Source organism: Segatella asaccharophila (genome assembly GCF_054687055.1).
Genome location: NZ_BAACAN010000010.1, coordinates 57,672 through 115,342 on the forward strand (window position 1 = coordinate 57,672; position 57,671 = coordinate 115,342).

Annotated in this window: 45 protein-coding genes (2 of these 45 cut by a window edge); 14 read left to right on the top strand and 31 right to left on the bottom strand. The window is 45.9% G+C overall.

What is annotated here, in order from left to right; genetic code table 11:
- Positions 1–234, top strand: partial view of a thiamine phosphate synthase gene (locus ACYRYG_RS07865; RefSeq protein ID WP_460197968.1) — the 3' portion only. The gene continues 96 nt to the left of window position 1, outside the view; 234 of the gene's 330 nt are visible here — the last part of the coding sequence; the start codon falls outside the window, past its left edge; the stop codon is at positions 232–234.
- A 46-nt stretch (positions 235–280) separates the two neighbouring features.
- Here ACYRYG_RS07865 and bglX read toward each other — a convergent pair whose 3' ends face one another.
- Together bglX and ACYRYG_RS07875 are read right to left on the bottom strand one after the other, a co-directional pair.
- Positions 281–2,566 carry a beta-glucosidase BglX gene (bglX, locus tag ACYRYG_RS07870; RefSeq protein ID WP_293424024.1) on the bottom strand — a complete coding sequence of 762 codons (2,286 nt, stop codon included), beginning with the start codon at positions 2,564–2,566 and terminating at the stop codon, positions 281–283.
- 33 nt (positions 2,567–2,599) lie between these two features.
- The gene (locus ACYRYG_RS07875) at positions 2,600–3,337 is read right to left on the bottom strand and encodes a nitroreductase family protein (protein ID WP_293424022.1); all 738 of its coding nucleotides are present in this window, start codon (positions 3,335–3,337) and stop codon (positions 2,600–2,602) included.
- A gap of 369 nt (positions 3,338–3,706) precedes the next feature.
- Here ACYRYG_RS07875 and ACYRYG_RS07880 point away from each other — a divergent pair, with 369 nt between their 5' ends.
- The 7 genes from ACYRYG_RS07880 (at position 3,707) to dnaA (ending at position 13,500) form a co-directional block, all read left to right on the top strand.
- On the top strand, positions 3,707–6,307 hold the full coding sequence (locus tag ACYRYG_RS07880) for an adenosylcobalamin-dependent ribonucleoside-diphosphate reductase (RefSeq protein ID WP_293425746.1): 2,601 nt from the start codon (positions 3,707–3,709) through the stop codon (positions 6,305–6,307).
- Between the two features lie 144 nt (positions 6,308–6,451).
- Positions 6,452–6,847, top strand: coding sequence for a dihydroneopterin aldolase (gene folB / locus ACYRYG_RS07885; RefSeq protein WP_293429611.1), 396 nt, complete (start codon positions 6,452–6,454; stop codon positions 6,845–6,847).
- The gene (locus tag ACYRYG_RS07890) at positions 6,828–7,961 is read left to right on the top strand and encodes a glycosyltransferase family 4 protein (protein WP_460197960.1); all 1,134 of its coding nucleotides are present in this window, start codon (positions 6,828–6,830) and stop codon (positions 7,959–7,961) included. Before folB ends, ACYRYG_RS07890 begins: the two co-directional genes overlap by 20 nt.
- A 1-nt stretch (position 7,962) precedes the next feature.
- Positions 7,963–8,877, top strand: coding sequence for a glycosyltransferase family 2 protein (locus ACYRYG_RS07895; RefSeq protein ID WP_293429617.1), 915 nt, complete (start codon positions 7,963–7,965; stop codon positions 8,875–8,877).
- Between the two features lie 232 nt (positions 8,878–9,109).
- A complete protein-coding gene (locus ACYRYG_RS07900; RefSeq protein WP_293425466.1) occupies positions 9,110–10,471 on the top strand; it encodes an N-acetylmuramoyl-L-alanine amidase family protein in 1,362 nt (453 codons plus the stop codon).
- Between the two features lie 5 nt (positions 10,472–10,476).
- Positions 10,477–11,403: an MlaD family protein gene (locus ACYRYG_RS07905; protein ID WP_293431834.1), complete on the top strand. Its 927-nt coding sequence runs from the start codon at positions 10,477–10,479 to the stop codon at positions 11,401–11,403.
- A gap of 687 nt (positions 11,404–12,090) precedes the next feature.
- Positions 12,091–13,500, top strand: a complete 1,410-nt coding sequence (gene dnaA / locus ACYRYG_RS07910) for a chromosomal replication initiator protein DnaA (protein WP_293418496.1) — start codon at positions 12,091–12,093, stop codon at positions 13,498–13,500.
- A 158-nt stretch (positions 13,501–13,658) separates the two neighbouring features.
- On the opposite strand, the gene ACYRYG_RS07915 is transcribed toward dnaA, so the two are convergent.
- The 13 genes from ACYRYG_RS07915 to efp all read right to left on the bottom strand — a co-directional run bounded on the left by ACYRYG_RS07915 (position 13,659) and on the right by efp (position 32,619).
- Complete coding sequence (locus tag ACYRYG_RS07915) at positions 13,659–15,734, bottom strand: TonB-dependent receptor (protein WP_293418498.1); 2,076 nt, start codon at positions 15,732–15,734, stop codon at positions 13,659–13,661.
- A 277-nt stretch (positions 15,735–16,011) separates the two neighbouring features.
- Entirely contained in the window at positions 16,012–16,785 is a 774-nt protein-coding gene (locus ACYRYG_RS07920) for a thiamine diphosphokinase (protein ID WP_293418500.1), read from the bottom strand.
- 55 nt (positions 16,786–16,840) lie between these two features.
- Positions 16,841–17,467, bottom strand: coding sequence for a nicotinamide riboside transporter PnuC (gene pnuC / locus ACYRYG_RS07925; RefSeq protein WP_460197961.1), 627 nt, complete (start codon positions 17,465–17,467; stop codon positions 16,841–16,843).
- A 3-nt stretch (positions 17,468–17,470) separates the two neighbouring features.
- The gene (locus tag ACYRYG_RS07930; protein WP_293431825.1) at positions 17,471–19,837 is read right to left on the bottom strand and encodes a TonB-dependent receptor; all 2,367 of its coding nucleotides are present in this window, start codon (positions 19,835–19,837) and stop codon (positions 17,471–17,473) included.
- Positions 19,838–20,135: 298 nt separating this feature from the next.
- Positions 20,136–21,794: a fumarate hydratase gene (locus tag ACYRYG_RS07935; RefSeq protein WP_293418506.1), complete on the bottom strand. Its 1,659-nt coding sequence runs from the start codon at positions 21,792–21,794 to the stop codon at positions 20,136–20,138.
- 51 nt (positions 21,795–21,845) lie between these two features.
- Complete coding sequence (locus ACYRYG_RS07940) at positions 21,846–23,672, bottom strand: DUF4954 family protein (protein WP_293418508.1); 1,827 nt, start codon at positions 23,670–23,672, stop codon at positions 21,846–21,848.
- A 126-nt stretch (positions 23,673–23,798) separates the two neighbouring features.
- Entirely contained in the window at positions 23,799–25,055 is a 1,257-nt protein-coding gene (hflX, locus tag ACYRYG_RS07945; protein WP_293418510.1) for a GTPase HflX, read from the bottom strand.
- 1,292 nt (positions 25,056–26,347) lie between these two features.
- Positions 26,348–28,330: a glycoside hydrolase family 97 protein gene (locus ACYRYG_RS07950; protein WP_293429629.1), complete on the bottom strand. Its 1,983-nt coding sequence runs from the start codon at positions 28,328–28,330 to the stop codon at positions 26,348–26,350.
- Between the two features lie 133 nt (positions 28,331–28,463).
- The gene (locus ACYRYG_RS07955) at positions 28,464–29,231 is read right to left on the bottom strand and encodes a UDP-2,3-diacylglucosamine diphosphatase (protein ID WP_293418514.1); all 768 of its coding nucleotides are present in this window, start codon (positions 29,229–29,231) and stop codon (positions 28,464–28,466) included.
- A 111-nt stretch (positions 29,232–29,342) separates the two neighbouring features.
- On the bottom strand, positions 29,343–29,663 hold the full coding sequence (locus ACYRYG_RS07960) for a metal-sulfur cluster assembly factor (protein ID WP_293418516.1): 321 nt from the start codon (positions 29,661–29,663) through the stop codon (positions 29,343–29,345).
- 189 nt (positions 29,664–29,852) lie between these two features.
- A complete protein-coding gene (gene radC / locus ACYRYG_RS07965) occupies positions 29,853–30,710 on the bottom strand; it encodes a RadC family protein (RefSeq protein ID WP_460197962.1) in 858 nt (285 codons plus the stop codon).
- Between the two features lie 116 nt (positions 30,711–30,826).
- Positions 30,827–31,843, bottom strand: a complete 1,017-nt coding sequence (locus ACYRYG_RS07970; protein WP_293418520.1) for a glycosyltransferase family 2 protein — start codon at positions 31,841–31,843, stop codon at positions 30,827–30,829.
- A gap of 209 nt (positions 31,844–32,052) precedes the next feature.
- The gene (gene efp, locus ACYRYG_RS07975) at positions 32,053–32,619 is read right to left on the bottom strand and encodes an elongation factor P (protein ID WP_293418522.1); all 567 of its coding nucleotides are present in this window, start codon (positions 32,617–32,619) and stop codon (positions 32,053–32,055) included.
- Between the two features lie 230 nt (positions 32,620–32,849).
- Between efp and rpmH the strand changes: the two genes are divergently transcribed.
- The 4 genes from rpmH (at position 32,850) to ACYRYG_RS07995 (ending at position 36,122) form a co-directional block, all read left to right on the top strand.
- Positions 32,850–33,005: a 50S ribosomal protein L34 gene (gene rpmH, locus ACYRYG_RS07980; RefSeq protein ID WP_016665496.1), complete on the top strand. Its 156-nt coding sequence runs from the start codon at positions 32,850–32,852 to the stop codon at positions 33,003–33,005.
- Positions 33,006–33,184: 179 nt separating this feature from the next.
- The gene (locus ACYRYG_RS07985) at positions 33,185–33,901 is read left to right on the top strand and encodes a PASTA domain-containing protein (protein ID WP_293418524.1); all 717 of its coding nucleotides are present in this window, start codon (positions 33,185–33,187) and stop codon (positions 33,899–33,901) included.
- Between the two features lie 43 nt (positions 33,902–33,944).
- Entirely contained in the window at positions 33,945–35,000 is a 1,056-nt protein-coding gene (locus ACYRYG_RS07990; RefSeq protein ID WP_293418526.1) for an RluA family pseudouridine synthase, read from the top strand.
- Positions 35,001–35,126: 126 nt separating this feature from the next.
- Positions 35,127–36,122, top strand: a complete 996-nt coding sequence (locus ACYRYG_RS07995) for a D-alanine--D-alanine ligase (RefSeq protein ID WP_293425460.1) — start codon at positions 35,127–35,129, stop codon at positions 36,120–36,122.
- Between the two features lie 90 nt (positions 36,123–36,212).
- Here the strand turns inward: ACYRYG_RS07995 and ACYRYG_RS08000 are convergent, their stop codons facing one another.
- The 6 genes from ACYRYG_RS08000 to glpA form a co-directional block, all read right to left on the bottom strand.
- The gene (locus tag ACYRYG_RS08000; protein WP_293442134.1) at positions 36,213–36,974 is read right to left on the bottom strand and encodes a hypothetical protein; all 762 of its coding nucleotides are present in this window, start codon (positions 36,972–36,974) and stop codon (positions 36,213–36,215) included.
- Positions 36,975–37,185: 211 nt separating this feature from the next.
- Complete coding sequence (locus tag ACYRYG_RS08005; protein ID WP_293416866.1) at positions 37,186–37,950, bottom strand: MIP/aquaporin family protein; 765 nt, start codon at positions 37,948–37,950, stop codon at positions 37,186–37,188.
- A 20-nt stretch (positions 37,951–37,970) separates the two neighbouring features.
- The gene (gene glpK, locus ACYRYG_RS08010) at positions 37,971–39,482 is read right to left on the bottom strand and encodes a glycerol kinase GlpK (RefSeq protein WP_293429711.1); all 1,512 of its coding nucleotides are present in this window, start codon (positions 39,480–39,482) and stop codon (positions 37,971–37,973) included.
- Between the two features lie 178 nt (positions 39,483–39,660).
- Complete coding sequence (glpC, locus tag ACYRYG_RS08015; protein WP_293416872.1) at positions 39,661–40,917, bottom strand: anaerobic glycerol-3-phosphate dehydrogenase subunit GlpC; 1,257 nt, start codon at positions 40,915–40,917, stop codon at positions 39,661–39,663.
- A gap of 4 nt (positions 40,918–40,921) precedes the next feature.
- On the bottom strand, positions 40,922–42,169 hold the full coding sequence (gene glpB / locus ACYRYG_RS08020) for a glycerol-3-phosphate dehydrogenase subunit GlpB (RefSeq protein ID WP_293416875.1): 1,248 nt from the start codon (positions 42,167–42,169) through the stop codon (positions 40,922–40,924).
- Positions 42,166–43,794, bottom strand: a complete 1,629-nt coding sequence (glpA, locus tag ACYRYG_RS08025; protein WP_460197963.1) for an anaerobic glycerol-3-phosphate dehydrogenase subunit A — start codon at positions 43,792–43,794, stop codon at positions 42,166–42,168. Before glpA ends, glpB begins: the two co-directional genes overlap by 4 nt.
- A gap of 523 nt (positions 43,795–44,317) precedes the next feature.
- Here glpA and ACYRYG_RS08030 point away from each other — a divergent pair.
- Together ACYRYG_RS08030 and ACYRYG_RS08035 are read left to right on the top strand one after the other, a co-directional pair.
- Positions 44,318–45,112 carry a DeoR/GlpR family DNA-binding transcription regulator gene (locus ACYRYG_RS08030; protein WP_460197964.1) on the top strand — a complete coding sequence of 265 codons (795 nt, stop codon included), beginning with the start codon at positions 44,318–44,320 and terminating at the stop codon, positions 45,110–45,112.
- 36 nt (positions 45,113–45,148) lie between these two features.
- Positions 45,149–46,300: a 1-acyl-sn-glycerol-3-phosphate acyltransferase gene (locus ACYRYG_RS08035; protein ID WP_293416884.1), complete on the top strand. Its 1,152-nt coding sequence runs from the start codon at positions 45,149–45,151 to the stop codon at positions 46,298–46,300.
- A 144-nt stretch (positions 46,301–46,444) separates the two neighbouring features.
- Here ACYRYG_RS08035 and ACYRYG_RS08040 read toward each other — a convergent pair whose 3' ends face one another.
- From ACYRYG_RS08040 to proB, 10 genes are all read right to left on the bottom strand, one after another.
- Positions 46,445–46,762 (bottom strand): hypothetical protein, encoded by a 318-nt coding sequence (locus ACYRYG_RS08040; protein WP_293416887.1) that lies wholly within the window; start codon positions 46,760–46,762, stop codon positions 46,445–46,447.
- Between the two features lie 6 nt (positions 46,763–46,768).
- Entirely contained in the window at positions 46,769–49,975 is a 3,207-nt protein-coding gene (locus ACYRYG_RS08045; RefSeq protein ID WP_293416890.1) for an efflux RND transporter permease subunit, read from the bottom strand.
- An 11-nt stretch (positions 49,976–49,986) separates the two neighbouring features.
- Positions 49,987–51,060: an efflux RND transporter periplasmic adaptor subunit gene (locus tag ACYRYG_RS08050; RefSeq protein ID WP_293416893.1), complete on the bottom strand. Its 1,074-nt coding sequence runs from the start codon at positions 51,058–51,060 to the stop codon at positions 49,987–49,989.
- 21 nt (positions 51,061–51,081) lie between these two features.
- A complete protein-coding gene (locus tag ACYRYG_RS08055; protein ID WP_460197965.1) occupies positions 51,082–52,410 on the bottom strand; it encodes a TolC family protein in 1,329 nt (442 codons plus the stop codon).
- A 27-nt stretch (positions 52,411–52,437) separates the two neighbouring features.
- The gene (gene trxA, locus ACYRYG_RS08060) at positions 52,438–52,797 is read right to left on the bottom strand and encodes a thioredoxin (RefSeq protein ID WP_293416899.1); all 360 of its coding nucleotides are present in this window, start codon (positions 52,795–52,797) and stop codon (positions 52,438–52,440) included.
- 54 nt (positions 52,798–52,851) lie between these two features.
- Positions 52,852–53,112: a hypothetical protein gene (locus ACYRYG_RS08065; protein ID WP_293423982.1), complete on the bottom strand. Its 261-nt coding sequence runs from the start codon at positions 53,110–53,112 to the stop codon at positions 52,852–52,854.
- Between the two features lie 365 nt (positions 53,113–53,477).
- Positions 53,478–54,494 (bottom strand): Rid family hydrolase, encoded by a 1,017-nt coding sequence (locus ACYRYG_RS08070; RefSeq protein ID WP_293416902.1) that lies wholly within the window; start codon positions 54,492–54,494, stop codon positions 53,478–53,480.
- A 254-nt stretch (positions 54,495–54,748) separates the two neighbouring features.
- Entirely contained in the window at positions 54,749–55,711 is a 963-nt protein-coding gene (locus ACYRYG_RS08075; RefSeq protein ID WP_293416905.1) for a Rossmann-fold NAD(P)-binding domain-containing protein, read from the bottom strand.
- A 47-nt stretch (positions 55,712–55,758) separates the two neighbouring features.
- Positions 55,759–57,006: a glutamate-5-semialdehyde dehydrogenase gene (locus tag ACYRYG_RS08080; protein ID WP_460197966.1), complete on the bottom strand. Its 1,248-nt coding sequence runs from the start codon at positions 57,004–57,006 to the stop codon at positions 55,759–55,761.
- A 131-nt stretch (positions 57,007–57,137) separates the two neighbouring features.
- Positions 57,138–57,671 carry the final stretch of a glutamate 5-kinase gene (gene proB, locus ACYRYG_RS08085; RefSeq protein ID WP_293416911.1) on the bottom strand. 540 nt of this gene lie beyond the right edge of the window, so the window shows 534 of its 1,074 coding nt (coding positions 541–1,074); its start codon lies off the right edge, out of view; it ends in the stop codon at positions 57,138–57,140.

Consider the following 57,671-nt stretch of genomic DNA (forward strand, 5'->3'; position numbering starts at 1 on the left):
CAGGTGATGGATTATGTCTTCCTCAGTCCTGTCTTTGATAGTATATCTAAATCCGGCTATTGCTCGGCTTTCCCTCTGTCTGCTCTGAAACAGGCTCAGGAAGAAGGTATCATTGACCGGAAAGTCATTGCTTTGGGAGGTGTCACCTACGATAAACTCCCATTGCTTGAATCCCTTTCCTTCGGAGGCGGAGCCATGCTCGGAGAAATATGGGGAAAACCTGATCTCTGTTGATTGCCGTATTCCGGTCATTCCTTGCGGAGGAAATTTATTCCTTCCTTTATTGTAAGGTGAAAGGTACGGTCTGTACATCCTGGCAGTTGGGACCTACCATAACATCGAAATCTCCCGGTTCACAGACATAATGGAGGTCGCTGTTATAAAACTTCAGTTTGTCAGCGTTGATCGTAAAAGTGACGGTCTTTGACTCTCCCTTATTCAGATGGATGCGGGCAAAATCTTTCAGCTCCTCTACCGGCCGTGAAATACTGGCTACCCGGTCACGGATATAGAGTTGTACGACCTCATCCCCGTCATAATTTCCGGTATTGGTAACGGTTACTTTAGCCTGGATACTGTCCTCAGGAGTCATAGAACTCTTGTCGAGTGTGAGAGGACCATATTTGAAAGTAGTATAGGATAGTCCATAGCCGAAGGGATAGAGCGGATCATTATCCACATCAAGATAATCACTACGGAATTTCGTGAACCATTTCCCCTCTTCGAGCGGTCTTCCTGTGTTCAGGTGATTATAGTAGAGAGGGATCTGTCCCATGCGTTTGGGCATGGTAAAGGTCAGGTGACCGCTCGGAACCTTGTCGCCGAAGAGTACATCGCAGATGGCTGGTGCAGCTTCCGTTCCACCGAACCAGACATTCAACAGGGCAGGGAAGTTCTGGCTTTCCCACGTCATTACGGTAGGACGCCCGTAGAAACTGACGAGCACGATCGGCTTGCCCGTTTTCTTCAGTGCAGTCAACAGATCTTTCTGAGCATCATAGAGTGTGAGGTCTGAACGGCTGCTGCATTCCCCGCTGCCTTCTGCCGGCTCTCCGATGGCTGCCACGATGACATCAGCTTTCCGTGCTGCAGCTACAGCTTCATCGATCATCTCCTTCGGGCTCCGGGGGTCCCATTTCATACTTCCTCTGGAAGTGTTTTCTTGTAATTGCTTGTCATAGCAGATATTTGAGCCTTTGGCATAGAGAATATTTGCGTGGCTGCCTGTAGCTTCTTTCATGGCATCGACCAGGGACAGGCATTTGTCCGCATCAGCGGTGACACTCCAGGTGCCGACCATCTGGTTGCCGGCGTCAGCCAGCGGACCGATAACGGCTATTGTACCTTCCTTCCGGAGGGGGAGGAGATTACCCTTGTTTTTCAAGAGGACGAAGGTTTCTGCGGCAAGATCACGTGCGGCAGTCAGACTGGCAGGGGTAAAGGTTACTTTGGCAGCCCTCTTCCTGTCCAGATAGCGGTAAGGATCATCAAAAAGTCCGAGTTTGTATTTGGCCTCAAGTATACGGCGGCAGGCCTGATCAATGGACTGCTGGCTCACCTTGCCCTCTGACAGTGATTTCTCCAGTGTTCTCGTAAAACCTTCCGAAACCATATCCATGTCCGTCCCTGCATTGAGTGCCAGGGCTGAAACTGCCTGGAGGTCTTTTCCCACTCCATGGTTGATCATCTCCTGGATGGCGGTATAGTCGGTGACGACAAATCCCTTGAATCCCCACAGATCACGTAGGACATGTGTCAGCAGCCAGTGATTGCCGGTAGAAGGGATATAATCGACAGTATTAAAAGAGGTCATGACACTTCCTGCTCCTGCTTCCACGGCAGCTTTGTAAGGTGGAAAATATTCGTTGAACATCCTAAGGTGACTCATGTCCACCGTATTGTATTCGCGGCCGGCCTCAGCTCCGCCATAGAGCGCAAAATGCTTGATGCAGGCCATCATGGTGTTATCTGCCTTCAGGTCGGTGCCCTGGTAGCCCCTGACGACTGCCTTGGCGATCTGTGCTCCTAAGTAGGGATCTTCTCCTGAACCTTCTGCCATCCGCCCCCAGCGACCGTCGCGGCAGATGTCTACCATGGGACTGAAGGTCCAGCAGATCCCGTCTGCGGTAGCTTCAGTAGCAGAGATACGGGCGGCGTTCTCAATCGCCTTCAGATCCCAGCTGCAGGAACTGGCCAGGGGGATAGGAAACTCGGTCTTATAGCCGTGGATGACGTCCAGACCGAAGAGGAGAGGAATCTTCAGGCGACTTTGCCTGACGGCAATGTCCTGGACGGCACGGAGATTCTTTTCTCCGGTTAAACCGAACAGTCCACCGACTTCTCCTTCACGGATCTTTTCTGCTACGCCGCTGCTCTTGCCTTCCCCGGTGATGATGCTTCCGGCGGTAGGCAGGTCAAGTTGACCGATCTTCTCTTTCAGGGTCATCTTACTCATCAGCCGGTCGATAAACTGGTCCATCTTTGTGTTATTCTCCTGGGCTCCGGCAATGACCGGTGATAAGAGGAAGAAAAAGGTTAAGGTGTAAAATAGTTGTCTTGTCTTCATGATTTCTTTAAAGTATGAGTTGGTAATGGATTTTTACAGGAATCCCTGGTGACGGAGTGCCTCGATCATTCCGCTGGACAGAGTGATATTGTCTTTCTCGGTGTATCTGATGTCTGTATAGACTTGTGCCAGTGTTTCTTTTTTGTTTATCTCTACAAAATGCCGGTTGTCTTTCCGGTTCTCTTTTTCTGCATAAAAACGGTCTATCTTTTCGGGTGTGTAGTCTTTGTAGTGCTCATCATGGATGATGGCCTGCAAGGGCAGGCGATCACTTTGTGCGGGATTTTCATCCGGCCATCCTAAGGTGATGGTGGCGACGGGAAATACAAGCCGGGGGAGTTTGAGGGTATTGATGATCAACTGGGGCATATAAATGGTGGTCCCCAGGAAACAGGTGCCCAACCCGACCTCTTCTGCCAGGTTGCAGAAAGTCTGGGTATAGAGCAACGCATCAGTAGCAGCGTTCATAAAACTCAGGAAGTTATCATATCCTGGAGCTGCTTTCCTGTCTTTCGCCCAGATGGTGGTCCGCCGGAAGTCTGCGCAGATCGTCAGGACGACAGGTGCTCCAGTGATCATCGGCTGGTTGAAATGAGCAGGCGCAAGGGCCTTCTTTCCTTCTTCACTCCGTGTGATGATGATACTGTAGAGTTGGAGGTTGCCCATTGTAGGGGTATGCTCCGCTTCTTCTAAAAGTTGGCTTAGGAGGGCTTCACTGACTTCTTTGTCAGAATATTTGCGTATACTTTTTCTTTGATTGAGTGATTTCATTTATCGTTTCTTTTATTTTCTGATCAATTAAGGTCGACTTTTGGGAGGATCTTGTCACAAAGATAACTGAAATTGAAGAAACAGGCAAATAATTTGTTTTTATTAATAGTCTGAAAATATCTTCATTGATGGATCGGATCTGGAAAAGGAGAACCTTGAAGGATTATACCGTTGGTGTAAGTATTGGATGTAAAGTAATTGATTTTATGTTACTTTGTTCATGATTTTATTCCATTTTTAGGGAAACGTGCTTCTGAAAGTCATCCGAAAAACAAATCTTTAGGCCTCAAATTCCTTTGAAAAAGTTGGCCATTTCCGAAAATAATAAGTTATATTTGCAAAACAATAGAGAACACTATTCATCAAAATATGGAACGTAAAACCTATTCTTTTGAAGAAGCGTACGAAGAGTCTTTAAAGTACTTTGGCGGTGATCAGTTAGCTGCCAGGGTGTGGGTAAACAAATATGCCATGAAAGACAGCTTCGGACATATCTTCGAGAAATCACCGGTGGACATGCACTGGCGCATTGCAAATGAAATTGCTCGCATCGAGCAGAAGTATCCCAATCCTATGAGTGCCCGGCAGGTCTTTGACCTGCTTGACCATTTCCGCTATCTGGTACCGGGAGGGAGCCCAATGGCAGGAATCGGTAATAAGCATCAGGTCTCGAGCTTGAGCAATTGTTTCGTCATCGGCCTGGAGGGTGATGCGGATTCTTACGGAGCCATAATGAAAATAGATGAGGAACAGGTACAACTGATGAAGCGACGGGGGGGCGTGGGACATGATCTGAGCCAGATCCGCCCGAAAGGCTCACCGGTCAACAACTCTGCCCTGACCAGTACGGGACTGGTGCCGTTCATGGAACGGTACAGTAATTCTACTCGTGAGGTGGCGCAGGATGGTCGTCGCGGCGCTTTGATGCTTTCGGTAAGCATCAAGCATCCGGACAGTGAGGATTTCATCAATGCTAAGTTGGAAGAGGGTAAGGTTACTGGCGCTAATATCAGCGTGAAGATCGATGATGAATTCATGAAAGATGCTATCGCTGATGAACCTTACGTGCAGCAATTCCCGATTGACGCGAAGGACCCGAAGATGACAAAGACGATTTCTGCCCGTAAACTGTGGTGCAAGATCGTGCATAATGCCTGGAAGAGTGCCGAGCCTGGGGTCTTGTTCTGGGATACGATCCTCCGTGAGAGCGTGCCCGACTGCTATGCTGATCTCGGATTCCGGACTGTGAGCACGAATCCTTGTGGGGAGATCCCGCTCTGTCCTTATGACAGTTGCCGGCTCCTGGCAATCAACCTCTATTCGTATGTGGAGAACCCGTTCACGAAAGATGCTTATTTCAATTTTGATAAATTCAAGCAGCATGTCCAGTATGGCCAGCGTCTGATGGATGATATTGTCGATCTGGAGATGGAGAAGATTGATGGCATTCTGGATAAGATCAAGCGTGATCCTCAGAGCGAAGAGGTGAAGTATACGGAATATCATCTCTGGGAGAAGATCAAAAAGAAGAGTGGTGAAGGCCGCCGTACGGGTCTTGGAATTACCGCTGAGGGGGATATGCTGGCAGCCTTGGGCCTGCGCTATGGAACTCAGGATGCGACGGACTTCAGCGTTTCTGTCCATAAGAACCTGGCCCTGAATGCTTATCGCAGTTCTGTAACAATGGCTAAGGAACGCGGGGCTTTTGAGATCTATGATGCTAAACGGGAATCACATAATCCTTTTGTCCTTCGTATTAAGGAGGCTGATCCGGAACTGTATGGGGATATGGTCAAGTATGGCCGCCGTAATATTGCGTGCCTGACTATCGCTCCCACAGGGACAACATCTCTGATGACTCAGACTACTTCCGGCATTGAACCTGTATTCATGCCGGTATATAAGCGCCGCCGGAAGGTGAATCCCAGCGATGATGACGTCCATGTGGATTTTGTCGATGACGTGGGTGACAGTTATGAGGAGTATATCGTGTACCATCAGAAATTCCTGGAATGGATGAAGGTCAAGGGTATAGATACGGCTAAAAATTATAGTCAGGAGGAGATTGATGACCTGGTGGCCCGCTCTCCTTACTATAAGGCTACCGCTAATGACGTCGACTGGTTGATGAAGGTAAGGATGCAGGGTGCTATTCAGAAATGGGTGGACCATTCCATCTCCGTAACGGTCAATCTGCCTAATAATGTCGATGAGGCACTGGTCAACAAACTCTATGTTGAGGCCTGGAAATGTGGCTGTAAGGGATGTACGATTTACCGTGACGGTAGTCGTGCCGGAGTCATGGTGTCGGTTTCCAAAAAGGACAAGAAAACGGGTAACGATCAAGACGGGGATGCTCAGAAGGAAAATGAGGTGAAGGATAATAATCTGGAAGAGAAGACTGCTTTCAAGCGTCCCACGGTTACGGAGGTCCGGCCTAAGGAGTTGGATTGTGATATCGTCCGTTTCCAGAACAATAAAGAGAAATGGGTGGCTTTTGTCGGTTTGCTGGACGGTTATCCGTATGAGATCTTTACTGGACTTCAGGATGATGAGGAGGGGATTGCTCTTCCGAAGAATGTCACTAAGGGGGAGATCATACAGCAGACGAATCCGGATGGCTCTCACCGGTATGATTTCCAGTTTAAAAATAAACGTGGCTATAAGACTACTGTTGAGGGACTGAGTGAGAAGTTCAATCCTGAGTATTGGAATTATGCTAAGTTGATTTCTGGAGTACTCCGTTATCGGATGCCCATTGATCATGTCGTCAAACTGGTTACGTCTCTCCAACTGAAAGATGAGAGTATCAATACGTGGAAGAATGGAGTCGTAAGGGCCTTGAAGAAATATATCGTGGATGGCACGAAGGCGAAAGGCCAGAAATGCCCGATATGTGGACAGGAGACTCTGGTCTATCAGGAGGGCTGCCTGATCTGTACCAACTGTGGCGCAAGCCGTTGTGGCTGATCGTCTGGGATTTTTTACGGCGTGATGGGCTGCGGCCTGTCACGTCGTAAAAGGGAACTAAGCCGTCATGATGAGCTGGATCCTTTTAAGGGCTGTGGGTATGTGTGAAATCAGAATGGAGGAATCTTCTATAATCAACTGGATATGACATTAACTGAAAGTGAAATCATACTGAAAGGTATGCGTTTCCATTCCTATCATGGTGTAGGTGCACAGGAACATCTTACGGGCCAGGATTTCATCGTGGATCTTCGCATCCATTATTCGATAGAAAAGGCTATGGTCTCTGATGATCTTGAAGATACCTTAAACTATGCTGATCTCTATAAGGTCATCCGGCAGGAGATGAACACTCCCAGTTGCCTTCTGGAAAGGGTGAGCGGAAGGATCGCAGAACGGTTGTTCCGGACCTTTCCGGCTATTCGGGCCCTTGACTTGAACGTGATGAAAATCAATCCTCCCATGGGGGCTGACTGTGAGGGCGCCGGCATAGAGTCGCATTTTATCAATGAGAAGGACAATGGGGGACAAGAAAGGTAAAGTTATGAGTTTATCTGAGAAGGGTGATCATTTATCTGTACTGTTCGATGACCAGATATTTAATATTCAAAGGTTTGGGGGAATATCTCGCTATTTCTGTGAAGTCATGACCCATATCCCGATGGATTATGATGTCGCCGTAAAATATACAGATAATTATTATCTGAAAGAATACCGGGTGGACAGGCATCTGAAATCTGTCCCTCATTTCATCTTTAACCGGTTAAGAAAAAGATTGCTGCTAGATAATAGGGCTCTGGTAAAAGAACTTCTTGATACTTCTTCTCCCTGCGTCTTTCATCCTACCTATTATGATCCTTATTTTTTAGATTACCTGAACGGGCATCCTTATATTATTACGGTACATGACATGATCCATGAATTATTCCCCGGACAGTTTGCGGATGCAGATAAGGTTATCCGCGAGAAGAAAGAGACAATTTGCCATGCTGACCGGATCATCGCAATTAGCGAAAACACCAAAAAGGATATTGTCAATATCCTGAATATTGCTCCGGAGAAGATTGATGTGATCTATCATGGCAATAGTCTTCACCCGTCTATACATAAAAACAGACTGTCTTTGCCTCCAAGGTATTTGCTGTTTGTCGGTGACAGAACTTTTTATAAAAATTTCTCCCTTTTGCTTAGAGCCTTTGTACAGATCAGAAAACAGGAAAGAGGACTTATCCTGATTTGTACGGGAAAGCCATTTTCTAAGGGTGAGTCTGAAGAGATGCGACAGTTGGATCTGTCTGCATCTGTCTTGCATGTTGCTGCTGCTGATTCTGATCTGGAAGAACTGTATGGAAGAGCACTCCTTTTCATCTTTCCTTCTCTTTATGAAGGCTTTGGTTTACCGATTCTTGAGGCCTTTGCTTGTGGGTGCCCGGTAGCTCTCAGTAATACAAGTTGTTTCCCTGAGATAGCGGGAGATGCAGGATGCTATTTTGATCCCCATAATCTGGACTCAATGGTAGATAGTTGCCTGCGACTGATCAACGATGATGCGGAGCGCAGGAGACTGGTGTTGAGAGGGAAGGAAAGGCTTAAATTGTTTTCGTGGAATAAAACTGCTCTCCAGATGGTAAAGGTATATCAAAAATTTTTTTAATATGGAGCAATTAACATCCAGAAAAAATCATCCTCTCCTGACAATAGTCACTGTAAATTTTAATAATGCAGAAGGACTGGAAAAGACGTTGAGGAGTGTCCTGATGCAGTCCTTTGATGATTATGAGCATATTATCATTGATGCGAAGTCGACTGACAAAAGTGTTGGGATTATCAGGGAATATGCTGGTGAAACGACAAAGTTAAGTTTCTGGTCATCAGAACAGGACAAGGGAATCTATGACGGAATGAATAAGGGAATTCTCCGGGCTAAGGGAACTTATCTGCTCTTTCTCAATTCCGGTGATTGTCTGAACGGGGATATTCTGAAATCTGTGCCCTTTGACGGAACAGATTACATTTGCGGACATTCGCTTTCTAGAAATGAAAATGGTGACAGGATGCTGGAATCACCGGATCGGATTGACTTGGCATATCTCTATGATGACTCTTTGCCCCATCAGTCTTGTTTCATTAAGAGGAAGTTGTTCAACGGGCATTTATATGATATTCATTACAGGATCGTTTCCGACTGGATACATTCTGTGGACAGTCTTGTCCTATACGGATATACTTATAAGTCCATTCCTCTTATTGTAGCTATTTGTGACGGGACAGGTATCAGCCAGAACACGACAGCGGTAAATGCAGAGAAGGCAAAATGGTTCCAGCAGGAAATGTATGGCCATCTAGAAAAATTAATCGTGGATTTGGCAGATGGCAGGGATGAGAAAAGACGGACGTATCTGGCTCGGAATTTCTACCCTATGCTTTGTGATTATGTTGACTATCATAAATCTCGGTTGCAACCTGTTATCCATTACCTGAACAAGACCGATAAGTTTGAGAAGAGGGTGTTAAAAATCATCACTTTTCTCTGCAGTTTGAATAAGATATTTTCTGGTCACAGGTTTTGATATTGTCGGTCGGCGGTTTCTTCATTGATGTGAAATCCTATCCGTAAGATGGTAGTTTCTTTAGTCTATGGTCTTTTTGGGTAGGATAGAGAAAAGGGGATGAGCATTGCAGCCGTTTTACGTGCAGTCATCCAAAAATGAGGAAGTTGGGCGGATAAATGATAAAACTGAATAAAAGATAGTAGTTTTTGAGAGAAATTCGTTACTTTTGCATTAAACTGACATTTGAGGAATGAAAAGACATTTTGTAGTCGTTTTATTGGCTTTGCTATCCTCCGTTCTGATTGTACCGGTTTCTTTTGCCGGTTCTGTCAGAAACAAACGGTTTACATTGGTCATTGATGCCGGGCATGGAGGACACGATACGGGTGCAATAGGAGCAATGTCAAATGAAAAAGACATCAATCTTAAGGTCGCTTTGGCTTTCGGACGGGATGTAGAGCGTAATTGCCCTGATGTGAGGGTGATCTATACGCGGAAAACGGATGTGTTTGTGCCTTTGATGGATCGGGCGAATATTGCTAATCGTAATGATGCCGATTTGTTCATCTCTATTCATACGAACGCACTTCCTGATGGCAGAGTAGCCAGGGGGTTCGAAACCTGGACGCTGGGGATGCATCGTGCGAAGGATAATCTGGCTGTCGCTATGAGGGAGAATTCCGTTATCTCTATGGAAAAGGATTATAAGGAAACTTACCAGGGATTTGATCCGAATTCTTCTGAAAGCTATATCATGTTCGAGTTTATGCAGGACAGGAATATGGCGAAAAGTGTGGATCTGGCGGAGATGATTGAGCAGAATGTCTGCAGTCGTGCACATTGTATCGATAAGGGAGTGCACCAGGCCGGATTCCTTGTCTTAAGAGAAACTTCCATGCCGAGTTGCTTGATTGAGCTGGGGTTTATCACTACTCCTGATGAGGAGCAGGAATTGAATGACAGTAGCAAGGAAGAGGCTATTGCGGATGGAATCTATCATGCTTTTGTGGAATATAAGAACAAATATGGTCGTCGTATTACGGTTCCTTACCGCAGTACATCGAAACAAAACCTCGATATTCCTCAAATTGTTCCGGGCAGCTCAGTTCAGCAGGATGACCAGTCTTCTTCTAAGGTGTCCAGTTCGGATAATTCTCATTGGGTCCTGGTCACTCCTCAGAATAAAAGTATGGGTACCTCACGGCCGGTTGATGGTTCTTCGTCTGCTTCTCAGCCTGACAAGCGCTTGCGCCCGTCAGCCTCAAAAATGCCTGAACGTTCGGTGAGGCCTGTCAGAAAAGAGACCGTTGATCATCGTAAGGAGGCAGAGGATGTGGATATTCCTGTATTCAAAGTACAGTTCTTGGTTTCAAGCAGGCAGTTGAAGGCAGGGGATGCTTCCTTAAAGGGACTGGATGATTTTGAGGTTTATCATGAAGGCTCTCTTCTCAAGTATACTACAGGAGGATCGACAAACTATAATGAAATTTACCGGTTGCGTAAGAGTTTGCTGGACCGGTTTCCGGATGCGTTCATCGTCGCTTTTAAGAATGGGGAAAGAATGGACGTGAATCAGGCGATTACGGAGTTTTTAAATAACAGGAAAAAATAGGGTTTATGAAGAAAGAATTCACCAAAGAGGTTAAGATTGCTCTTGTAGCAATTGTCGGGATTATTGTCCTTTTTTTCGGAATTAAATTTCTGAAGGGGATGAACCTGTTCTCAAATGATGATACTTATTATATGACTTTTCGAAATATTGCCGGATTAGGAACTGCTGCGCCGATTTATGCTGATGGGTATAAAGTGGGTACGGTCAAGAGTATCCAGTATAATTATGCCGGGAATGGTCCTATCCGGGTCAAGATCGGCGTGGAAAAGGGGATGCGTATTCCTCTGGGGAGCAGGGCGGAAATCCAGAAGGACATCATGGGTAATATGCAGGTGGATATTCTGATGGCTAATAATCCAGCCAATAGAATAGAACCGGGACAGGTCATCCCCGGAATCATGGATGGAGGGGTGATGGCTAAGGTTCAGGGTATGGTGCCTTCTATAGAGAAGATGATGCCTAAGATCGATTCTATTCTCACGGGTTTGAATGCGTTGGTGTCTAATCCTGCGTTGGTCAGATCTCTTCATAATATCCAGGTAACAAGTTCTAACCTCGCTCTTTCTAGCCGCCAGTTGAATATCCTGATCACTGGTCTTAACCAACAGGTACCGGGGCTGATCCGCCGGGCTGACGGAACATTGGATAATGCAAACGGGATGATGGTCAATGGCCGTAAATTTACGGATAACCTGGCCTCTCTGAATATTCAGAAGACCATGTCACAGATCAATGCCACTCTTGAGCAGGTCTACCAACTGAGTGAAAAGCTCAATGATGAAAAAGGGACGCTGGGAAAACTGATGAAAGATCCGGCTTTGTATGATAATATGAATGCGACGATGCGCAGTGCCGATTCGTTACTGATAAATATAAAAGCTCATCCTAAGCGGTATGTGCATTTTTCCGTGTTTGGGAAAAAAGATAAATAATTAAGTCGCAAGTGATCATTTTATCCTCTCCATTCAATGTCAATGGGGAGGATTTTTTAATCTCATCCTTGAGGAGATCTGAGGTTCCTGAAGGGGGGGAAAATCCGGGGGCAGGAAGCCTCTCACTAATTAAATTTTGTCTAAATAGAAGGAGGCTTTGTTTCACACTCTTGTAAATCTTGTTTTAGTATTTGAAAATGAGCTGGTTTAGAGTCTGTCCCGGAAGTGTTTCACTCCTTGTATTATCACTTTTTCGAAAAGTTGATATATCGTTAATTGTCAGTGCTTTATAGAATTGTGAATAAAGAACAGGATGAAAGGAACCTTAAAATCTCTTAATTACCCGATAACAAGCCGTTTACAGCGATTATGAAAAAGAGGTATTGCCGAGCATGATTTGTGTAATTGGGAAATGTTTTATATCTTTGCAAAAAGAAGACCGTATGCCGAATGACTCTGTCATTGGACAGGAGGGACGGATCCGTGTGACCGGCTCCTTTCCTTTCTCGAAAAAGGTGAAATGGTGGATAGAGACTTTCTGACTCGGAAGGTTGATCATCTTACGGAATTTCGCCTTAGTTAACCTGCTGGCCATGCCTGCTGTTTTCCAGGTGTAACGTCAGGATGTTGCTTGACAACATTTTGCGGTGTGAATATGAAAATCAATTAAAAGCGTGTTTTTATAGCATGAAAGAAGATAGTCCTAAAGATCTTTGGGATCAGGCTCTTATGCTCATCAGAAACAATCTGGATGAGAAAGCCTATAATACCTGGTTCAAACCTATTGTTTTTGAATCATACGATGAGCAGAAGACAACCCTTCTGGTGCAGGTGTCAAGTGGTTTCGTGTATGAGTATCTGGAGGCCAACTATGTGGACCTGATGAGCAAGGCTTTGAAGAAATTTTTCGGTGAAGGTATTCGTCTGACTTATCGTATTGTCACTGACAAGGAGCATAACCTTACGCAGAATATTGAGGCTGATCCTGCTGATGCCATTCACCCCAAATCCGTGTCGGGTGCAAACCAGTCTCCTTCGATCCTGGATGCCGCAAAGCCACAGCAGATAGATTCACAGTTGAATCCGAAACTTACCTTTTCCAATTATGTGGAAGGGGACAGCAATAAACTCTCAAGATCTATCGGGCTGACTATTGCCGAGCATCCTAATACGGCGCAGTTTAATCCTATGTTCATCTATGGTCCTTCCGGTTGTGGCAAGACGCATCTGATCAATGCGATCGGAAATGAATGCAAGAGATGTTACCCGCAGAAGCGCATCCTTTATATCAGTGCACGACTCTTCCAGGTACAATATACGAGCGCAGTCCTCAATAATCATGTCAATGATTTCATCGGATTCTATCAGACCATAGACATGCTGATTGTAGATGATATTCAGGAGTGGATGGGGAAAGCGAAGACACTGGATACTTTCTTTCATATCTTCAATCATCTTTTTAAAAATGGACGGAGAATTATCCTGGCCAGTGATCGGCCGCCAGTCGAACTCAAGGATATGCCGGATCGACTGCTGACCCGTTTCTCTTGTGGCCTTATCGCTGAACTTGAAAAACCTAATAAGCAGCTCTGCAGGGATATTCTGGTCAATTTAATACGCCGCAATGGTCTTGCTATCCCGGATGATGTGGTGGAATATATCGCTGAAAATGCCGATGGCAGTGTGAGGGATCTCCAAGGGGTCATCAACGGACTTCTGGCTTACAGCATCACATATGGCGGGGATATTAACCTTAAGTTGGCTGAAAGGGTGATCAAGCGTGCCGTGAAGGTGGATGATGAACCGCTTACACTGGATGATATTGTCAATACGGTATGCAGACATTTTAATGTGTCACCTAATTCTGTGAACAGCCGGAGCCGTAAGCATGACTATGTCATTGCCCGGCAGGTCAGCATGTATATGGCTCAGAAATATACGAAGATGCCTGCCACAAGAATTGGAAAACTGGTGGGTAACCGTGACCATTCTACGGTCGTGCATAGTTGTTCTAAAGTGGAAGGGCGTATCAAGGTGGATCGTTCCTTCCGGGATGAACTGGTGTCCATAGAGAATGCTTTTAAACTGAAGGGTTAGTTCTGAAGCGGAATAATAGAATTTGATCTGTTCTTAGATAAAAACAGGGGGTGAGACTCAAGCCAGTCTCACCCCCTTATTCGTTAGTCTTCTATCCGTAGTGTCCCTTGGTCAGTCCTTATCCTTCTGACGGAAGGGACACAGAGAGGATAGGCATCTCAGAATGGAAGGTTGATGGACATTCCTGCAATCAGCCAGAAGCCGGGTTGCGGGACATTCCCTACTTCAACATAATCCTTGTCCAGAATGTTGTTCGCCTCAAGATAAGCGTTCCATTTCTTCTCACGCCAACTCAGTTTGCCGTCAAGGATCCCATAAGTGGTATAGCTATGGATATGACCGTTGACATCCACATAGGAGCCCATGCGGTGCTGAAGCCGGTATTGCAATCCTAAATCGAGATTGTGCCAAAGATTCAATTCTACATCCGTAACCAACTTGTTCTTCAGGTATTCCAGGGCATAGATGCTCTGGATGCCTGTACGCTCATGCTTGGTCTGGTTGATATAACTGTAACTGAGTTGGAAGTTCTGTAGAAAATGCTGGTCTGGAATGAGCTGCAGGAAATCGAAATCCAGGGAGGTCTCTACTCCCAGGGAGTTGATCTTCCCGAAATTGACTGATTTCCAGACGGGAGACCCACTTTCATCCTTCGAGCCATCATAAATCCAGTCGATGAGATTCTTGTAATGGTTGTGATAGATGCTGGCTTTGCCGCTGATGCCCTGTGCCTGGTATTTAATACCGGTTTCAAGGGCTGACAGTTCTTCTGGTTTCAGATGTGGGTCTGCCAGATACCCACCGACGGAATAGTATAGTTCGGTGAACGATGGCATCCTCAGTGAGGTGTTGAATGAAGCATAGAGCTTCCAGTTGTTTCCGATCCGGTAACTGGCATCAATGCCCGGATAGACACGCATGTTCATGTCTGCCCAACTGTTCTTTACTGCGATCAACCCTGCTGAGAGCGTAAAACGACTGAGCAGGATATTATGCTCCAGCACAAACTGCACGTTTGTCCGGTTTACGCCTTTCAGGTATTCCAGTCCTGTGCCATGAACAGGTCTGGGATGTTCCAGCGTTTCCCCGAGGTTGGTGCTCACCAGGTCTTCATCCCGGATTTCCGCACCTATAGCTGTGCGCCCTAACAACCAGTCAAAATAACCGTTCAGGTTTACGCCGTAGACATCTGTGCGGTGGTAATTGAAGGGATATTTATCCGCTGCCCCCCGGAAGAGTTCAAACCGGTCCATCGTACGGTTCCAGTAGATAGATGGCTTGAGGTGGAAGATACCGGTCTTGTTCTCTGCCTGCAAGGCTGTATAGGTCTTGAAGGTATGTTCAAACTGGTCATCGAACCTTGAACTGTATGAAGTACTGCTGCCCCAGTTCTTCGTACTCATTCCTGCATACCAGTTGACTTGTATGTCCGGATCTTCATAGTTTCCCTGATAAAAGGTCTTTCCCCCTTTATAATCCATGTTCAGGTGCCCGGCTTTGTTCCGGCTGAAACCGTCACTGCGGGTATAACTTCCTGAAATCTGATTGTTCCAGTATCCCTTCGCTATATTAGCTCTGCCGCCGGCAGAGAGATAGCCGAAAGAACCTCCTTCGGCATGAGCCGTAAGACTGCTTTGCCTGGGCGTGCGCGTCACGATGTTGATTGCTCCTAGGAGGGAAGAAGTTCCATAAATTCTGCCTGCAGGGCCTTCCAGCACTTCGATGCGCTCGATGTCGCTCAGGTCTACAGGCAGGTCAAATGCGTTGTGGCCAGTCTGTGGGTCACAGATATTGATGCCGTTGAGCAAGATGGTGATCTGTTCATCATTACCGCCACGGATGCTGACATCCGTCTGGGCGCCGATAGGGCAACGTTGCCGGACATCTACGCCTACGGCGTATTTTAACAGATCGTTGACACTTTGCACCGGCGCGGCAGCAATATCCTTTCGCGTCAGTACAGTAACCATTCTCGCTTGCTGACTCCTTGTCAGCGGCGCCCGGCTTGCGGTCACATCGACCTCGTCGAGCTGTTGCTCCTTCCTGAAGGTTGAATCAGAAGCTGCCTTGTTCACATCTGTGCTGATGCCGGCTGCTCTTGCATGAGACAGCGTGGCAATGCTCAGGGTGCCTACAAGAACTTCCTTGCCCAGTACGGAGAACAGTGCGTAACCCTTGTTCGCAAATCTCTTGAACTTCAGGCTGCGGCGCTTGTTGAAAATTGTTTTGTACATTGATTAATTTTTAAAAAATCATCTTGTCTTATGGCAAGCGACCGCAAAGGTAATCATTTTATGTGATAAAAATATAATTTGAACGATAAAAGTGTGGATTTGTGGCTTTCTCGTCATGCTCCGGTGTTCATGGCTGGTGCTTTGCTCTTTAGGGAAATTACCTTAAAGACTGAATGAATATTTGCTGGTTACTCGAAAAGGGGAGTGCGAATCTTTTCCCCGATCAGACAATTATGGATCAGGGGAAACAGACTCGTCCTGCCGTATGGTTATGCTTTCAACCCTGGTGGCTCTCTGGTGCCGTTGCTCCTTGGGGCTTCCTTCTTTTCACTTCAAAGGTGCGGAAAACGAGATAGAGTCCGTCACCCTCCAGTTCTATCTGCTTGCCGGTGGCCTCGTTCAGACTGCCTTGCCAGAGTTCTTGAAAGGCAAAGACAGGCCATGTCATCCCTGCCCCGCTGAGGTGTTGACAACTAAAATTGAAGATACTGATCTGCTGGCCGGGTTTTGTCGCAAAGGTGCATTTCCCGTGAGCCGGTACGAACCATCCATAGTCGGTGACCATTACTGGCTGGACGTGGAGTCTGCGGTAATAGAATACCATCAGTCCTATATTGGAAAAGGTATGATCCTCTCGCTTTCCCGATGCGCCGAGATAGGCAAAGGTGGCGAGGGTAGGGATGTCTTCCGCCTGGTCTTCCAGAGGGGTAAAGTCTGACGGCTGGCCATAGACCACAGGTATGCCTCTCAGGGACAGCGCATATCTGGTAGCTTTCGTCATGTCATTGTCCATTTGCTCACTGAAAGGATGGAAGAGACGGGCATAGCGTTTCTTGTACTCTTCGGGCAGGGAATCTCCGTCTCCGACGATCGCGTCGGGGATACGGTCCTGGAATTTGAGCAGGTGCTGCGCTGCGCCGTCACAACAAATGAGTGGTCTGGCTCTTGACAGGATCCCAGAAGGAATCTGGTGGGCGGGGAAATCTCCGTCTGCAAGGATAACGGCATCAAAGGTGCTTCGTGAAGAAATCAATGGATAGTTCATAATCATTATTTGTTCAATAGGAAAAACGTATGGCCTCTTATCTGGATAGGCGGTGTCTCCTTTAACCCTTTTCCGCGGTGTCTCCTTCGTGCTGCCTTTCTTCGGACATCATCTTCTTCCATTTGAAAAAACCGGCTACGCACACGATCACATAGACCACGTTCAACCCGGCCATGAACGGAATTCCTTTATAGACATAGAGCACGGCACTGACCGCATCGACGATCATCCAGATATACCATTGCTCAAGGTATTTCCTGGCCAAAGCCCACAGGCCGATAAAACTCAGGGAGTTGATGAAGGAGTCGCAGATGGGTACATTAGAGTTGGTAAACCGGATCAGAACCCAGTAGATGAGCACCCAGGCGATGAGCCAGATCAATGTGGACGGAAGGATCAGCCTGGCCTTGAAATGAGTGATGGGCATCTCTTTCTCGTCCGCTGCCTGCTGTTTCTTCTTCCCGAACTTCCATACGATATAACCGTAAACGGCGGCCAGGGTGTAATAGATATTCATGCCGAAGTCAGCATAGAGGCCATGTTGCCAGTAGAGTACTATGCATAACAGCGGCATGATGATGCCTACAACCCAAAGCAGAATGCTGGCTTTATATTCCAGCCAGACATAGACGAGCCCTACGAGGGTCGTCAGTATGTCCAGCCAGTGTTCATTGAGGAATGTCTCCATTGTCTAGAAGCGAATGGTCAGATGTCCCATCATATTGAATCCGGCCATGGGGTTGAATCCGATCTGATAGTAACGCTTGTCAAGGGTATAGCCACTTGACTTGCTTACGGCGGAGTAGACCCAGCCCATTGCGGCATAGTGACGGTCAAAGAGGTTGTTCAGGTCAAGGCCGAGAATAATGTGCTGGATCGGTTTCCATAAGTTGCGGAACTTCAGGGTATAGTTGAGATGGAGATCGGTCTGTGAATAGCAGGGCAAGGCGCGGTCTCTGTTCTCTGTATTGTCAAGATACTGCCGGCTTACGAAATTGGTATGCCAGATGCCTTGGAACCCTGCGAAATGCACCGTCAGAAATCCGTTCAGGATCGTAGACGGAGAAAAACTCAGGGTAGATTTGCTGTAGTGTTCGTGTGCAGGATGGTCTTTGTCATCCCAGTCATCAATAGCCTCTGTGAAGTCATTGATGCGATTCCTGCTTAGTGCAGCATTGCCTTCGAGTGTCAGGAACTTGAACGGATCATATCCTGCGGTGATCTCTGCTCCCATACGGTACGACTTCTTGATGTTCGTGGTCAGGTTCTCACCGATGTCACTGAGTTCCCCGGTCTGGACAAACTGGTTGTGATAGGCCATGTCATAGAAGTTGATGCCTGCTCGCCAGTTGCTTCCGTTGCATTCATAACCGAGTTCCCAGTCAGTTACCTTTTCTGCTGTAGGAGCCGGATAATTATCATTGTTCGTGAAGTTATTGCGTTCCGGTTCGCGGTGGCTGATGGCGACAGATGCGTATGCCCGCTGCGAATCCCAGTGCAGGTTCACGCCGGCTTTAGGGTTGAAGAAATCATAGTGCTTGTTGATGTCAAGGACCTGGTTGGTATAGGTCCCTTTCGGGAAATGGTCATTGATGCCGGTGGTCTTATAGTCGACATGGCGGTATTGGAGATCCAGGAAGAGATCAAACCAGTCTGTGACCTTTCCCGTGGTCTTGATGAACCCACTGTAGTCGCCCTTATGTGCGTCTGAATTATAGTAGGGATAGTCCTGTCCGTCAGGCATGTATCTGGCAGCCAACTCGGGATCTGCCATATAGGTCAGACGGCCCCAATGGTGGCAGGTAAAATACTGGAGGGCCAGGCCACCGGTAATATCCAGATATTTGCTTTTATAGTCGGTATCCCAGATGAAACCGTAGGTGTTTTGAGTGAGCCCTTTCTTCCGGATGAAATCTGTTGTTTGCAGGACCGTTCCGTCAGACTTTGTGAAATCGCGTAATCCGAATTTTGAGAGTTTGTTGTTATATCTGAACTCATCATAATAACCGTAACCGTAGGTGTAACGGAGGGCAGCGTTGGTCGTCCAGTGGGGATTGATCTCCCAGGCTGCGGAGAGAATATTGTGGTTCTGGTAGAAATTGTCGGTCGTCCTTTTCCAGAGTGATCCGTTTGACAGTTGGTAGCGTTCTGTCTCGTATTTCCCGTTTTTGTCTTTCACAAAGGTCCAGGTTTTCGGATCGAGGATAAGGTGTTCATAGAGGTTGTTGAATTTTCCGAGTCCGGCATCGTACATGTCTTTATAGGTACGGATGCCTTCATCCATAAGGGATGCGTCATCGTTGCCGGCTACCACGCCGTTCCAGCCTTGTCCGGTCTTCTCGAAATTACCGATGTTCTTATACTTAAGGACGAATCCGTTGCCCAGGTAAGTCAATCCTCCGTAGTAGGAACCGGACCGGCCGTCAGTGCCATGGAGGTAACCGTCTGTGCGGGTTTCGTGGTATGCTCCGTCAAAGACGAGTCGGTCAGCCATTAGCCCGGTGGAGAAGTTGGCTCCTGCATTGTATGTGTTGAATGAGCCGTAGGAGCCGGTCAGCTCCAGGTAAGGATGATAAGACGGGGTAAGGGTACTCAGGGAGATGGAACCGCCGAAGGCTCCGTCACCATTCGTTGAAGTGCCTACGCCGCGTTGGATCTGGGCTGATTGGAGAAGGGCCCCGTAAGAATTCATGTTTACCCAGAAGACGGTCTCATCTTCGGGAGAGTTTAACGGCACGCCGTCAATGGTGACATTGATGCGGCTACCGGCAGCTCCGCGCAGACGCATATAGACGGGGCCAGTGCCGGTTCCGTTTTCGCCCCATGCCAGGACTCCGGGAGTCTGGGCAAACAGGAAGGGGAGTTCCTGGCCGGTCTTGGAGAAAGCCGCCAGGTCGTTCCGGTTGATGTTGGCTACTGCAAATGGTGCATTCTTCTTGGCACGAATGGCATTGACCACAACTTCTGAAAGCCTGTGGGTCCTTGTCGTATCGGCCTGTTGAGCATTGATTGTGCTCATGCCGATCAGGGCAAGGGACAGCAATACAATCTTTTTCATTATACCTGTAATATTAAAAAAAACAAAGGGAGTTTGTCTTACCTACGCCGGCATTATCCGGATCAGGTTGATGGGTATATTCTCAGCACCGCCAATTGCAGACTTTTCCCGTTTCTTGAAAAACGTATAAACGAATGCGGCGGAGCACCCCCTAAATGGCGGTTTGCCATTCGAGTGCAAAGATAGAATAAATTGTTGAAAACACAAAGAATACTCTTAAAATTCTTTAATGAACTAAAAAAGTCCTTTTCCCGACAGGAGAAAAGGACTTTCTTAGTTTGATCAGATGGTCATCCGTTTATTTTCCGCATTGCTCGCACGGATTCCACGGCTTCAACTGTTTGAAGAAGTCATTACCCTTATCATCTACGAGGATGAATGCGGGGAAGTCCTTCACGACGATCTTCCAGATGGCTTCCATACCGAGCTCTGGGAAAGCGACACAGTCGATGCTCTTGATGCACTCTTTGGAAAGCAGTGCGGCGATACCACCGATGGTACCGAGATAGAAACCGCCGTGCTTCTTGCAGGCATCCGTGACAACTTGTGTGCGATTACCTTTGGCAATCATGACCAGTGAGCCTCCATGATCCTGAAATTCATCTACGTACGGGTCCATACGGTTAGCTGTCGTCGGCCCCATAGAGCCGCAGGAGTATCCTTCGGGAGTCTTGGCCGGTCCGGCATAGAGGATAGGATGGTCTTTGAAATATGGGGGCAGATCCTGTCCTTTATCCAGTGCTGCCTTGAGTCTTGCGTGGGCGATGTCGCGTGCTACGATGATCGTTCCGCTGAGGCTGACACGGGTGGAAACTGGATATTTGGTCAGTTCTTTGCGGACACTGTCGATACCTTTGTCCAGGTCAATCTCTACCCCTTTAGGGCCCTCACCGGCTTTGCGATATTCGGCAGGGATAAGCTCTGAAGGATTTTCATCCATCTTCTCCAGCCAGATGCCGTCACGGTTGATCTTTCCTTTGATGTTACGGTCTGCTGAGCAACTTACGCCGATGCCGACAGGACAACTGGCTCCGTGGCGGGGCAGGCGGATGACACGTACATCGTGTGCGAAATACTTGCCGCCAAACTGTGCACCGAGTCCGATATGGCGGGCTTCTTCAAGGAGTTTTCCCTCCAGGTCTTTATCCCTGAACGCACGGCCGGTCTCATCCCCCTTGGTAGGCAGGTTGTCATAATACTTGATAGAAGCTAACTTGACCGTAAGCAGGTTCTTTTCGGCACTTGTACCACCGATCACGATAGCGATATGGTAGGGAGGACAGGCTGCCGTACCCAGGCTTTTCATCTTCTCTACAAGGAAAGGAATCAGGGTGCTTTCATTCTGGATAAGCGCCTTGGTCATCGGCCAGTAATAGGTCTTGTTGGCTGACCCGCCGCCTTTGGCTACGCAGATGAAACGGTATTCTTCTCCCTCGGTAGCCTCTATGTCTATCTGGGCAGGAAGATTGCAGCGTGTGTTCACTTCGTCATACATCGTCAGGGGGGCATTCTGGGAGTACCGCAGACTGTCCTGTGTGAAGGTGTTGTATACTCCACGGGAGAGAGCTTCGGCATCATCAAAACCGGTGTATACCTGCTGTCCCTTTTCTCCGTGGATGATGGCTGTGCCGGTATCCTGGCAGAAAGGCAGAACGCCCTTGGAGGCAATATCGGCATTGCGAAGGAACTGGAGGGCAACATATTTATCATTCTCAGAAGATTCGGGATCTTCCAGAATGGCGGCTACTTGTTTGTTATGAGCGCGGCGGAGCGTGAATTCTGCATCGTGGAAGGACTGCTGGGCCAGCAAGGTCAAGGCCTCTTTGCTGACTTTCAGAATCTCTTTTCCCTCAAATTTACCTGTGCTCACCCCTTCTTTGGTAAGCAGTCGATATTCTGTGTCATCCTTTCCGGTCTGGAACATCGGAGCGTACTTGAAATTTGGTACTTTTTCCATAGTAACAATGTTTTATATTAATTTAATGAGTCTTTATTCCTTTCTGATGTGTTAGCTTTCCATCTTTTCGAGGAAATCATATAGTTCTGATTCTTCTACGTCACCCAACTTGAATTCCCGCTTCGCGTCGTTCTTAATGGTGTTAAGCCATTCGGCATGGGCGGGCTCACATTCTTCAATCAGGCGCCGGACATCTTCTTCTGTGATCGTATCGGAATGTTCAAGGTCCAGAATGAACTGATAGGTCCACGCCCATTTATAGTCTTCATAGTTGAGATGCATATTCAGAAAGCGGTCGTGAATGGTCAGTAAATCATTCACTTTTCCGGCTTTGATGTCTTCCAGCAGTCTTTGCTCTTCCTCTTCGGGAGCCAGAAGGCCGCAGAGATCGCACCACCTGCCTGTCCCGGTGTCACTCTTCGGCACTTCGAGGGGATGCTTCTTGAGTTCGCTCTCCAGGAACAGCCGGATGAGCATGTCGTAGGACTTGATGCCTTTCTGCATGGAAGAGTTCCGGATATAGCATCCTCCATAATTGTATTTCTCTATATGCTGTCCCTGTTCTTCACGGAGACCTTCAAGGATTTTCTTCCCTCGCACACACTCTGAGACGACAAAAGGGGACAACCAGTCGAAATTGACAAAACTCCGGCTCGCGGAGTCTGAAAGCGGACGCATATCCCTCCGGGGCCATTTGTGTATATCACGATAGGTGCCAACGGTGGTTACATTATGCCCTGGCGCTATACAGGTCTCCATCCCGTCCCCGAAAAGGTAACTGAAGGGCAGGTCCTGGACGGTGGGATGGGTCTGTATCCATCCCATGCACATGGTGAACGCTCCGATGTGGGCCGGCCAGAAAATCTGGGAGCCGCTGGAGGTCTTGTCTCCTCGCTCCATGGTCCCCCAGTGGATGGGCCCCATCTTATAGGCATGGTTGGAAAAGTTGGTGTTGGCTCCGGCATTGTAAAATGAGAATTCTCCCGCAATGAGCAAACTGTTCTTGTGATGACTTACGGTGAAAGGACCACAGAGGGCTGCACAGGTCTCTCCGTTGCCTATAAAACTGTTGGCAAAGAAGAGGCTGCTTTCCGTCGAGGCGTTGACAATATGACAGGCTTCTCCGATAAAACAATTGTTCACGTGGGCACCGTCAAGGATGGAACTTCCTGCCTGCACGATACTGTTGTCCAGGATGACGTTATTGCCGATATAAGTGCTTGATTCTGGAGAACTGAGAATGGAACATTCACTGATCCTGCTGGCTCCGGAGATCTCACAGTCATCATTGATGATGGTATTCGTGACCTCTGTCGTATTTACGATTTTTACCCGATAGCCGAGAACGCCTCTTGGTGGTTTCCTTTCTTTCAGATAGTTGTGGATGATGGCACGGAAGGCTTTCCGGAATTCTTGATCGTCGGCATGACGGATCTGGAATGCCGCAATCTGGGTGTTGAGGCTGTCAAAGAGAATGACATTTCCGTCTCCGCTTTCATTCCTGACACTGATGACATTCCCTTCTCCGAAAGTGGCATCTGATGTGGTGTTCATCTTCCCGATGTTGGAAATGTAGCATTCCTCACCAATATCGTAGTTGTTGATGTAGTTGCCTGTTCTCTCGATCAGACAGTTATCTCCTAGGGTAACATCCTTGAGGACTGCACTGTAAATGCCCGAGTGCTTTGAAAATCCTTCATCCACAGTGATGTTCTTCTCGAAGACTCCCAGGTTGACTTCTCCATAGAACTTTACTTCCCTGAGGTATTCGGTGGAGAAATTCTCTGCGACATTGATCGCTGTCCAATCTTCGGCCTGGCATCCTTGACTTTCAAGGGTGCTGATCTCTTCTTCGGTTAAACTTCTGTAATCGTCCATATATTTATTGGTTAGAGTTCTCAATCTCAGTTGGGAATCCTTTCTGTCATTTATAAATCGATAGTCTTACCTGTGTCACGATACTTCTCCTCATGAGGGTACTGGCATATACGCTCTTCGGTTTCTTTATTCCACTTCCGGATAGAGGAAATCGTTGTAGGGATATTTTTGAACGTGAAGTTCACGGACGCGTTTATAAAGAGCATGATGCAGCTCTTCCATGTTTTCTTTCGTCTTTGCCGAAATGAAGATGCAGTTCTCATTGTATTTTGCCATCCATGTCTTCTTCAGTTCCTCCAGGGTCACATTGGACCGGTCTGCAGGGGTAAGGTCATCCTTCTCTTTCTGTACCCAATGGTAATTGTCTATTTTATTGAACAGGATCATTTCGGGTTTGTCTGCACAGCCTATTTCTTTCAGGGTCTGCTGGACTACCTGTATCTGTTCTTCGAAATCGGGATGTGAGATGTCTACGACATGTAACAGCAGGTCTGCTTCACGGACCTCATCCAGTGTGGACTTGAAGGAATCTACCAGGTCGGTGGGCAGCTTCCTGATAAAGCCTACGGTATCGGCTAACAGAAACGGGAGGTTCTTAATGACAACTTTCCGCACGGTTGTATCCAGCGTAGCAAAGAGTTTGTTTTCTGCGAATACATCACTCTTGGCCAGGAGGTTCATGATGGTGGACTTTCCTACATTGGTATAGCCGACGAGGGCTACACGAATGAGCCTTCCCCGGTTCTTGCGCTGCGTGCTCTTCTGTTTGTCGATCTCGGCAAGGCGGTTTTTCAGCAGACTGATGCGGTTGGTGATGATCCGGCGGTCCATTTCCAACTGTGTCTCGCCTGGTCCACGGAGGCCTACGGTACCCTTTCCGCCACCTCCTCCTGAACCTCCGCCCTGTCGTTCAAGATGGGTCCACATCCGCTGCAGGCGGGGGAGCAGGTAACGGTCTTGTGCCAGTTCAACCTGTGTCTTGGCTGCGGCTGTTTTCGCACGCATGGCGAAAATATCAAGGATCAGACTGGTCCTGTCGAGAATCTTCACATCAAGGACTTTTTGGATGTTCCTGATCTGCCGTGCAGAGAGTTCATCATCAAAGATCACCATACCGATAGGGCGGTCATTGTCATCCTCTTCCTTGATGTAAGCGCTGATCTCTTCTAGTTTTCCTTTGCCTACGTAGGAAGTCTGACTGGGAGCATCAATCTTCTGGGTGAACCGCTTGATCGTCCTGGCTCCTGCGGTGTCCGCCAGAAATTCCAGTTCATCAAGGTATTCACCTGTCTTTTCCTCATCTTGATCTTTTGTGATCAATCCTACCAGGATAGCAGTTTCTACTGTGCCTCTCTTTTCTATAGAATCTTCAAATTCGTTCATCTCGTCTTTATTTTCTATGCAAAGATAATTAATTTAATTTCTTTATGCACTAAAGTTCAAGGATAATTAGGCTTAAATGTTCTTTTTATTTATAAAAGGGAGAAAAACGTTTGACCTGGTGAATATGGACCGCAAGGATTAATTCCCGTGATACATCAGTGGATGCATCAACGACATTATTACCAGGCCTTGGAGACATCATTACCAAGCCTTGGAAACAACGTTACCAAGCTTTGGAAACATCGTTACCAGGCTTTGGAGACAACCTTACCAGGCCTTGGTAACATCGTTGCTGATATAGGGGAGAGGAATAGGGTTACCTAAGTAGGGTAACAAGTCCCGACACTAATCTAATTCGGATTTTAACTCTTGATAGGATAGTCTGTTGAGGCTGGTGACTCGCAAACGTTTACGTGGTTTTTTTTAGAAAAACGTGCCGATTATTTGATTTAAATCAATTTTATCTATAACTTTGCAACAGTTGAAAAATAATGTATCCAAACTGATTTTCAAGAAAATAATAACTACATTATCAAACGAACTGCTGAAACATTTGAAGATGATGAAATATGCTTCGACGTGATGTCGGAGCATTATTTTTTGCTATTTCCCGTAATTCTTTTACCTTATTTATTTCTGATCTGAGAATTTGTTTTTGATCTGATTTTTGCATAAACCATTGGATGGGGACCGTTACTTTTCCTTGCCCTGTTGCTGATCTGACTTTTTAAAGGGAAACCTTTTATGTGGAGGTCTTATATGGCTTTGTGGTTCAAAAGATCAAAAAGATCATTTCTGTATGTTCGTGTTTATCATGATTTTAAAAACAGGCCCTTATAAAAACGAGATTCCCGGAAACCTTTGTCTCAAAGAATTCCGGGAAGAGAGAAATTTCTTAGTTCGCTAACTAGTCTTTTTACTCTAAAACCTAATAACCTAATCTAATAACCTAATAACCTAATTTAATAATCTAATAACCTAATCGAATAACGATTTCTTGTTTTCTATATGAAAAGTGAATCTTTCTTTTGTTCGATTGCAAAGATACCAACTTATTTTTATGTTGGATAATTATTTCAGTTAATTCCAATAAATGTTCAGTAATAAGATTAAATATAAAATTATGAATGTTAATTTGTAACTCGATTTGCACAAAAATATTAAATGATTCTTGTGAAAGTCTAATGTTAACCGTCCTTTTTCATCAGTATTTCAACCAGGACACCCGTTTGGGTATCCTGGTCGTCAAGTTTGCAGATGTCTTTCAGAAAGAGCAGTTTACGACATCTTCTTTACTCCGGATACACTTCCATTGCGTATCCACCGCCTGGAGCCATGTGTATTTTCAGGAGTCCGTCTGCCGGAATGGTTATTTCCGTTTTCTGGTAATCTTCTGCAAAACGATCAGCGTTGACACCATCCTGGAAAACGACAGCCTTTTTACCTGCGAGGGACTTAAGGTCCAGAGTCAGGTCACGTGCTGTCCAGTTATTCACGGCGCCGACGTACCAGATGTTGCCCTTCCGGCGGGCGACAGCAGCATATTGTCCCACTTTTCCGGCTAAAGGACGGGTCTGATCCCAGGTGGTGGGGATTCCGGCGATAAAGTCAGTACATTCTGGTTCTTGCTCATAGTGTGTGGGGCTGTCACAGAGCATATTCAACGGTGAGAAGAAGACCACATATTCAGCCAGCTGATGGCAGCGTGTTCCCTGACTCATCGGATCACTGTTACAAGGGCGGAAGGTCTCTTTCGTGCCATTGTGCATGGCACCTTGAGTATAATCCATCTGGCCCTGGAGCTGCCGGGTGTAGGGGAGGGTGACGTCATAGTCTACCTGGTCGTATCTCTGCATGGTCGACCATTTGTTCTGTTCTTGTCCTGCTACAGCCTCAAAGTTAAGGACATTCGGGTAAGTGCGGTTCAGACCGGTAGGTTTATAGGTCCCGTGAAAATCGAGGATAAGATGATATTTCGCAGCCATGGCGGCAGCACGGTAATGGAAGTTGACGCATTTGGCGTCATTCCGGTTGAAAAAGTCGATCTTGAAACCCTTGACACCCATCTGGGAATAATGCTTGCATACCTCTTCCATATCCCGGTCGAAAGCATAATATCCGGCCCAGAGAATGATGCCTACATTTTTCTGCTTTGCATAACTGATGATTTCCGGCAGGTTAATTTCCGGTACGATCTGCATGAGATCTGCTTTCCCGTTAACGGCCCATCCTTCATCCAGGATGACATATTCGATGTGGTGTTTGGAAGCGAAGTCGATATAATATTTATAGGTCTCAGTGTTTACTCCGGATTTGAAGGGAACATGATATAGTCCCCAGTCATTCCACCAGTCCCAGGCTACCTTCCCGGGGTGGATCCAGGAGGTGTCCTGAAAACGGGCCGGTGCGGCAAGGCGATAGACCATGTCATTGTTCATCAACTGTTTGTCTTGTCTTGAGATGCAGAGCACACGCCATGGGAAATTCCTTTGTCCATTACATTGCACCAGATAGTTCTCCCGTGACTGCACCAGTTCTTCAAGCATGTTGTGCCCGCCCTGTTTGATGGCTTTCGGATAGTTGGCAAAATACCCTTTGATAGATTTGCCATTGTCTGGATTGAGGGCAAACATTCCTGGATAATTTTCCAGGTCTGCCTCAGTGACGGCTACCTTAATGCCATTATCTGCTTCAATCACAACAGGGATGAAAGCAATGTGTTTAGCGTTCATTTGGGAAAGGGGAGCGAAGGTATAGGTGTTTTCAAAAGAGTTGTTGACCTGCTGTTCTAAGGTTCCTTCTGAGTCCGTATAGGGAACGAAAGCCTTCCAGTCTTTCGGAAAATTGAATTCGGCCTGCTCGCCGCTGACGGTGAATGGTCCCTTTTTCAAAGCCACAAAGCGATAGGCTATGCCATCATTATAGGCACGGAATATCAACTGGAATTTTTCTTTGAACGTCATCGTCAGTTCATTGTAGTCATCCTGGATCTTGTCTTTTTTATAGGCAAAGGTTTTGATGATGCCCCGATGGGTGGTCGTGACAGCAGACTTGAGTCTGGAATCCTGTCCGAAGGATTTGCTCCCGGCGATGTTCATGGAAATAACGGAAGGCGAGAGAATGAGGGTCTTGCCTACTGTGACGGCGTACGAAATGGTCTTGCCCGTATTGACATTGACATTGATCTGGCCGTCAGGTGAATGAAGTTGAAATGATTTGGCATTGATGACCATACAAATGGTCAACGCCCATAATAAGCATAGCTTTTTTTTCATGTCTATAAGAATAGATTAAAGAAATTGTAGTGTATAAATAAATTTAAATGATGTTTATCAGGTCTGAATGAATCATAGTGCTTTTCCTGGCAGGACTGATACCCTGTTTGTCAACCGGGTATCAGTCCCTGCTTTACGGTTGGGTCTCTCCTTCCACATAGTCTTCTAAATAGAGGTGTTCACCATCGAAGACGGCGTATGTATATTGCCATATCCAGTCTCCGAGGACAATCATCCGTGCTTTGTCGTTCAACCTCAGATCGAGTTTGATATGCCGGTGACCGTAGATGAAATAATCAATATTGCTATGAGTCTTCAAATATTCTTTAGTGAAGCACACCAAGTATTCCTTGTCTTCACCCAGGTAAGGAGTCTCCTTGCCATCCGCCCGTTTCAGCCTGCTGTGCTTGGCCCAGTTCAGTCCCAGAGCCATTCCCCAGCGCGGGTGCATCGCATTGAGAAGGATCTGGCAAGTACGGTTATGGAACATTTTCCGCAAGAGTTTGAACTGATTGTTAGGGTCACCTAATCCGTCACCATGGGCGAGGAAGAATATTTTGCCGAAAATTTCTGTCGTAATCGGTTTGTGATGTACGATCAGTCCACATTCCTTTTCCAGATATCCATAAGTCCAGATATCATGGTTGCCTGTGAAGAAATGAACCTCTATGCCACTATCCGTCAACTCTGAGAGTTTGCCCAGGAACCGTGTATAGCCTTTAGGCACGACATATTTGTATTCATCCCAGAAATCAAACATATCTCCTAAGAGATAGATGGCTGCGGCTTTGTCCTTAATACTGTCCAGAAAACGTACCAGGCGTCGTTCCTGGGTGCGGTTGTGAGGGATAGCCAGTGAGCCCAGATGGGCATCGGATAAAAAATAGACATTCTTTCTCATTTGTCAATGGTTTGAAGTTGATCTTTCCGAGTTCTGAGAGGTTTCCACTTTGAATAATCCTTTATGACGGGCAGGGATATTTCTGACCGGCATGATAAAGAGACTTGAAAATCAGTTGAATCCCAGTTCCTCCCTGGCTTCTTCCGACATCATGCTCTGATCCCACGCAGGTTCAAAGACAAGGTTGACATTGGCGGATTTGACGCCCTCAACACTTTCAACCTTCGTGCGGACATCTTCCAGGATGAAATCGGCAGCCGGGCACGATGGCGCCGTGAAGGTCATATCTATATTTACACTCGAGTCGTCCTTGACATCTATCTTATAGATCATGCCCAGATCCCAGATGTTCACTGGAATTTCAGGATCGTAAACGGTCTTGAGGACATCTACAATCCGCTCTTCGATTTTAGTCTTTTCTTCTTGAGTCATTTCGCGCTCCTTTTTGAGGTTTATCCAGCCCATGTTCTTAACGGATGGATGTGCTGTTTCATGCAAAGATAGAAATAAATTTTGAAATACCGGTGGCAGAAGTCAAAAAACATCTGCTGGCATCTTTCTTATGCAGGGAAGATTAAGGGTGGTTTGCCTGCAGAGACGACGATCCGTGGGGAGTTTGGATCATAGTCTGCCCATTTCCCGATAGGAGTAGTATTGTCCGTCACAGATGATGACATGGTCCATGAAGAAAATCCGCATCAGGCTGCAGGCTTTCTTCATCCTGAGTGTCAGGCGGTCATCTTCGCAACTTGGTGTCGCATTATTGCTCGGATGATTATGGCAAAGTCCGAGGATAGTAGCGTGATGGAGAAGTGCCTCTCGCATGATTACCCGGATGTCGACGGCGGTCTCTGTAATCCCTCCGTGGCTGATCGATTCCGCCTTGATCAGTTTGTAATTCTGATTCAGCAGCAGAATCCATGCCTCTTCTACATCAAGGTCTTGCATACGGGGATGCATGTAATTATAAACAGCTGTTGCTGAGCCGAGTTCCTGGCGTTCTTCGGCTTTTTCCAACTGACGTCTCTTGCCCAGTTCACAAGCTGCAAGGATAGTGATGGCTTTAGCTGGCCCTATTCCCTTAAACCGGGTTACGAGTTCGTGTATTTCTGCTTTCCCCAGAGAGTTCAGATTGTTATGATAAGCCTTCAAGACCGTTTTCATCAAGTCTACGGCGCTGAGGCTTGGCGTTCCGGAACCGATGAGGATAGCCAGCAGCTCCGCATTGGACAGTGCTGCCGGACCTAGCCGCTCGAGTTTTTCACGTGGCCTGTCTTCTGTTGCCCATTCCTTGATGCTTAATCTTGCAGAGATACGCTTTGTAGGAGTCAGATCTTTTTGCTTGTCCTTATCGGAAGGTTGGCAGGATGCCGTTTCTTGAGGACCTTTGTTCTCCTTTTTGCTTTGGGGATGATTGGGAAGGAAGTTGGACGGTCGGTCCAGAGGAAACACCTCCCGGATGGAATCCTTTTTTTTCATAGTATCAGATATAAGGTGAGTTTCTGTCCTTCCTTTTGGTAAGGAAGAATATTATTGTCTTTATAGTGTTGTGTTAAATTTTATCGGGATAGAAAGACCCTGATGCCTGAGCCATTCTATTTGTAAAAAGTGTTTTGATAAGCAGCAAATTCTCCTTTCTTGCAAATACATCTTTGCCACCAGGCTTTTAAGAACCCACAACCGTAGCCCGTCAGTTGAACGTATGCTGCAATCCCTGCAAGGATTCCGATGCGGAAGGAATGACTTGCCCGCCATCCGTCAGCCAGGATGAGCAGGTAATAGGCCGCAAGCGGTAGAAGCGGTATCCAGATCAGTAGCCGACATTTCGTGAGGAAGCCGATGAGGCATAGCAGGAGTAAGCCGATGACACCAGTGGTAAAGGCTGCCGGGAGAAGATGGACGATCTTCAAACTCTCAGGGTATTTCTTATAGAGATTGATGCGGGCGATGCCACTATTGAATACCTGTTTCCAGAACTTTCTGAAATTGGTACGGCGTTTGTGCCATACCCAGGCCTCAGGAAAGAGTCGGCAGTGGTAGTGATTTTGGTAGATGCGGATGCTGAAATCAATATCCTCTCCAAAACGCATGTGCGAGAATCCGCCTAAATTCTGATAGACCTCCCGGCGTACTCCCATATTAAAGGAACGTGGATAAAACTTATCCAGTTTTTTCTTCCCCCCCCTGATGCCTCCTGTTGTAAAGAAGGAAGTCATGGAAATGGAGATTGCCTTTTGCAGGGGAGTGAATGATGCTGAGGCCCTGTCGGGTCCGCCAAAAGCATCAGCAGGCTCCCGGTCGAGTTCTTCATTGACCGCCTGCAGGTAACCGGGAGGGAGAGTCACGTCACTGTCCAAAATGATCAGATAGGTACCTTTGGCTTGTCTTGCTCCTTCATTACGGCTTTGCCCCGGTCCGGAATTCTCTTTTCTGAAATAATGCAGGTCCAGTCTTCCCTGGTAATGATTGCACACTTGTTCGCAGGAAAGGGTAGAGCCGTCTTCTACTACGATGACTTCAAAATCGCTGATGGTCTGATGGATCAGGCTGTCTAACAATTCGCCAACCTCTTCAGGGCGGTTGTATACGGGAATAATAATGGAATATTTCATACAAAAGACAATACGGGAAACAGATGGAGTGGTATGATCAAGGCAATGGAAAACAGGATTCAGATAATAGTGGTAGTAAGCAATGCCCTCACTTGGCTTGATGGAAATGGAAACTTGAAGCCAGTATAGAAAAAATAAAGGATGGCATCATGCCCGCCGGTATTACCCGACTGTCAGCTGCTGCTATCCTGTATCCTGAAAGAAAACGTTTATGCGTTAACGCGCCCTAAATAACTGCCGTCACGGGTGTCAATCTGAATGGTGTCACCCTCATTGATGAAGAGGGGTACACGGACTTCTGTACCTGTTTCCAACTTAGCAGGTTTTGTGGCATTCGTGGCGGTGTTGCCCTTGACGCCAGGCTCGGATTCGACTACCTTCAGATTTGTCTTTACCGGCATTTCTGCAAGGAGGATTGTGCCATCAGAGGTATCTGTGACTACTTCTACAATATCTCCCTCTTTCATGTAGGCTGCCCCGTTGATCTGATGTTCCGGGATAGGAATCTGCTCAAAAGTTTCCTGATTCATGAAGATGTAGCCGGTACTATCTTTGTACAGATATTGATAAGGACGACGCTCGACACGCACATCATCCAACTTGAAGCCGACCTGGAAAGTGCGTTCCAATACGCGACCATCGGCAATGTTTTTCAGTTTGGTATTCATAACAGTATTACCTTTACCCGGTTTTCTGTGTTGAAAGTCAATACATGTCCAAATTTTACCATCCATACGGATACAAGTTCCGATTTTAATTTCCTGTGAATTAATCATTGCTGTATATTTATTTGTAATTTTCTTAAGCGTTTGCAAAGTTACTTCTTTTTAAGAAACAAACAAAGTAAATATAAAAAAAATACTAATAATAGCGCTAAAAGCCCGCAAAAACTTGGTTGTTTCGAAAAATATCCGTACTTTTGCAGCCCAAAGCGGTGAAGTGGGTACATGACAAGTCATGCTTTATCGGTTTTTGCTCATGAAATTATAAATTAAAAATAATAAAAATGAAAAGAACATTCCAGCCTCACAATCGTCGTCGCGTGAATAAGCATGGCTTCCGCGAGCGTATGGCAACAAAGAATGGCCGCCGCGTTTTGGCTTCTCGCCGTGCTCGTGGCCGTAAGAAGTTAACTGTTTCTGACGAGAATCACGGTAAATAATCCGTTTCTTGCCGGTGAAGCATTAACCGTTTAAGGTTAAAAAGAAAGAAGTAGAGGTTGATTCTTTGCTTCTTTCTTTTTTTTGTCTATCTTTGCACTGTGGATAGAATCAGGCAGTCGGAGAACAGTTCCTGTGTGTGCTGGCATCCTCAAAGTCGGAAATACGAGTAAGAACCATTATGAAGTCAAAGAAATTCTTCAGTAAATTCTTAAGCCGCTATTTATGGGGGAACCTGGCTGCGATGGCCATGGTTATCTTCCTGCTTTGCCTGGGTGTGAAATATGGAATAGATATCTATACGCATCATGGAGAGGCTATTCCGGTGCCGAATCTGCTGCATAAGGATTTTAATGATGCCCAATATATTCTCAAGGGTGTGGGCTTGAATATTGAAGTGAGCGATACGGGATACGTGCGCTCTCTTCCCCCGGGATGTATCCTGGCTCAGAACCCGCCGGCCGGTGAGCATGTGAAGTCAGGCCATATTATCTATGTGACGATCAATGCGTCTCATTCTCCTATGATCCCTATTCCTGATGTTATCGACAACTGCTCTTTACGTGAGGCAATGGCGAAGTTGACGGCTATGGGCTTCAGGCTGGGCCAACCTAAATATATTGCCGGTGAACAGGACTGGGTGTATGGCCTTCTGGTAAACGGACGCCAGGTTCATGCGGGGGATAAAGTCAGCGTAGATGCACCTCTCATCATTGAAGTGGGGAATGGAAAACTCCCTGCTTCTGATTCGATCGACTATGTGGATCCTTCAGAAAATGACGAAGAGTCCCCGGATAATAATGACCAGGATCCATTCCAGGAAGTTCAGGGGACTGATCCTACCGCACCTTCGGCAGAAGATAATTCTCCTGCTAACCAGACGAATTCTGGAAATTAAAAATCCATGGGATGAATAGAACGACTAAGGAGGAAGTTGGAGAATGATTTCAAAACAGAACGATAAGGATCAGGAAGCTGGAAGGGGTGAAGGGCAACTCTTTGAACACTGGAAAATTGAGGTTGATGCCGGACAGCAGCCGGTCCGTATTGATAAATTCTTGAGTGAACGCAACCCTTACCAGAGCAGAAACCGCATACAGAATGCTGCTGATGCAGGTTGTATCCGCGTGAACGGCAAACCTGTAAAGAGTAATTATAAGATTCGTCCTGATGATCAGATTACACTGGTACTTGACTACCCCAGGCATGAGACCAGCATCGTAGCTGAAGATATTCCTATTCATGTGGTATATGAGGATGAGGATGTGCTGGTGGTCAATAAGCCTGCAGGAATGGTAGTCCATCCAGGGGCAGGCAATTTTACAGGGACGCTGATCAATGCCATTGCCTGGTATCTGAGAGATATGAAGAACTTTGATGCTAATGACCCGGAAGTGGGACTTGTGCATCGTATTGATAAGGATACAAGCGGCCTGCTGGTCGTGGCGAAGACCCCGGAAGCTAAGGCTTCACTGGGGAAGCAGTTCTTTAATAAGACGACACACCGGAGTTATAATGCCTTGGTATGGGGCAACTTTACGGAAGAGGAAGGGCGGATTGAAGGTAATATCGCCCGGGACCCGCGGAACCGTCTTCGTATGAAGGTCTTTCCTCCGGACAGCGGGATAGGGAAGTGTGCGGTAACACACTATCGCGTGCTGGAACGTTATGGCTATACAACACTTGTGGAATGTGTCCTGGAAACAGGGCGTACACACCAGATCCGTGCTCACATGAAGAGTATTGGACATCCGCTTTTTGCCGATGATACTTATGGAGGGATGGAGATCCTGCGCGGCCAGCGCAGTTCTGCTTATAAGGCTTTTGTGGAGAATTGCTTTAAGATCTGTCCCCGTCAGGCACTCCATGCCAGAACGTTGGGATTTGTCCATCCTCGTACCGGCAAGCAGATGGACTTCACCAGTGAATGGCCGGATGATTTCCGACAACTGATAGAGAAGTGGAGAAACTATATTCATGGAAATGCTAATTTCTGAATGACTTATTTCTTGATCATTGTTAACGATTAGAATTAATATTGGAATAAAAAAGACAAACCTGATGGATGGGCGTTACTGGAATTCGCAGTTCCTTCAGGTCATCGATTAATATATTATAAAGTTATGGAAAATTTAAAGAGAACGATTGCAATCGTGTGTGGTGGTGATTCCTCTGAGCATGATGTCTCTCTGCGCTCAGCGCAAGGACTGTACTCTTTCTTTGACAAAGAGCGTTATAACATTTATATTGTAGACGTAAAAGGTACTGACTGGCACGTTAATTTTGAGGATGGAGAAACGGCCGGGATCAATATGAATGACTTCTCTTTTAAGAAGAAAGGAAAGACCGTGTTCTTCGATTACGCTTATATCACCATCCATGGCCAGCCGGGCGAGAACGGCGTAATGCAGGGTTATTTTGACTTGATCAACATGCCTTATTCTACAAGTGGTGTGCTCGTTGAGGCTTTGACTTTTGATAAATATGTCCTCAACCGCTATCTTCGGACTTTCGGCGTACATGTGGCTGACAGTATCCTGCTTCGACGTGGGGAAGACTATGATGAGAATAAGATTGCCCGGCAAATAGGAATGCCCTGTTTTGTCAAACCGGCAGCTGATGGCAGCAGTTTCGGAGTGTCCAGAGTGAATAATGCAGATCGTCTGGCTCCGGCCCTTCGTTTGGCTTTCATGGAAAGCAATGAGGTGATGGTGGAAGGGCTTCTTTCGGGCATTGAGATTTCCCAGGGAGTGTATAAAACCAGAGAGAAATCAGTGGTCCTTCCTGCAACGGAAGTAGTCAGTGAAGATGAATTTTTCGATTATGCAGCCAAATATAATGGAAGAGTTCAGGAAATAACCCCTGCTCGTCTCTCTCCGGAAACGACAAAGGCTGTAGCTGCTGAGAGTTCTCGTATTTATGATATTCTCCATGCAAATGGTATTATCCGGATAGATTATATCATCTCAAAGGATAAAGATGGAAAAGATCAGGTTAATATGCTTGAAGTGAATACTACTCCCGGGATGACGACTACCAGTTTTATCCCTCAGCAAGTAAAGGCTGCAGGCCTTAATATCAAGGATATCCTCAGTGATATCGTAGAAAACCAGTTCTGAAAATATCCTATAGCTAAAGAAAGCCCTGGAGTAATACATTAACTTCAGGGCTTTCTTGTCTGGTCCTTGAGTTCATCAGATTCCTTCTTCTCAGAGGTCCAGCAGGTTGACAGCTACACGGAAATATCCCTTGTTAGCTTCCGGATTCCACATGGCCTGGGAAGTTATCGGCAAATCGTGTTTGGCAATCTTTAATTTATAGGTGCAACTCAATCTTATATCATTGATGCCATTGGATTTACCATAGAAGTTGTCATTCGTATTCTCTTTATAATTATGGAGAGCGAAGGCACCTCCTACAGAAGCGTCTACCTTGAATTGGTCATCTTCATAGAGGGTATATGCAGCTTGAACCCAGGAGGAATAGATATTTTGCTTGTCAGCAGTTCCGCGGTCACGTCCAGCAAGAAGGGTCGTCCAAGTGAGCGATAGTGGGATCCCCTGCTTGGCGAAATTGTATCCGAGAGCAGCATCCAGGAAATGTCCTGTATTATGGCAATTGTAATTAAAATACCGGTATTGCTTGGCCCCTTCAGCCCATATTCCGTCAGAGAAATTATAAATATCCCATACGGCGGCACTGAATCCCCCAAGATTATAGGAGGTGTACCAGTCGAATTCCTTGTAGTTTCCGTTGATTTGCATCCCTCCCCAAAGTCCAAATCGCAGATGATTTCCATTATCAGAAATAGCAAACTCATTGTTGAAGGTCAGGCCTTTGGATACCTCGCCACCTCGCCACAGGTGGGAAGTTTCCATACCAGCTACATAATGGAGTTTTTGAGCTTTTAAGGTGGTTGGTAATGTGATGACGGCAAGCAGGCATAAAACTTTTATTATTGTTTTTTCCATGATAAGTATTCTTAAAAATCCTGATTCCTAAAGTCTTTTGATAACTTGTGAACAACTTTCGTTTATGGTGGTTAAAGTCCCACTTAGGGATAACAGAAATTCAGCCTGTTCCTGATCTTCCTTAACGGTATGATTTAATTACAGATCAGACAAATATCTGTTCCCCCAAGTGTTTGCAAAAAAGGTCACCTGGTGGTTGTAGACAAAAGGATTAAAAGAAGGTGCAGAAATGCCATATATATCCTACGCCTGCAGCCAAGACTGCGCCGAAGATTGGGCCTAAGATAGGCACCCATGCGTAACTCCAGCCACTATCCCTTTTCCCCTTAATGGGCAGGACCTGATGAGCAATACGAGGACCCAGATCACGGGCAGGGTTCATGGCATATCCGGTAGGACCACCGATGGACATACCTATAGAAACGATGACCATAGTTATCGGAAATGCACCTAAACCACCCATTGTAGCGAGATTCTTCCCTGCATCAGAAGTGTAATTCTGAGGGAGCAGACAGATGATAAGTAGGACCAGGACAAATGCACAGATAGTCTCAACAACAAAAGCTCGTCCGTTGTGGCCTTCTATGGCAGGCATCGTACAGAAAATAGTCAACTTACCTTGCGGGTCATCCGTAACATCAAAATGCTCTTTGTAAACGACATATACTAAAATGGCACCAAGAAAAGCCCCTACTAACTGGGCAATAATGTAAGGAATGACATCAGACCAGGGGAATGCTCCCGCTGCTGCCAGTCCGATAGTTACACAGGGATTCAGATGTGCACCGGAATTATGGGCGATAAATACGCCTGCCATAACGGCGAATCCCCATCCGAATGCAATGGTAATCCAACTTGGGCCATAGCCTTTGGATTTTTTTAATCCTGTGGTTGCACAGACTCCATCTCCTAAGAGAATCATCACCATCGTCCCCAGAAATTCCAGGAAACATCTGTACGTTAATGAGTAATCCATCATATAAATGATTAAAAGGTTTACAATTTGATCTTACTATCTTTTGTTAAGGTGCGTTTCATGGCATCAATCCAGCCAGCTTTCTCCTGGGCGATCTGATCGGTATTTGCATTCTCCGGTTCAAATTTGCGTTCAGCCTGCCATTGATTTTGAACTTCATCAATGTCTTTCCAATATCCGACGGCCAGACCTGCCAGATAAGCAGCACCTAATGCGGTAGTTTCCGTAATCTTCGGGCGGATCACCTCTGTGTTGAGAATGTCAGCCTGGAATTGCATCATCAGGTTGTTACGGGATGCACCCCCGTCAACTTTTAGTTCCTTGACTTCATTTCCAGTATCGCGGACCATAGCATTGACGATGTCATACGTCTGAAAAGCGATCCCTTCCAGGGCGGCACGAGCAATGTGGGCAGCCGTGGTACCCCTGCTGATACCGCAGATAACCCCTCTAGCATATTGATCCCAGTAAGGTGCGGCGAGTCCTGTCAGGGCAGGTACGAAAAATACGCCTCCTGTATCAGGAACCTGAGAGGCAAGAGCTTCTATCTCACTGGAAGACTTGATGATACCCAGCCCATCGCGGAGCCATTGTACGACAGATCCTCCTACGAAAATAGAACCTTCAAAGGCGTATTGTACTTTATCTCCTATTTTCCATGCGACAGTAGTCAACAGGTTATTCTTGGAAAGGATAGGTTTATCTCCCAGATTCATCATCAGGAAGCAACCTGTACCGTATGTATTTTTCATGGATCCCGGTTTGATGCACATCTGGCCGAACAGAGCTGCCTGCTGGTCACCGGCAATACCGCAGATAGGCACTTCATGAGCAAAGATCGTGGTCTTGGTGGTGCCATAAACTTCTGAGCATGATTTAACTTCGGGCATCATAGACATAGGAATCCCCAGCATATCAAGCAGCTCCTGATCCCATTTCATGGTGTTGATGTTGAACAGCATAGTACGGCTTGCATTCGTGACATCAGTGATGTGCAATGCACCTCGGGTCAGGCGCCAGATGAGCCAACTGTCGACATTGCCGAATCTCAGTTTGCCCTCTTCTGCACGTTTACGGGCTCCTGCGACATGGTCGAGGATCCATTTGATCTTTGTCCCGCTAAAATAGGCATCAATGATTAATCCTGTCTTCTTGTGGACCATATCCGTTTTGCCATCAGCTCGCAACTGGTCACAAAATTCGGAAGTGCGGTGGTCCTGCCAGACAATAGCATTGTAGATCGGCTCTTCAGAGTCGACATCCCATACAATGGTGGTTTCACGCTGGTTGGTGATGCCGATGCCTGCAATGTTTTTACCGTTGATGCCAATTTTAGAGATGGCTTCGGCAATCACAGACGCCTGGACTGCCCAGATCTCGTTTGGGTTTTGTTCAACCCATCCCGATTTTGGGAAATACTGTTTGAATTCTCTTTGTGCAGAGGATTTTGATTGACCATTGTGATCGAAAATCATTGCTCTCGCACTGGTTGTGCCTTCGTCAAGAGCTAGAATGTACTTGTCTTCTTCCATAATCTTAATATAAAAGTGGTTAGTAGTTTTTCCTTGAATTAGATACGATTGCCGTGTTTTCTACAATATAATTGTAAGACTTTAAACTTTATTCAGGATCATCTATACTCCGCTAAGTATTGAAGATCCTGAATGGGAGTTTATCGTCAGGGAAGTGTTGAAGAGATGAGTGTTTATCCTATTGTTTTACACCATTCAACTCTTTTGTCTTCTCAACGTCCAACGCCTGGGCGATGAGAGAGATCGGATTCTCCACCTTGTAACCGGTGGACATCTCGATCTGCCATTTGCAGGTCTCGCAGTCCGTTGCAACAATCTCCGGATTCACCTCTTTAATCTGTTTGAACAGCAATGTTCCGATTTTCTGAGAATTCTGATAGTTCTCTTTCTTGAAGCCGTAGGTTCCTGCAATACCACAGCAACGGGATTCGAGCACAGTGAAATCAAGCCCTGGAATCATCTTCAGGAGTTCAATACTGTATATGGCCCAGCCCATTCGTTCCATGTGACAGGCTGTATGGTAAGCCACCTTTTTCTTGAAATCCTTACGGAAAGCAAGTTTGATCTTCCCCGCTTCAACAAGTTTGTAAAGGAATCGTGTGGCCAGGGAAATTTGATCTCTGACATCATCATTGTGGATGTCCAGTAAGGCTTTGTATTCGTCACGTACCGTGAAAGTACATGTAGAACTGGTAGTCAGTACAGCCTCATTCTCCTTGATGGAGTCACGCATGGAGTTGATGTTAATCTCTCCCTGTCTTTTTGCCTGATTATAGAGACCGTTGGCGATGAGGGCGACGCCGCAGCATTTTTCCTTTTCCAGCAAGTTGACTCCATATCCGACCGCATTCATGACTTTTACGAAGTCCTTACCCAGTTGAGGATAGTTATAGTTGGCATAACAGCCATGGAAGTAGCTGACGTGGTGAGGATATTTTGTCTGTTCAGCCTCGTGCTTTCTGTACCATGATTCAAACTTTTCGTGACTATAAGATGGAAACTGACGGTGCTTGTCGATCTTGAAAGTAGAATCCAGCACTTTCTTGGTGATACTCAGTCCCAGGGAGAAGTTGACAATAGGGGCGAATGCGGTAGCCAGTCCTCCGACGAAATCCGTATTCGCCAGCATCCGGTCTCTTAAGCCCGGTCTGTGTGTGCTATATTTGATACGGGCAGCCTGGATAATATCACCGATTTTCACTCCCTCCGGGCAGGCTATTTCACAACGTTTGCAATTGAGGCAGAGTTTCAGCATTTCATCGAAATACTTCGGATTTTTCAGCCGGTAGCGTTCTGTGTCAGGGCCATCCTCTTTAGGACCACGGTACTTTGGCTCTACTGCTGCTACCGGACAATAGACCGTACAGATCGTACATTTGAGACATTTCTCAAAGTCGTGTGCACTTATGTTTTTTATTTGAGTTTTTTCTGACATGACCTTACTTCTTTAGAATGTTTTCGGCTACTTGTAAACCAGTGAGAAGGGAGACCCCTTCTCCATCGGCAGACTTGACGGTATTATGACCATTGAGAACCAGTCCGGCAGCATACAGGTTGTTGACCTTCTTGCCATTTTTCCGGACAGTGAAGTCGGAGCCCGTTCTGACACCATATTTCATATACGGTTGAGCCTTGAAGATATTCTCTTCAGCCCATTGCGTTCGGTCCTCAGAACCGTCTACATCAAGGTCAAAAAGTGTTTCGAATACTTTTTTATAATTTGTGTTCAGGTCTCCACTGAAGAATGATCCGGTGGCGAGTACAAAATCACTTGCCTGAAGGGGCTCGTCCTGCAGGTTTTCTGTATACACACTGTTGAGTTTATCGTCAGAGAAATCACCTCTTACCACTTTGTTTTGCTCAAGGAACATTCCTCCCATGGACTGGAAATACTGACGGAGTCTGGTCTGAATCAATACTCCCGGAACAGATGGTGGCATGGTCGCCGCGAAAGTGATCTGTGCATGAACGTATTTTCTCAAGAGGTTTACAGCAGAGAGATTGGCGATGCCCAGGACTGCCGGCAAGATGACCAGATCCTGTGCTTGGCTGATATGGTTGATTTCGTCAGCGATTTTTTTGATATTCGTTTCATCATCCAGTACTTTTGCAATATTGGTGGCCCTCATTTCTGAAGGATTTTCCCTCGCATATTCAAGTTCTGGTGTTGTAAAGGTTTTCAGTAAGGCTTTGATGCCTTTCTTCTCCAGGTTATCAATCAGAAATTCTACCGGAAAATCCAGAAACCCACGGATATTTGCTACGATGACTTCCTGTTGTGGAAACTGATCCGGTGTTTCAAGAGAGATCATGTTTTCTATGGTCAGCCATGTAGGTTTTGCAACGCCAATAGGGGAGAGGCGGAAATGATTTCTTCCAGTTTGCCCTTTGACTCTGATTCCGGCAGTATTCAAAAGCTCCTGAGCTTGATTCGCAAGGATATTCAATTGTGCGGCCCCTATTTTGGAGTAAGGGTGCTCCGGGCCGAGTTGTTTGACAGCCTCTAGCGGGTTGTCAATGACGTTACCCTGTTCATCGTAACCCAGAAGATCAAAAGAGCCAGAGTTAAAATGCAGACTACTCTGACCAGCGGCGGCGATCATGACTTTCTGTCCTTTACTTGCCAGCGAGATTCCACAGGCAAGTCCACTGAGTCCTCCCCCGATGATGATAGTATCATATTTCATTTCTGATCCTCCTTTTTCTTTGGAACTAATTGGTTTAATCCGCACAGTCCTTCATAGATTTGTGACATGAATTGTCCTTCTTTCAACGTCTCTCCCCAAGCTACCGGATACATTCCTTTCCAACGTTCGGCAATAAAGTTAGCCAGATCTTGTTCACTTTTCTCAACCTTGAGTTTTGCGACCTGACAGAGAACGTTTGCTGCCCTGCAGGCGCAGAGCTCTCTCTGGCATGTTCCCATTCCCATCCTTGTATGGCGGCGCAACTTAGCCAGGTTGTCGGTATTCAATTTGTCTACTGCATATTTCACTTCTCCCACGCTGACCTCTTCACATTCGCATACCATCGCCCTGTCTTCAATTTTCTCGTGAGGAATATTTTCTGTGAGCGTGCCATGCCGTCCTTTTTGGACGAAGAAAGTATAGTTATAAGGATCCGGCTTATGGTCGTTTTCAGCCTCTGATCCTGGCAGGAGAGTCGTTGCTGTTTCACAACGCCTACTGATACCCAGTTTTTTACAGGCCAGGTCGGTAGCCTGTTCGGCCATGCGTCTGTAGGTCATCATCTTACCCCCTGTGATCGTAATGAACCCAGCCAATCCGTCACGCGTTTCATGGTCAAGGAGAACGATACCGCGGCTGATACTTCTGCCGGAAGGGTCGTTATCTTTTGCAACCAACGGCCTGACACCAGTATAAGCACGGAGAATCCTCGTAGAAGCTAATGCCGGAGCCATTTGTTCGCCTTCAGTGATCAGCGTGTTTACTTCTTCGGGAGTAACTTTCAGATGATCGATGGTTTCCACCGGCACCCGGTCACTTGTCGTGCCGATTACACAGACAGCATCGTCCGGGACAAGAATGTCTGCATTGGCAGGTTTACGACAACGGTTAATGACCATATTGTTTACGCGGTGTCCGAAGATTAAGAGTGATCCTTTGGCCGGAAACATGTTGACTGTTACGCCGGCCATTTTTGCAATGAGGCAGCCCCAGCTTCCGGCAGCATTGATCGTCAGTTTTGAGTGCACTTCACAAGTCTCGCCCGTTTTATGGTTACGGAGTCTGACTCCCTTGATGCGTCCGTTGTCAATGAGGAACCCAATGACTTCGTGATAAGTCAGGAATCTGCACCCATGTCGTTTTGCGTCAATGATGTTGGCTGTAGAGAGCCGGAAAGGGTCAATGGAAGCATCCGGGACTCTGACAGCTCCTATGAGGTCAGGATTGACTGCCGGTTCGATCTGTTTCGCATATTCAGGATCAATGATTTCAGCATTGATGCCGGCTTGATGACAAGCTTCAACGAATTTCTTCTGATAATTCAGGTCATCTTCAGGCAAGGTAATGAACAGTCCATCTGTGGGATCAACACAATGGCGTGCGATCTTCCTGAGAATCATATTCTCCTGGATACATTCCTTGGCCGATTCGGGGTCTGTGACGGCGTACCGCGAGCCACTGTGGAGAAGACCATGATTACGGCCGGTAGCACCGTTCGTAAAGTCCCGCTTTTCCACAAGCAGTACTTTCAAGCCGCGCATTGCGCAGTCCCTAGCGGTTCCTACACCGGTAATGCCTCCGCCGATGACGATGACATCATAAAGATTATCTGTAAAATTCTTCATATCCAAGTCAGTAGTTTTAAGGTCTATGATAAGCTTCGGAGCGGTGATTATGCCTTCCAAGTTGTTTCCAAAGATAAGTTCTAGACTTCATATTACTTTAATACGCAAGTAAATATCTTTCTTTTCGAAACAAATATAGTTTCATTTTCCTTTATCGCCAAATTAATTAACTTTAATTTGCCAAATTATACGGTTATTAATAAGTTATATCGAATAAATAAAGAGAAATGTTCTTATATGGAACAATACTACTTCTTCTTAACGGGAATGTATGACGCAAATCAGTCTTTTTTATGGGTTTCTCCTATTTTAATAAGAATATTTGTTAAATATAAGGTTAAAAAAACATACTTCTTATTTAGTCACTAAAAAAAAGGCTAATTTTGTAATTGATGAACTTTGAAACGATGACAAGATACCGCAGGGCGGTTATTTCTATGTCATTTCGGAGGTTTGATAAAGTTCTTACTTTGCCTGATCCTGTATTGTGATTTGGCAATGACAGATGCAAATGAATCATAATATGACTAAAGAAGATAGGCAAAGTCTAATACTGAGCCAATTGATGAAACAGGGGTCTCTGCTCGTTTCTGATATGGCTTTAACACTGGATGTTTCTACTGTAACGATACGTAAAGACCTTACGGAATTGGAAAAAAAAGGGAAACTTTACCGGAGTCATGGTAAGGCTATTATGATCAATCCTTTTGCAAATAACCGCTCGATCAGTGAAAAAGGGAAAATTTACCAAGAAGAAAAATATTGTATAGGCCGTGAGGCTGCCCGGCTAATTACAAAGGATGATTCTATTATCATTGCTTCGGGGACGACTGTCCAGGCTTTTGCAAGAAGCATCAAACCTGTTCATCGTCTGACTGTCGTTTCTGCTTCTCTGCCTGTATCTGAAACTCTGGCTACCAATGAAGACATTGATGTCATCCAGTTAGGTGGCAATCTCCAGCATAGCAGTCTCTCCGTAATAGGTTCTTACAGCGAGTCTTTCTTAAAGGATTGTTTCTTCAGTAAATTATTTATCGGAGTGGATGGCATTGATGTTGAGTGTGGATTTACGACGACAAATATGGGTGAGGCAAAGCTCAATCAGAAAATGATAGATTCTGCGCAAAAGACCATTGTGCTTGCAGATTCCTCAAAATTCGGCCGTCGTGGCTTTGCCAAGATAGGCAATATTGATGATATAGATATGATCATAACAGATTCTCATATCGCACCTTCTCAGAAAGAAAAGATCGAAGGATTAGGCATTGATTTGATTATTGCAAAGCCTGAAACAGATCTGGAAACAAAAAACATTTAAATCCCCTTACATAATATTTTAACATTTTATTTCACTATGAATGTACCTTCTGAATTCGATGATATACGGCCTTTTGAGCCGGAAGAATTACCGGCAGTGTATGAAAGGTTAATCATTAACAAACAGTTTCAGGCTGTTGTCAAGTTCTTGTATCCCGATGTGCCTTTTGAGAAAATAGCAGAAAAGATGCGCACGTGTAGGACGAATATAGAATTTCAGCGCACGTTCTGCTATACATTTCTGGAAAAACTCCTGACGGACACAAGCACCGGCTGTGAGATGGATACCTCTGAAGTGGATAACAGCCGTTGTTATACTTTTATAAGCAATCATCGTGATATCGTGTTGGATGCAGCTCTTCTGGACAAGTTGTTGCTGGATGAAGGCTTCCCTACTACCTGTGAGATTGCCATTGGTGATAATCTGCTGAACCTGCCGTGGGTTCAGGACATTGTCCGTGTCAACAAATCATTCATTGTGCGTCGTGGCCTGATGGCCCGTGAGCGGTTACAGTCAAGTAAGGAATTGTCCAAGTACATGCATTTTGTCATTAACCAGAAACATCAGAGTGTTTGGATCGCACAGCGTGAAGGGCGTGCCAAAGACTCCAATGATTGTACCCAGGAGGCCGTACTGAAGATGATGGCTATGGGTGGTGAAGGGACGATCATTGACAGTCTGATCGATTTACATATTGTTCCTCTTTCCATTTCGTACGAATATGATCCTTGCGATTTCCTGAAAGCTAAGGAATTCCAGCAGAAAAGGGATCAGGAGGGATGGCAGAAAGGGGATGATGATGATATTATCAGCATGAAAACAGGTATCCTGGGGTATAAGGGGCATATTCATTATCATGCTGCTCCGTGCCTGGATGACTATCTCAAGACACTTGATCCCAAGATGAAGAGGATGGACTTACTCATAAAGATTGCTATGCATATTGACCAGGAGATCCACAGCCGTTATATGCTTTATCCTGATAATTACATTGCGTTGGATGAATATGAAGGCAATGATGTTTATGCTTCGCATTATACAGCAGAGCAGAAAGAGGCTTTTGATGATTATTTGAACAAAAAACTGGCAAAGATAGATCTGCCGAATAAGGATGTCGTTTATCTTCGTGAGCGCATGCTTACCATGTATGCGAACCCTGCCCGTAATTATTTGGCAACGAAAGCATAGAGTTTGTGATCTGCGGGATTGAGAAACGGAGAAGGCCAGGGGATTTTTCATCTTCTGGCCTTCTTATTGGTTGACTCTGATTTCTGTTTCCTATGGATCAGGTGTCTTCAGAAGCATTCGTCATGATTTTTCTTCATTCCTTGTTTATAAAAGAACGGAATGTCGTTCCACGTCAATGACGAAAGCATGAGCTGGAAATTTCTTCCCGGAAGTTGTGTTGCATCGGTTGATTTCTTCTAAGACGGATGTTGATTCCTTTTCCGTGGTAAAACAGAAGAACAAGATAGAGTTTGTCTTAGCATTGTCGGATTTCTCACCGAACCAGTTCATCAGGTGTGATGATTTGTCATTTTTGTATCCAGTGATGTCGACGGTACTGAATCTTTTCACTCCTGCCTGGTCAAGCAATTTTGCGATACGGTCATAACTTTCTTTGATACTTAAGATAACGGTTAGTTTCATAATGTGTCATTTTACTTTGTTTTTGAGCATCTTGAAATAGAGCAGGGGAACCACGATCAAAGTGAGGATGGTGGAAGTGATGGTTCCTCCGATGAGAGAAATAGCCAGTCCCTGAAAGATTGGGTCGAAAAGAATCACTATCGCCCCGATGACTACTCCGCCGGCCGTGAGTAAGATAGGAGTCGTGCGTACAGCTCCTGATTCCACAATGGCCTGTCTGAGCGGGACTCCCTTTTTGAGCCTGAGGTCGATAAAGTCAATCAGCAGAATGGAGTTGCGCACCATAATACCCGCCAGGGCAATGAAACCAATCATTGACGGTGCACTGAAATAAGCCCCCATAATCCAGTGTCCCAGGATAATGCCGATGAGGGATAGTGGTATTGCTGACAGTTGTACAAGTGGCGTGATAAAATTCTGAAACCAGGCGACAATCAATACGTAAATGATGATCAGCACGAAAAGAAAAGCGATTCCCAAATCACGAAATACATCGTAGGTGATTTTCCATTCTCCGTCCCATTTTAAGGTGAAGTTATCTTCATTGGCCGGTCGTCCTGTATAATCTTCATGAAGATGATAACCTTCAGGCAGTTTGATCTTGGATAATTTCTTAGAAACGGCCGTCATGGCATAGATGGGACTTTCCAGTTTCCCAGCGACATCAGCAGTCACATACACGACCCTTTTCTGGTCTTTGCGGGATATACTTTTGTCCTTCAGTCCCTTGGTAACCTTTACCAGGTCTCCTATGGGCACAGCCAGACCTTGCGGGTTGATGACCTTGAGATTGAGCAAGTCTGTAAGGTCAGAACGGTCTTTTTCCGGTAATTGCAAAACGATGCCGATAGGGTCTATACTGGATGGACGGTGTAAGTCTCCTACGGTCATTCCCGACAGGGCAGATCTGATCTCCTGTAGTATTTCACTTTCAGGTATGCCGAGTCTCATGGCCTTATCCTTGTCTACTACAAATTTATATTCTGTTTGATCTGCTTCGACAGACCAGTCCACATCTGCAACGTTGGCAGTATGGGAGAGCAGCATTTTTACCTGACGGGCCACGTTCCTTTGCTGATGATCATCCGGTCCATAGATTTCGGCAACGATAGTTGACATGACTGGAGGTCCCGGCGGAACTTCTACAACCTTCACATTTGCATGATATTTCTTGCCGATGGCCTGGAGTCCCGGCCGCATAGCTTTTGCGATGTCATGGCTCTGTTCCCGGCGCTTTTTCTTGTCTACCAGATTTACCTGTATATCGGCTACGTTATCTCCTGATCTCAGGTCATAATGCCGTATCAGTCCATTAAAGTTAATAGGTGATGATGTGCCGGTGTAGGTCTGATAGTCCGTTACCTTGTCATTCTGGCTGATGTATGTCCCTAGTTCTTTCGCCACGGCAGCCGTACGTTCCAGACTTGTTCCTTCCGGCATGTCTATGATGACCTGGAATTCATTCTTGTTATCGAAGGGAAGCATCTTGACAGGTACTGATTTGGTGAAGAAGAGCATGAAGGTAGCTAAGAGGATCACCGTTAAAGAGAGCATGAAGGCCCAGCGTCTTTTCCGGCTTTGGAGCAAGGGGCCGATGACACGGGTATAGGTCTTGTAGATCTTTGTCTCATGCAGTTCCGCCGTAGGGTCTTTCTTGTTGGCATTGTCTTGCTTTTTCTCCTTGAACCTCAGGAAATGATACCCGAAATAAGGGGTCAGAGTCAGTGCTATCAACAGGGAAAACGTCATGGCTATAGCGGCTCCTATAGGCATAGGGCTCATGTAAGGTCCCATCATTCCTGAGACGAATGCCATTGGCAGTACAGCTGCGATGACCGTAAGTGTGGCTAGGATGGTAGGGTTGCCTACTTCATTGATGGCAAATATAGCAGCTTGAAGGGGAGGCAAGTTCTGCATCTTGAAATGCCGGTGCATGTTTTCAGCAATGACAATAGAGTCGTCTACGACAATACCGGTTACGAATACCAGGGCAAAGAGTGTGATCCTGTTCAGGGTGTATCCTAAGAAATAGTAGGCAAACAGGGTGAGGGCAAAAGTGATCGGCACAGACATGAACACGACCAGACCTCCCCGCCATCCCATGGCAAGCATGACAAAGAGCGTTACGGCAATGATGGCAATGATCAGGTGCAGCAACAGCTCAGAAACTTTCTGAGAAGCTGTGGCACCATAGTTGCGTGTAATGTTGACATGAATATCATTTGTGATGACATTTTCTTTCAGATGCTTTACCTTAGTGATGGCAGCCTCTGCAAGTTTCATGGCATCTGCTCCCTTTTTCTTAGCTATAGAAACTGTTACGGCTGAATAGTCATCCGGCATTTTCGCCTTTTCTTTCGCATCTGCCGCTCCATAACTGAAAGATACATATTGCCTGGGATTTTCCGGGCCATCCGTCACCTTTGCTACCTGGTACAGGTAAACCGGCTGGTTATGGTCTGTACCGACAATCATATTCCTCACATCGTCCTTGTCGCTGAAGAAATTCCCAGTCCTGACGGAGTAGACCTGGTCACCAGTGACGATGTTTCCCTCTTCTGCCTGGGCATTATTCGCTTGGAGAGCCTGTGCAATGGTCTCGAAATCCAGATGACTTTCCGCCATTTTATCCTTGTCGAGGATAACTCTGATCTGGCGGTTTTGGCCGCCAGTAATCTTGACTTGTGCTACATTAGGTATTTTCTTGATTTCATTCCCTACTACCTCTGATACTTGCCGCAGTTCGTATCCGCTCATCTTGTTGCTCCAGAGCGTGAAGGCCAGGACCGGGACATCATCGATGGACCTTGACTTGATCAAGGGCATCGTTACTCCCTGTGGCATGTGGTCCATGTTCTTCATGATTTCATTGTATAATTTTACCATGGACCGTTCCGGGTCCTGTCCTACATAAAATTGTACAGTAAGCATCCCCATTCCATTCATGGACGTGGAATATACATGTTCGACGCCCTTGATGTTGGATACGATTTTCTCCATAGGCTGTACCACCCTGGATTCTGTCTCCTGAGGGCTTGCTCCGGGGTATCCCAACATAATATCGGCTGTAGGGACTTCTATTTGAGGATCTTCTTCACGGGGGATGAAATAAATACTGAATATGCCGAGAAGCAAGAAGGCAAATACCAGCAGGATGCTTAGTTTTGACTTGATGAACGCATTTGCTATCTTTCCTGAGATTCCATGTTCCATAGCTGTTTGAATTAGTTCGTTACGGTAATGTTTTGTCCGTTGTAGAGTCTCCTGTTCGTGTTTTCAATCACCCTGTCATCACTGTTTAGCCCGGAAAGCACTTCTACCTGATCTCCCAGAGTATTACCAAGGCGTATCCAGTGTAATATGGCTTTGTTCTCCTTATCAGCAACATAGACCCCAGTCAATTGGTCTTTCGTTATGATGGATGATTTCTTGATAAGGATTCTGGGCATTCCTCCATTCTTTGTTCGACTGGGAATATAGATGCTGGCATACATCCCAGCACGTAATTTCGCTTTATCTTTTGACCCTATTGATATTTTTATTTCATACTGCCCGCCGGTCATCACCGCAGATGGGCTTAATTCACTGATTGCCCCGTTGATCCGGAGACCGACGGACTTGATGGCAACTTTGACAGGATCGCCAAGGTGAAGGGATGTGATGTAACTCTCAGGAACGGATGCCGTGATTTCCATATTTCCAGATTGTTCAATGGCTAACAGAGGCATGCCTGGAGTGGCTATGCTTCCTTCATCCACCATCTTTTGGGTGACTACGCCTGTGAAGGGAGCCCGGATATGTGTATAGGCAAGCATCGATCTTACTTCCTGAAGGCCTTGCCGGGCCATTTGTAAGCGAGCCTTGGCAGAGATGTTCTTGAGAGCAATATTCTCCAGTTCTTTGTCGGAAACACTTTTCTGCTCATGCAGTGTCTGGTATCTCTGATAGTCATGCTGTGCATCTTTAGATGAAGCTGAGGCTTCTGCAATCAATGCTCTGGCCTGGGCTTCCTGTGCCTGCAGATCACTGCTGTTGATGATGACAAGTGTTTGCCCCTGGTGAATGACATCTCCTTGCTGGACATTAATCTTGGTGATGTATCCCATAACCTTTGTGCTGATCATAGCCGTCTGCTTGGCTGAGACCATGCCGCTGACAGACATTCCTTCGCTATTTGTACTTGTGGGATAATAGGTTTGTACCTGAATGGGCTTTGTCTTTTTTTTCTGGCTGGGTCTGGATGCACATGAAGTGAGGATCCCGATCAGAATCAAATATGGAAATATTCGTATTTTCATTGGTGTAATATTTGATGTTCATTAATGACTGGATGTCAATAGGTCCGTATAATACTTGGTGATGTTGTATGACATGATCGCCTTTGCCCGTTCGATCTCTTGCTGCGAGAGTTGGGCCTGTGACATAAGCAGGTCGGTGGTGCTGGCCAGGCCTTCCTTGTATCTGTTACGGAGAATTCTCAATGCTTCTTCCGCCTGTTCTACACTAGTGTCATACTTCTTGATCTCTATCAGGAGATCATGGAGATCGCGTAATGTCTGGTGCAATTCTTGCTGTTTCTCATCCAGGAATAAGTTCAATTCCTGTTTCTTCTTTTCAGTCATATAGCCGGCTGATCTGATTTTCCCTTTATTCTGATTCCCGTCGAACAGGGTCCAGGAAAGGGAGATTCCGGCCAGGTATGAGCTCTTATTGAACCCGAATATTTTAGGATCATTGAGTTGATAACTGCCGAAGGCATTGATCTTGGGCAAAAGGGCCATGTGAGCAGATTTCTCCATCATTTTTGATGCTTCCAGAGCCGTCGTCATAGCCATGACATCTGATCTCGTCCCGGAGAGAGTCGACTGGTCAGATTCTGTCAGGACTTGTTTCAGGGTATCCGTAGTGTATTGATCCGGTGCCTTCAGTTTATTTTGGTTTCCCGTCAGGATATTCAGTCCTTCCGATGTGTTCAGGATGCCGCTTTCTGCTTTAGCCAAAGCACTTTCTACGGTGTTCACCTGTACTTGTGCGTTTAACACGTCAGATTTCTGCACAAGGCCTTGCTTGTAAAAATTTGTGACCGACTGGTGGATCCCTTCTACATCTGTCATTGTCTGTTTCAAGATCTGTTCTAGTTGGTATGCAAATTGCAACTGAGTATATGCTTTTTTTACTTCGAAGGTAATATATTCCTTTGTATAAGCCAGTTTGTAGGCGTATGCTGTCCGTTGGAGTTCAGCTCCTTTTCGTGCATACATCCTGTCAAGATTGAGGATAGGGACCTTTGCCTCGATCGATGTTCCATAGTTAAATGTCGCACCAGGATGGTTTAATCTGGAAGGTTCGAAATCCTGTGCAGTTGCAATCCCCTGCTGAAGGAGGAATCCAAAAGCATTCAGGGGATTGTTCGTACTTGTTGCCGTATAGGAAATAGATACCTGAGGCAGGAAGGTCGCATCGGTTTGCTTATATCCGGCATCGGCAATATTATGATCAAGTTCTGCTATCTGTATGTTGGCATTCTGCCTCATTGCGTACGAAACAGCATCGTCCATGGAGATGTACTTCTTGTCTTGAGCTTTTGCCGCTATGGTGCCAGCCAGGAAAGAACTGATGACAAAGGCAAAGATTTTTATTTTTTTCATGTTCTCTTTGATGCGTATGGTGAATAATCAAGTGAGCAGTAGATCTTGTACAGCCTTTTTGAATCCCTTCTTTGACATTACCCCTACAGACTTCTGTGGATTCCCATGTAGGGGAATGAATAGTACAGAAGGTATGGATCTTATCCCGAATGCGGCAGCAAGTTCTGGTTCCTCCTGAGTGTTGATTTTATATACATAGATGCGGCCTGCATATTCTTCAGCCAGTTCTTCCATAATCGGACTGACCATTTTGCATGGTCCACACCAGTTGGCATAGAAATCAACTATAGCAGGTTTATCGCCCAGGTATTTCCATTCCGTCGGATTCTTTTCGTAATCAACTATTCTCTTTAGGAATTCTGATTTGGTTAATGCTATTGTTTCCATATTAAATGTTGTTTTCTGATTTGACTCATCTTATCATCTTCCTCAAATCCTGTTTCATTTCTTTGGCTTATAGGGTTTGATCACGTCTTTGTAAACTTGTTTCTGCCTGTTTCCCATCGAGCATCCTCCTGTTCCGCAGCACGACAGATTCAATAGACCTTGCAGAAAAAGCAGAACTCCAAGAAAATTGATGATGCTCTCTTTCATTACTGAGCCGAGTATAATCAGCGCCAGCCCAGACAATAAACGTATAATCCGGGATATGCTCCAGTTCCCGGTTATTCGATTCTTCCAGTTTGATTCGTTCTCTTTCATATTCTCTTTCTTTAATGAATTGAGTTTAACTTGATTCTAATGGATATATGTTCCATTGGAAACAACGCAAAGGTAACGTATATTTTTCACTTATAAAAATTTCCAGAGGAAAGTACATGAAAGAGCGAGAATATTTGTTAGTTTTTTTATTATATTAACAACTGTTTACGTATTAAGGCGCCTTTATGGCAATTTTTTCTTCAATAAAAGGAGAAATGCAAATTTCTTTTATTCAAAAATAGAGAAGAAAAGAAAGGTGGAGAAAAAATACCGGCAAAGGTAATGAGATCCGTTGTCTTTCTGAAATGGTTTAACGAGGTAGGGTGTTTTAAGGGGGAGAGATGCCTTAAAGGGGAGGGGCATTTTTATTTCTCCGCAACACATTCCATTTCAATAAGCCATTCAGGTCGGCATACCTTTGCATGAACGATAAGGTGCGGAATAGCCGGATAAACTTGCATCATGAAATTTTCTGTTGTTTCTGCATCTGCCTCATCACGGAGATAAATGATAAAATATTTGATGTCTTTCATGGTTGCTTTTCCATCTGCCAGCAGAGCACCGATATTTTCCAATAGTCGTGCCGTCTGTCGTGTGATGTCGCCCGGATACATGACTTCTCCATTTTTGTCGATACTGGCTGTACCGGATATGAAGCATTGTTGCGTTCCGTTCAGGGTAACTTTCGTCCCCCTTTCGAAGGCTACTCCATAGTCCTGGGTGGGGTTAAGGTGATCCGGGGCTTTTAAATATTGCAGGTCTTTTCCTGCAATATCCGGACAAGTCAGGAAGTCCATGGCGACACTGGCTTTTGGAGAAGAATATCCTCCGATTCCTGTGCTGGCTATAAAATGGGTGTCAGAGGTAAGGCCTTGTTGGCTAAAAACGACATTGCGGGCTTTTACAATTTCAGGATAATTGACATCAATGTCTCCGACATATATCCAGGTACGTATCAGATTTTTTGCCAGGGTCATGTCTGTTCCCTTCAGACTCTCTATATATTTTTGGAACAGGAAGAGGGTTTGATCATAGGGTGTTTTTCCTTCAACTTCATGGTCCGTGAGTCGAAAACTCTGGAAGATGAAAGGATTGGCATCCGTGGAGGTCTGGACGAGCAGGGCGATTTTAGATTCATCCAGTGGCGGTTGCTCAATGATGGTGCTTGCCGTCTTTGAGAGGAACTCCGTAAACAACAAGGATCTTTTCAACTCTTGGTATTGGTTAAAAGCATCACTTAGGAAAATTTTAGTATAGCACAGGTGCCGTCCTTCGGATTCTTCAAAATCGAGATAACTGCCGAGGGCCAGGTAAAGTTCTCCGACACGTTGTGAGAAGAGTCCTCTGCTACGAGGTGAAAGGATAGTATATTTGTTATTCATGTTCTTTATGAAATAAATTTTTGCGTTTACAAAGATACAGCATTTATGGCATAAAAGAATATTTTCTGTTTAGACAAAGCCGAAAATACTTGTTTTTGGGGATAGGTAAGGTCAGTGGCAGAATAAACACACTTTCTTTTAGATCATCAGGGGTTGGGAACTTTGATAAAAACAAGAAACAGATACCCTAACTAATATTAAGAATATCTGTTTCTTGCTCATCCGAGGAAACGTATTTCACATAAAGAATTACATTATAGGGATTCTAGTAAATGCTTGATGACCACTTCTGCAGAAATCTCACGGTTGGCAGCTTCAGGAATGACGAGGCTATGGTTGCTTTCTATCACCTCATCGGTAACGATCAAGCCACGTCGGACAGGTAAACAGTGCATGAAATAACCTTTATTGGTCCAATTCATGTGTTCGGAGTCAATGGTCCAACTCCTGTCATGGCTTAGGATTTTACCATAATCACCGGGATTTCCGACACCTGGACAGCTCCAGTTCTTTGCATAGACAAAGTCTGCTCCTTCCAAGGCTTTTCGCTGGTCATATTCGATCTTTGCATTTCCGGCAAATTTCGGGTCAAGTTCATAACCTTTGGGTTGAGTAATCGTGAAATCGACATCAGCAGCATTCATCCATTGTGCAAATGAATTGGGAACAGCCTGCGGGAGGGCACAACAGTGCGGAGCCCAACTCATGACCACTTTGGGACGCCTGGTCTTCTTATGTTCTTCAATCGTGATGAGATCAGCAAAAGCCTGTAGTGGATGTACTGTCGCCGTTTCCATAGCAAAGACCGGACGACCGCTGTACTGTACGAATTGGTTGACAATCGTTTCTGCATAATCGTAATCCCTGTCCTTCAGCCCTGCAAAACTGCGTATGCCGATGAGATCACAGTAACAGCCCATGACCGGAATGGCCTCAAGCAGGTGTTCGCTCTTATCACCATCCATGATGACACCACGTTTCGTTTCCAGTTTCCAGGCTCCGGCATTTACATCCAGGACAATAACGTTCATCCCTAAATTCAATGCCGCTTTTTGGGTAGAAAGGCGAGTGCGCAGACTATTGTTGAAAAAGATCATCAGCAGTGTTTTGTTCTTCCCTAAATTCTGGAACCCAAAACGGTCCTGCTTTACTTTTTCTGCTTCGGCGAGAGCTTCCTTGAGGTTGCCGATATCTTTTACATTAAAGAATGTTTTCATTATGTGTTTAATTTATGTTGTCTAGGATGATTTCCCGTCACTGAATTTTATGGGCGTATCTGACCGTGTCCGTCAATGAGCCATTTATAAGTAGTAATTTCCTCAAGTCCCATGGGCCCCCGGGCACCGAGTTTTTGGGTGCTGATACCGATTTCAGCACCCAGGCCGAACTGTCCTCCGTCCGTAAAACTGGTAGCTGCGTTGACATAGATACAGGCAGCGTCTGCTATAGCCTGGAAATGCTGGGCAGCAGAAGGATCTTCTGTGATAATACATTCGCTATGTCCACTGCCGTAGGTGGAGATATGTGCCAAGGCTTCATCTAAAGATGCCACTGTCTTGATACCCATGGCATAGTCAAGCCATTCTGTACCGTAAGTTGTCTGGTCAGCATGGAAGAGCAGGTTCTCGGGATATTTTCCCTTCAAGGCTTCATAGGCCTTGTCATCTGCGGAGAGTCTTACCTGGTGTTCGGTGAGAGGCTGGCAGAGCAAGGGTAGTTCTGAGATCCGATTCTCATGGATAATCAGACAGTCTAAAGCGTTACAGACACTCGGGCGGCGGCATTTGGAGTTGTTGATAATTGCTTTGCCGATGTTCAGATCACCTGATTTGTCAAAATAGATATGGACGACGCCAGCTCCCGTTTCTATAACAGGAATTTTAGCCGTTTCACGTACAAAGTTAATCAGTCTTTTACTTCCTCTGGGGATACAGAGATCCACATAACCTACTGCGGTAAGCAACTCACTAGTAGCTTCATGTGTTGCTGGAAGAAGGGTGACAGCGTATGGGCTGATATGAAAATGCTCCAGCACATCATGGATCATTTTTACTTCCGCACGGTTCGTCTGGTCTGCATCCTTTCCCCCCTTCAAGATGCAGGCATTGCCACTTTTAAAACAAAGGGAAAACACATCGATGGTTACGTTCGGCCGTGCTTCATAGATCATTCCGATTACTCCAAAAGGTACGCTGATGCGTCTGAGATGGAGACCGTTGGGACGGATGCTCTCTTTTGTGATCCTGCCTAAAGGCGAAGGGAGGTCAGCTACATGGCACATATCGGAAGCAATGTCCTGCAGTCGTTTATCCGTCAACTTCAACCGGTCATACATTGGATTCTGAGCCCCCATCTGTTTGAGGTCAATGGCATTGGCGGTTAAAATATCCTTTTTGTGCACCATAAGAGCTGTTGCTACTGCATTCAGGACTTGATTACGCTGGTCGTCGGACATCAGCCCAAGGGATGTGCTGACGGTCTTTACTTTCTTGAAAGTGTCTTCTAATTGCATTTTTCTTCCTCTTTCTTATGTTGTTGATCACTATTGTGTTTGAACAAAAAGGTCAGGATGACAGGGAATCTTTAGGAAGGACAAAGTGTGGCACGACCTGTTTTGTCCTTTCATGGAGGTGCCAAGGGGACTCATTCCATATAAAGATAATCGTAATGGATAAGGGGCTTGATGTCATGTGCTCCGATGTTTTTCCGGGCTTCGTCAGCAGAATATCCACTTCTTCCTACAGCAATCGTTATTCCTTTATTGTCGATTACATCAATAATATCACCCTCTTCAAAATCACCTTCAATGGCCGTCACGCCCACGAGCAGCAGACTGGTAGCCTTGTCTCCTTTCAGGGCTTTTGCTGCATCTTCGTTGATGAAGGCACGGCCTTTGGCAAAACTTTCGCTGTGGGCGATCCATTTTTTGACCGTCGTGGTCGGATTCGGATTAGGCCTGAACTCTGTGTGCATGGTCTCCTGAGGCCTGTTGGCCAAATCTACGAGGATGTTTGTTGTCTTTCCGTTGGCAAGTATTACTTTGATGCCTTCTTCTGCAACACATCTGGCAATCCTGACTTTGGTGATCATGCCCCCGCGTCCGAAATCACTCTTGGTATCCTGAATGTATTCACTTAAGTCATGATCATAGTTGACCATAGGGATGACGCGGGAGGT

Bases quoted from the DNA above. Each gene is read 5' to 3' on its own strand.
- ACYRYG_RS07990 (WP_293418526.1), top strand. From the start codon at position 33,945: ATGATTTCAAAACAGAACGATAAGGATCAGGAAGCTGGAAGGGGTGAA.
- ACYRYG_RS07960 (WP_293418516.1), bottom strand. From the start codon at position 29,663: ATGACTCAAGAAGAAAAGACTAAAATCGAAGAGCGGATTGTAGATGTC.
- ACYRYG_RS07930 (WP_293431825.1), bottom strand. From the start codon at position 19,837: ATGAAAAAGATTGTATTGCTGTCCCTTGCCCTGATCGGCATGAGCACA.
- ACYRYG_RS08040 (WP_293416887.1), bottom strand. From the start codon at position 46,762: ATGAAACTAACCGTTATCTTAAGTATCAAAGAAAGTTATGACCGTATC.
- ACYRYG_RS07880 (WP_293425746.1), top strand. From the start codon at position 3,707: ATGGAACGTAAAACCTATTCTTTTGAAGAAGCGTACGAAGAGTCTTTA.
- ACYRYG_RS07995 (WP_293425460.1), top strand. From the start codon at position 35,127: ATGGAAAATTTAAAGAGAACGATTGCAATCGTGTGTGGTGGTGATTCC.
- ACYRYG_RS07955 (WP_293418514.1), bottom strand. From the start codon at position 29,231: ATGAGAAAGAATGTCTATTTTTTATCCGATGCCCATCTGGGCTCACTG.
- ACYRYG_RS07970 (WP_293418520.1), bottom strand. From the start codon at position 31,843: ATGAAATATTCCATTATTATTCCCGTATACAACCGCCCTGAAGAGGTT.
- ACYRYG_RS08050 (WP_293416893.1), bottom strand. From the start codon at position 51,060: ATGAAAATACGAATATTTCCATATTTGATTCTGATCGGGATCCTCACT.
- ACYRYG_RS08005 (WP_293416866.1), bottom strand. From the start codon at position 37,950: ATGGATTACTCATTAACGTACAGATGTTTCCTGGAATTTCTGGGGACG.
- trxA (WP_293416899.1), bottom strand. From the start codon at position 52,797: ATGGAAACAATAGCATTAACCAAATCAGAATTCCTAAAGAGAATAGTT.
- glpK (WP_293429711.1), bottom strand. From the start codon at position 39,482: ATGGAAGAAGACAAGTACATTCTAGCTCTTGACGAAGGCACAACCAGT.
- ACYRYG_RS07940 (WP_293418508.1), bottom strand. From the start codon at position 23,672: ATGGACGATTACAGAAGTTTAACCGAAGAAGAGATCAGCACCCTTGAA.
- ACYRYG_RS07920 (WP_293418500.1), bottom strand. From the start codon at position 16,785: ATGATTATGAACTATCCATTGATTTCTTCACGAAGCACCTTTGATGCC.
- bglX (WP_293424024.1), bottom strand. From the start codon at position 2,566: ATGAAGACAAGACAACTATTTTACACCTTAACCTTTTTCTTCCTCTTA.
- ACYRYG_RS08035 (WP_293416884.1), top strand. From the start codon at position 45,149: ATGAATGTACCTTCTGAATTCGATGATATACGGCCTTTTGAGCCGGAA.
- glpB (WP_293416875.1), bottom strand. From the start codon at position 42,169: ATGAAATATGATACTATCATCATCGGGGGAGGACTCAGTGGACTTGCC.
- ACYRYG_RS08030 (WP_460197964.1), top strand. From the start codon at position 44,318: ATGACTAAAGAAGATAGGCAAAGTCTAATACTGAGCCAATTGATGAAA.
- ACYRYG_RS08045 (WP_293416890.1), bottom strand. From the start codon at position 49,975: ATGGAACATGGAATCTCAGGAAAGATAGCAAATGCGTTCATCAAGTCA.
- folB (WP_293429611.1), top strand. From the start codon at position 6,452: ATGACATTAACTGAAAGTGAAATCATACTGAAAGGTATGCGTTTCCAT.
- rpmH (WP_016665496.1), top strand. From the start codon at position 32,850: ATGAAAAGAACATTCCAGCCTCACAATCGTCGTCGCGTGAATAAGCAT.
- efp (WP_293418522.1), bottom strand. From the start codon at position 32,619: ATGATTAATTCACAGGAAATTAAAATCGGAACTTGTATCCGTATGGAT.
- radC (WP_460197962.1), bottom strand. From the start codon at position 30,710: ATGAAAAAAAAGGATTCCATCCGGGAGGTGTTTCCTCTGGACCGACCG.
- ACYRYG_RS08075 (WP_293416905.1), bottom strand. From the start codon at position 55,711: ATGAAAACATTCTTTAATGTAAAAGATATCGGCAACCTCAAGGAAGCT.
- ACYRYG_RS07985 (WP_293418524.1), top strand. From the start codon at position 33,185: ATGAAGTCAAAGAAATTCTTCAGTAAATTCTTAAGCCGCTATTTATGG.
- glpC (WP_293416872.1), bottom strand. From the start codon at position 40,917: ATGTCAGAAAAAACTCAAATAAAAAACATAAGTGCACACGACTTTGAG.
- ACYRYG_RS07915 (WP_293418498.1), bottom strand. From the start codon at position 15,734: ATGTACAAAACAATTTTCAACAAGCGCCGCAGCCTGAAGTTCAAGAGA.
- ACYRYG_RS08055 (WP_460197965.1), bottom strand. From the start codon at position 52,410: ATGAAAAAAATAAAAATCTTTGCCTTTGTCATCAGTTCTTTCCTGGCT.
- ACYRYG_RS08070 (WP_293416902.1), bottom strand. From the start codon at position 54,494: ATGAATAACAAATATACTATCCTTTCACCTCGTAGCAGAGGACTCTTC.
- ACYRYG_RS07875 (WP_293424022.1), bottom strand. From the start codon at position 3,337: ATGAAATCACTCAATCAAAGAAAAAGTATACGCAAATATTCTGACAAA.
- ACYRYG_RS08065 (WP_293423982.1), bottom strand. From the start codon at position 53,112: ATGAAAGAGAACGAATCAAACTGGAAGAATCGAATAACCGGGAACTGG.
- ACYRYG_RS07935 (WP_293418506.1), bottom strand. From the start codon at position 21,794: ATGGAAAAAGTACCAAATTTCAAGTACGCTCCGATGTTCCAGACCGGA.
- ACYRYG_RS07905 (WP_293431834.1), top strand. From the start codon at position 10,477: ATGAAGAAAGAATTCACCAAAGAGGTTAAGATTGCTCTTGTAGCAATT.
- ACYRYG_RS08000 (WP_293442134.1), bottom strand. From the start codon at position 36,974: ATGGAAAAAACAATAATAAAAGTTTTATGCCTGCTTGCCGTCATCACA.
- dnaA (WP_293418496.1), top strand. From the start codon at position 12,091: ATGAAAGAAGATAGTCCTAAAGATCTTTGGGATCAGGCTCTTATGCTC.
- ACYRYG_RS07890 (WP_460197960.1), top strand. From the start codon at position 6,828: ATGGGGGACAAGAAAGGTAAAGTTATGAGTTTATCTGAGAAGGGTGAT.
- ACYRYG_RS07895 (WP_293429617.1), top strand. From the start codon at position 7,963: ATGGAGCAATTAACATCCAGAAAAAATCATCCTCTCCTGACAATAGTC.
- ACYRYG_RS07900 (WP_293425466.1), top strand. From the start codon at position 9,110: ATGAAAAGACATTTTGTAGTCGTTTTATTGGCTTTGCTATCCTCCGTT.
- glpA (WP_460197963.1), bottom strand. From the start codon at position 43,794: ATGAAGAATTTTACAGATAATCTTTATGATGTCATCGTCATCGGCGGA.
- hflX (WP_293418510.1), bottom strand. From the start codon at position 25,055: ATGAACGAATTTGAAGATTCTATAGAAAAGAGAGGCACAGTAGAAACT.
- pnuC (WP_460197961.1), bottom strand. From the start codon at position 17,467: ATGGAGACATTCCTCAATGAACACTGGCTGGACATACTGACGACCCTC.
- ACYRYG_RS07950 (WP_293429629.1), bottom strand. From the start codon at position 28,330: ATGAAAAAAAAGCTATGCTTATTATGGGCGTTGACCATTTGTATGGTC.
- ACYRYG_RS08080 (WP_460197966.1), bottom strand. From the start codon at position 57,006: ATGCAATTAGAAGACACTTTCAAGAAAGTAAAGACCGTCAGCACATCC.